At 62.5% G+C, this 57,671-nt stretch carries 41 protein-coding genes and 2 tRNA genes; 24 read left to right on the top strand and 19 right to left on the bottom strand.

Translation table 11 applies throughout. From position 1 onward, the window contains the following. The first annotated feature begins 195 nt into the window (after positions 1–195). From LBW87_RS10780 to LBW87_RS10765, 4 genes are read left to right on the top strand one after another with little or no spacing between them, the layout of a single operon-like run. Positions 196–1,704, top strand: a complete 1,509-nt coding sequence (locus tag LBW87_RS10780) for an MdtA/MuxA family multidrug efflux RND transporter periplasmic adaptor subunit (RefSeq protein ID WP_225201467.1) — start codon at positions 196–198, stop codon at positions 1,702–1,704. 9 nt (positions 1,705–1,713) lie between these two features. After that, a complete protein-coding gene (locus LBW87_RS10775) occupies positions 1,714–4,860 on the top strand; it encodes an MdtB/MuxB family multidrug efflux RND transporter permease subunit (RefSeq protein WP_225201466.1) in 3,147 nt (1,048 codons plus the stop codon). Between the two features lie 5 nt (positions 4,861–4,865). Continuing rightward, entirely contained in the window at positions 4,866–8,099 is a 3,234-nt protein-coding gene (locus LBW87_RS10770) for an efflux RND transporter permease subunit (protein WP_225201465.1), read from the top strand. Positions 8,100–8,114: 15 nt separating this feature from the next. Next, positions 8,115–9,578 carry an efflux transporter outer membrane subunit gene (locus LBW87_RS10765; protein ID WP_225201464.1) on the top strand — a complete coding sequence of 488 codons (1,464 nt, stop codon included), beginning with the start codon at positions 8,115–8,117 and terminating at the stop codon, positions 9,576–9,578. Here the strand turns inward: LBW87_RS10765 and LBW87_RS10760 are convergent. Continuing rightward, on the bottom strand, positions 9,562–11,409 hold the full coding sequence (locus LBW87_RS10760) for a chorismate-binding protein (RefSeq protein ID WP_225201463.1): 1,848 nt from the start codon (positions 11,407–11,409) through the stop codon (positions 9,562–9,564). The two genes, LBW87_RS10765 and LBW87_RS10760, sit on opposite strands and share 17 nt — an antisense overlap. 150 nt (positions 11,410–11,559) lie before the next feature. Here LBW87_RS10760 and LBW87_RS10755 point away from each other — a divergent pair, with 150 nt between their 5' ends. Genes LBW87_RS10755 through LBW87_RS10745 form a run of 3 tightly spaced genes read left to right on the top strand, consistent with a single transcriptional unit; the run spans position 11,560 to position 14,932 of the window. After that, positions 11,560–12,978: a DHA2 family efflux MFS transporter permease subunit gene (locus LBW87_RS10755; protein WP_225201461.1), complete on the top strand. Its 1,419-nt coding sequence runs from the start codon at positions 11,560–11,562 to the stop codon at positions 12,976–12,978. A 27-nt stretch (positions 12,979–13,005) separates the two neighbouring features. Then, positions 13,006–13,896, top strand: coding sequence for a DMT family transporter (locus LBW87_RS10750; RefSeq protein ID WP_225201460.1), 891 nt, complete (start codon positions 13,006–13,008; stop codon positions 13,894–13,896). A 49-nt stretch (positions 13,897–13,945) separates the two neighbouring features. Further along, a complete protein-coding gene (locus tag LBW87_RS10745) occupies positions 13,946–14,932 on the top strand; it encodes a CorA family divalent cation transporter (RefSeq protein ID WP_225201459.1) in 987 nt (328 codons plus the stop codon). A 130-nt stretch (positions 14,933–15,062) separates the two neighbouring features. On the opposite strand, the gene LBW87_RS10740 is transcribed toward LBW87_RS10745, so the two are convergent. Together LBW87_RS10740 and LBW87_RS10735 are read right to left on the bottom strand one after the other, a co-directional pair. Continuing rightward, positions 15,063–19,040 carry a translocation/assembly module TamB domain-containing protein gene (locus tag LBW87_RS10740; protein WP_225201458.1) on the bottom strand — a complete coding sequence of 1,326 codons (3,978 nt, stop codon included), beginning with the start codon at positions 19,038–19,040 and terminating at the stop codon, positions 15,063–15,065. 41 nt (positions 19,041–19,081) lie between these two features. Further along, positions 19,082–20,860 (bottom strand): autotransporter assembly complex protein TamA, encoded by a 1,779-nt coding sequence (locus tag LBW87_RS10735; protein ID WP_225201457.1) that lies wholly within the window; start codon positions 20,858–20,860, stop codon positions 19,082–19,084. A 351-nt stretch (positions 20,861–21,211) separates the two neighbouring features. Here LBW87_RS10735 and LBW87_RS10730 point away from each other — a divergent pair, with 351 nt between their 5' ends. Then, positions 21,212–21,997, top strand: coding sequence for a ferredoxin--NADP reductase (locus tag LBW87_RS10730; RefSeq protein ID WP_225201456.1), 786 nt, complete (start codon positions 21,212–21,214; stop codon positions 21,995–21,997). Between the two features lie 70 nt (positions 21,998–22,067). Here the strand turns inward: LBW87_RS10730 and LBW87_RS10725 are convergent, their stop codons facing one another. Next, positions 22,068–22,592 (bottom strand): hypothetical protein, encoded by a 525-nt coding sequence (locus LBW87_RS10725; protein WP_225201455.1) that lies wholly within the window; start codon positions 22,590–22,592, stop codon positions 22,068–22,070. Positions 22,593–22,996: 404 nt separating this feature from the next. On the opposite strand from LBW87_RS10725, the gene LBW87_RS10720 reads away from it, so the two are divergent. The 6 genes from LBW87_RS10720 (at position 22,997) to LBW87_RS10695 (ending at position 29,072) form a co-directional block, all read left to right on the top strand. Further along, positions 22,997–23,662, top strand: a complete 666-nt coding sequence (locus tag LBW87_RS10720; RefSeq protein WP_320442724.1) for a response regulator transcription factor — start codon at positions 22,997–22,999, stop codon at positions 23,660–23,662. A gap of 221 nt (positions 23,663–23,883) precedes the next feature. Further along, positions 23,884–24,405: a fimbrial protein gene (locus tag LBW87_RS10715; RefSeq protein WP_225201453.1), complete on the top strand. Its 522-nt coding sequence runs from the start codon at positions 23,884–23,886 to the stop codon at positions 24,403–24,405. A gap of 364 nt (positions 24,406–24,769) precedes the next feature. Next, the gene (locus LBW87_RS10710) at positions 24,770–25,291 is read left to right on the top strand and encodes a fimbrial protein (protein ID WP_225201452.1); all 522 of its coding nucleotides are present in this window, start codon (positions 24,770–24,772) and stop codon (positions 25,289–25,291) included. Positions 25,292–25,410: 119 nt separating this feature from the next. Then, a complete protein-coding gene (locus LBW87_RS10705) occupies positions 25,411–26,169 on the top strand; it encodes a molecular chaperone (RefSeq protein ID WP_225201451.1) in 759 nt (252 codons plus the stop codon). Positions 26,170–26,233: 64 nt separating this feature from the next. Further along, positions 26,234–28,846, top strand: a complete 2,613-nt coding sequence (locus LBW87_RS10700; RefSeq protein WP_225201450.1) for a fimbria/pilus outer membrane usher protein — start codon at positions 26,234–26,236, stop codon at positions 28,844–28,846. A 150-nt stretch (positions 28,847–28,996) separates the two neighbouring features. Then, positions 28,997–29,072: transfer RNA gene (locus LBW87_RS10695), tRNA-His, on the top strand. A gap of 99 nt (positions 29,073–29,171) precedes the next feature. Here LBW87_RS10695 and murI read toward each other — a convergent pair. From murI to LBW87_RS10680, 3 genes are read right to left on the bottom strand one after another with little or no spacing between them, the layout of a single operon-like run. Then, positions 29,172–30,014, bottom strand: coding sequence for a glutamate racemase (murI, locus tag LBW87_RS10690; RefSeq protein ID WP_225201449.1), 843 nt, complete (start codon positions 30,012–30,014; stop codon positions 29,172–29,174). A 10-nt stretch (positions 30,015–30,024) separates the two neighbouring features. After that, complete coding sequence (locus LBW87_RS10685; RefSeq protein ID WP_225201448.1) at positions 30,025–31,566, bottom strand: fumarate hydratase; 1,542 nt, start codon at positions 31,564–31,566, stop codon at positions 30,025–30,027. Between the two features lie 36 nt (positions 31,567–31,602). Next, positions 31,603–32,223: a YqhA family protein gene (locus LBW87_RS10680; RefSeq protein ID WP_225201447.1), complete on the bottom strand. Its 621-nt coding sequence runs from the start codon at positions 32,221–32,223 to the stop codon at positions 31,603–31,605. 377 nt (positions 32,224–32,600) lie between these two features. Here LBW87_RS10680 and acs point away from each other — a divergent pair, with 377 nt between their 5' ends. Continuing rightward, positions 32,601–34,583, top strand: coding sequence for an acetate--CoA ligase (acs, locus tag LBW87_RS10675; RefSeq protein ID WP_225201446.1), 1,983 nt, complete (start codon positions 32,601–32,603; stop codon positions 34,581–34,583). Positions 34,584–34,706: 123 nt separating this feature from the next. Beyond that, positions 34,707–34,797: transfer RNA gene (locus LBW87_RS10670), tRNA-Ser, on the top strand. A 429-nt stretch (positions 34,798–35,226) separates the two neighbouring features. On the opposite strand, the gene LBW87_RS10665 is transcribed toward LBW87_RS10670, so the two are convergent. Then, positions 35,227–35,943 carry a YitT family protein gene (locus LBW87_RS10665; protein WP_225201445.1) on the bottom strand — a complete coding sequence of 239 codons (717 nt, stop codon included), beginning with the start codon at positions 35,941–35,943 and terminating at the stop codon, positions 35,227–35,229. Positions 35,944–36,346: 403 nt separating this feature from the next. On the opposite strand from LBW87_RS10665, the gene LBW87_RS10660 reads away from it, so the two are divergent. Next, the gene (locus LBW87_RS10660) at positions 36,347–36,541 is read left to right on the top strand and encodes a hypothetical protein (protein WP_225201444.1); all 195 of its coding nucleotides are present in this window, start codon (positions 36,347–36,349) and stop codon (positions 36,539–36,541) included. 312 nt (positions 36,542–36,853) lie between these two features. On the opposite strand, the gene LBW87_RS10655 is transcribed toward LBW87_RS10660, so the two are convergent. From LBW87_RS10655 to LBW87_RS10610, 10 genes are all read right to left on the bottom strand, one after another. Then, a complete protein-coding gene (locus LBW87_RS10655; RefSeq protein WP_225201443.1) occupies positions 36,854–37,837 on the bottom strand; it encodes a porin in 984 nt (327 codons plus the stop codon). Between the two features lie 202 nt (positions 37,838–38,039). After that, complete coding sequence (locus tag LBW87_RS10650) at positions 38,040–38,378, bottom strand: hypothetical protein (RefSeq protein WP_225201442.1); 339 nt, start codon at positions 38,376–38,378, stop codon at positions 38,040–38,042. A gap of 104 nt (positions 38,379–38,482) precedes the next feature. Beyond that, positions 38,483–39,853, bottom strand: coding sequence for a PLP-dependent aminotransferase family protein (locus LBW87_RS10645; RefSeq protein WP_225201441.1), 1,371 nt, complete (start codon positions 39,851–39,853; stop codon positions 38,483–38,485). A gap of 253 nt (positions 39,854–40,106) precedes the next feature. Next, positions 40,107–40,505 (bottom strand): hypothetical protein, encoded by a 399-nt coding sequence (locus LBW87_RS10640; RefSeq protein WP_225201440.1) that lies wholly within the window; start codon positions 40,503–40,505, stop codon positions 40,107–40,109. Positions 40,506–40,562: 57 nt separating this feature from the next. Further along, the gene (locus tag LBW87_RS10635; protein ID WP_225201439.1) at positions 40,563–43,520 is read right to left on the bottom strand and encodes a filamentous hemagglutinin N-terminal domain-containing protein; all 2,958 of its coding nucleotides are present in this window, start codon (positions 43,518–43,520) and stop codon (positions 40,563–40,565) included. Positions 43,521–43,554: 34 nt separating this feature from the next. After that, positions 43,555–45,282 carry a ShlB/FhaC/HecB family hemolysin secretion/activation protein gene (locus tag LBW87_RS10630; protein WP_225201438.1) on the bottom strand — a complete coding sequence of 576 codons (1,728 nt, stop codon included), beginning with the start codon at positions 45,280–45,282 and terminating at the stop codon, positions 43,555–43,557. A gap of 893 nt (positions 45,283–46,175) precedes the next feature. Continuing rightward, positions 46,176–46,583, bottom strand: coding sequence for a hypothetical protein (locus LBW87_RS10625; RefSeq protein WP_225201437.1), 408 nt, complete (start codon positions 46,581–46,583; stop codon positions 46,176–46,178). Continuing rightward, positions 46,580–50,830 (bottom strand): hypothetical protein, encoded by a 4,251-nt coding sequence (locus tag LBW87_RS10620; protein WP_225201436.1) that lies wholly within the window; start codon positions 50,828–50,830, stop codon positions 46,580–46,582. Before LBW87_RS10620 ends, LBW87_RS10625 begins: the two co-directional genes overlap by 4 nt. A gap of 240 nt (positions 50,831–51,070) precedes the next feature. Next, on the bottom strand, positions 51,071–51,760 hold the full coding sequence (locus tag LBW87_RS10615; RefSeq protein ID WP_225201435.1) for a hypothetical protein: 690 nt from the start codon (positions 51,758–51,760) through the stop codon (positions 51,071–51,073). A 119-nt stretch (positions 51,761–51,879) separates the two neighbouring features. Further along, the gene (locus LBW87_RS10610) at positions 51,880–53,139 is read right to left on the bottom strand and encodes an aminotransferase class III-fold pyridoxal phosphate-dependent enzyme (RefSeq protein ID WP_225201434.1); all 1,260 of its coding nucleotides are present in this window, start codon (positions 53,137–53,139) and stop codon (positions 51,880–51,882) included. 317 nt (positions 53,140–53,456) lie between these two features. On the opposite strand from LBW87_RS10610, the gene LBW87_RS10605 reads away from it, so the two are divergent. Together LBW87_RS10605 and LBW87_RS10600 are read left to right on the top strand one after the other, a co-directional pair. Further along, positions 53,457–53,603 (top strand): hypothetical protein, encoded by a 147-nt coding sequence (locus LBW87_RS10605; RefSeq protein ID WP_225201433.1) that lies wholly within the window; start codon positions 53,457–53,459, stop codon positions 53,601–53,603. Positions 53,604–53,698: 95 nt separating this feature from the next. Beyond that, positions 53,699–54,109, top strand: coding sequence for a CesT family type III secretion system chaperone (locus tag LBW87_RS10600; RefSeq protein WP_225201432.1), 411 nt, complete (start codon positions 53,699–53,701; stop codon positions 54,107–54,109). A gap of 139 nt (positions 54,110–54,248) precedes the next feature. Here LBW87_RS10600 and LBW87_RS10595 read toward each other — a convergent pair whose 3' ends face one another. Further along, positions 54,249–54,671, bottom strand: a complete 423-nt coding sequence (locus tag LBW87_RS10595; protein ID WP_225201431.1) for a hypothetical protein — start codon at positions 54,669–54,671, stop codon at positions 54,249–54,251. Between the two features lie 339 nt (positions 54,672–55,010). On the opposite strand from LBW87_RS10595, the gene LBW87_RS10590 reads away from it, so the two are divergent. The 5 genes from LBW87_RS10590 to LBW87_RS10570 all read left to right on the top strand — a co-directional run. Further along, positions 55,011–55,169, top strand: a complete 159-nt coding sequence (locus tag LBW87_RS10590) for a hypothetical protein (protein ID WP_225201430.1) — start codon at positions 55,011–55,013, stop codon at positions 55,167–55,169. 83 nt (positions 55,170–55,252) lie between these two features. After that, positions 55,253–55,465, top strand: coding sequence for a hypothetical protein (locus LBW87_RS10585; RefSeq protein ID WP_225201429.1), 213 nt, complete (start codon positions 55,253–55,255; stop codon positions 55,463–55,465). Positions 55,466–55,502: 37 nt separating this feature from the next. After that, positions 55,503–55,676: a hypothetical protein gene (locus LBW87_RS10580; RefSeq protein WP_225201428.1), complete on the top strand. Its 174-nt coding sequence runs from the start codon at positions 55,503–55,505 to the stop codon at positions 55,674–55,676. A 211-nt stretch (positions 55,677–55,887) separates the two neighbouring features. Further along, positions 55,888–56,043 (top strand): hypothetical protein, encoded by a 156-nt coding sequence (locus LBW87_RS10575; protein ID WP_225201427.1) that lies wholly within the window; start codon positions 55,888–55,890, stop codon positions 56,041–56,043. Positions 56,044–56,314: 271 nt separating this feature from the next. Then, a partial coding sequence (locus LBW87_RS10570; RefSeq protein WP_225201426.1) for a hypothetical protein occupies positions 56,315–57,671 on the top strand: 1,357 nt, incomplete at its 3' end.

Here is a 57,671-nt window from a genome sequence, read left to right as displayed (position 1 = left end):
AAGCCTTGCGGCCTCGGTCGCAGGGCTTTTTCATGTGACCGCTGCGACCGGACCCGCATTTGACGGGTATTTGCCCCGCTGTTGCCCGTGCGCAGAGGGCATTTGCTCGGTACACTGCCAGCCTTCACTGCCTAGAATCTGTTCTTGATTGCAGTGCCAGAGATATTTCAGCGTAGGTACGTTGGTTTTTCAAAAATGACAAATACAGCAAATTCCGGGCAGCAACCTCCTTCCAAACCGACCTCCAAAGGCAGCATCCTGCGGCGCTGGTGGTTCTGGCTCATCGTGCTGGCGCTGGTGGCCGGCGGGGGCGTCAAATACTGGACCAAGAAGAAGGCCGAACAGCAGCAGATGGCGGCCATGGGCGGCGCCGGCGGGCCTCCTGGCGCAGGGGGGCCGCGCCGTCCCGGCGCCGGCCCCGGCGGCAATTTCGCGATGCAGGCGACCCCGGTCGGGGTGGCGCAGGCCCGCGTGCAGAATGTGGATGTCTACCTCAACGGGCTGGGATCGGTGACGCCGACGGCCACCGCCACCGTGCGCGCCCGCGTCGATGGCCAATTGCAGAAGCTGCATTACAAGGAAGGGCAGGTGGTCAAGGCCGGCGACCTGCTGGCCGAGATCGATCCGCGCACCTTCCAGGTGGCGGTGACCCAGGCCGAGGGCCAGCTGGCACGCGACCAGGCCTTGCTCAATTCGGCCCGGATCGACCTCAAGCGCTACCAGACGCTGCTGGCGCAGGATTCCATCGCCAGCCAGCAGGTCGATACCCAGGCCGCGCTGGTCAAGCAATACGAAGGCACCGTCAAGGCCGACCAGGGATCGCTCGCCAGCGCCAGGCTGCAGCTGTCGTTTGCGCGGGTGACCGCGCCGATCAGCGGGCGCCTGGGCCTGAAGCAGGCCGATGTCGGCAACAACATCACCACCGGCGACACCAACGGGCTGGTGATCATCACCCAGTTGCAGCCGATCACGGCCATCTTCAGTATTCCCGAAGACAATATTCCCAGCGTGCTGCGCCAGTTGCAGAGCGGGCGCAAGTTGCCGACCCAGGCGTGGGATCGCGAGCAAAAGAAAAAGCTGGCCGATGGGGTCCTGCTGACCATCGACAACGTGGTCGACGCCACCACCGGCACGGTCAAGCTCAAGGCGCAATTCCCTAACACCGACTTTGCGCTGTTCCCCAGCCAGTTCGTCAATATCCGGCTGCTGCTCAATACCGAGCAAGGCGCCGTCGTGATCCCGACCGCCGCCATCCAGCGCGGCTCCAAGGGCCTGTTCGTGTATGTGGTCAAGGACAACACGGTCACCGTGCGCAACATCAAGACCGGCGCGGTGCAGGATGACCTGACGGCGATCACCGAAGGCGTGGCCGCCGGCGAGACCGTGGTCATCGATGGCCTCGACCGCCTGCGCGAAGGCGCCAAGGTCGAGGCAGTCACGCGCGGCGGCGCCGATGACCCGGCCAACAAGCCGGTGACCGATAATCCGCGCCCGCATGGCAAGCGCCAGGGGCAGGGCGGGCAGGGCGAGATGACGGCCGAAGAGCGCCAGAAGCGCTGGGCCGAGCTCAACCGTCGCATCGACGCCGGCGAATTCGGCGAAGAGATCAAGAAACTGCCGGAAGACCAGCGTCGCCAGAAGATGATGGAAATGCGTCGCCAGCAAGGCGGCAATGGCGCAGCCCCAGCCCCTGCCGGCAAATAAGGTCACCGCATGAATCCCTCGCGCCAGTTCATCCTGCGGCCGGTCGCCACATCCCTGTTGATGCTGGCGATCCTGCTGGTGGGCATCGTTGCCTATCGCATGTTGCCCCTGTCGGCCCTGCCCGAGGTCGATTACCCGACCATCCAGGTGACTACGCTCTATCCGGGCGCCAGCCCCGACGTCATGACTTCGTCGGTGACCGCGCCGCTGGAGCGCCAGTTCGGGCAGATGCCGGGACTCAAGCAGATGTCGTCGACCAGTTCGGGCGGCGCCTCGGTGATCACGCTGCAATTCAATCTCGATCTCAACCTCGACATCGCCGAGCAAGAAGTGCAGGCCGCCATCAATGCCGGTGGCAACCTGCTGCCGTCTGACTTGCCGATGCCGCCGGTCTACAGCAAGGTCAATCCGGCCGATACGCCCATCCTGACGCTGGCGGTGACCTCCAGCACCATGCCGCTGCCGAAGGTGCAGGACCTGATCGACACCCGCCTGGCGCAGAAGATATCGCAGGTCTCCGGGGTGGGCCTGGTGAGCCTGTCGGGCGGCCAGCGGCCAGCGGTGCGGATGCAACTGAACCCGCGCGCCATCGCCGCCCTCGGCCTGAACCTGGACGATATCCGTACTGCCATCGGCAACGCCAACGTGAACCAGGCCAAGGGCAGTTTCGACGGCCCCACGCGCGCCTCCACCATCGACGCCAACGACCAGCTGCGCTCGGCCGACGAATACCGCAAGCTGATCATCGCCTACAAGAATGGCGCACCGATCCGGGTCTCCGACGTGGCCGACGTGGTCGACGGCGCCGAGAACGTGCGCCTGGGGGCCTGGGCCAACGAGCAACCGGCCGTGATCGTCAACATCCAGCGCCAGCCCGGCGCCAACGTGATCGCCGTGGTCGACAGCATCAAGACGCTTCTGCCCCAGTTGCAGGCCAGCCTGCCCGGGGCCATCGACGTGAAGATCCTGACCGACCGCACCACTACCATCCGCTCATCGGTGTCGGACGTGAAGTTCGAGCTGATGCTGTCGGTGATGCTGGTGGTGATGGTGATCTTCGTGTTCCTGCGCAATATCCCGGCCACCATCATCCCCAGCGTGGCGGTGCCGCTGTCGCTGGTGGGCACCTTTGCGGTGATGTACGTGGCCGGTTTCTCGATCAACAACCTGACGCTGATGGCGCTGACCATCGCCACCGGTTTCGTGGTCGACGACGCCATCGTCATGATCGAAAACATCTCGCGCTACATCGAAGAGGGCATGAAGCCGATGCAGGCCGCGCTCAAGGGCGCCGAGCAGATCGGCTTCACCATCATCTCGCTGACCTTCTCGCTCATCGCAGTGCTGATCCCGCTGCTGTTCATGGGTGACGTGGTGGGCCGCCTGTTCCACGAATTTGCGGTCACCCTGGCGGTGTCGATCCTGATCTCGGCGGTGGTTTCGCTGACGCTCACGCCGATGATGTGCGCGCGCCTGCTGCGCCATGTGCCTGACGAACAGCAGGGCTGGTTCTATCACAAGAGCCAGCTCTTCTTCGACCGCATCATCGCCCGTTACGGCGTCATGCTGGAGTGGGTGCTGGAGCGCCAGAAGCTGACCCTGCTGGTGGCCGTGGGCACGCTGGCGCTGACCGCGTTGCTGTATGTGTTCGTGCCCAAGGGTTTCTTCCCGCTGCAGGACACTGGTGTCATCCAGGGCATCTCCGAAGCTACCCAGTCGATCTCGTTCGGCGCCATGGGCGAGCGCCAGCAGGCGCTGGCCAAGGTGGTGCTGCAGGATCCCGCGGTCGACAGCCTGTCGTCCTTCATCGGCGTCGACGGCACCAATGCCACGCTCAACAGCGGCCGCATGCTGATCAACCTCAAGCCGCACGACACGCGTGACGTCTCGGCCTCGGAGGTGATCCGTCGCCTGCAACATCAACTGGCCCGGCAAGTGCCGGGAGTGACCCTGTACATGCAGCCGGTGCAGGACCTGACTATCGAAGACAGCGTCTCGCGCACCCAGTACCAGTTCTCGCTGGAAGATGCCGACCCCGACGTGCTCAGCGCCTGGGTGCCGAAGCTGATCGAGCGCCTGCAACGCGTGCCGGAGCTGGCCGATGTCGCCACCAACCTGCAGGACAAGGGTTTGCAGGCCTATATCCAGATCGATCGCGACGCTGCCTCGCGCCTGGGCATTACCACCGCCGCCATCGATAATGCGCTCTACAACGCCTTCGGCCAGCGCCTGATCTCGACCATCTACACCCAGTCGAACCAGTACCGGGTGGTGATGGAGGTCAAGCCCGAGTTCCAGCGCGGCCCGCAGGCGCTCGACAGCATCTACCTGGTGACCTCGGCCGGCAACCAGGTGCCGCTGTCGTCGATCGCCACCGTCACCGAGCGCACCGCGCCGCTGGTGGTGAACCATATCGGCCAGTTCCCGGCGGCCACCGTGTCGTTCAACCTGGCGCCGGGCGCGGCGCTGGGCGAAGCGGTCAAGGCCATCAAGGCAGCCGAACTCGAGATCGGCATGCCGTCCTCCACCGTGACCAACTTCCAGGGCGCGGCGCTGGCGTTCCAGGCGTCGCTGTCGAACACCCTGTGGCTGATCCTGGCGGCGGTGGTGACCATGTACATCGTGCTGGGCGTGCTCTACGAGAGCTACATCCATCCCATCACGATCCTGTCGACGCTGCCCTCGGCCGGAGTCGGGGCGCTGCTGTCGCTGATGATCTCGCGCACCGACCTGGGCATCATCGGCATCATCGGCATCATCCTGCTGATCGGCATCGTCAAGAAGAACGCGATCATGATGATCGACTTCGCGTTGGAGGCCGAACGGCACCAGGGCAAGACCCCGCGCGAGGCAATCTTCCAGGCTTGCCTGTTACGTTTCCGACCGATCCTGATGACCACCATGGCGGCCTTGCTGGGCGCCTTGCCGCTGATGCTCGGCACCGGCGTCGGTTCCGAGCTGCGCCAGCCGCTGGGCATCACCATGGTCGGCGGCCTGCTGGTGTCGCAGGTGCTGACGCTGTTCACCACGCCGGTGATCTACCTGGCCTTCGATGGCCTGGCACGCCGCCTGCGCCAGCGCTTCGGCAATGCCGATGCCGGACATGACGACGATGACGGCCATGGCCGTTCGCCGTCCCTGCCGCCGGCGGTGTAAGCGCGATGAACATCTCGCTTCCCTTCATCCAGCGGCCCATCGCCACCACGCTGCTGACCATCGGCATCGCACTGGCCGGCATCGTGGCGTTCAAGTTGCTGCCGGTGTCGCCACTGCCGCAGGTCGACTACCCGACCATCTCGATCTCGGCCTCGATGCCCGGCGCCAGCCCCGAGACCATGGCCGCGACCGTCGCCACGCCCCTGGAGCGGGCCATGGGTGCGATCGCCGGCGTCACCGAGATGACCTCGACCAGTTCGCAGAATTCGACCCGCATCACGCTGCAGTTCGCGCTCACCCGCGACATCGATGGCGCCGCGCGCGACGTCCAGGCGGCCCTCAATGCGGCGCGCAACCTGCTGCCGACCGGCATGCCGAGCAACCCGACCTATCGCAAGGTCAATCCGGCCGATGCGCCGGTGATGATCCTGGCGATGACCTCGGACACCATGACCCAGGGCCAGATGTACGACGCCGCCGACAGTATCGTGGCGCAGAAGCTGTCGCAGGTGCGCGGGGTGGGGCAGGTCAGCGTAGGGGGCAGTTCGCAGCCGGCGGTGCGCATCGAACTCAATCCGACCGCGCTCAATAAATACGGCATCGGCACGGCCGACGTGCGCACCGCCATCGCCGCCACCAACGCCAACCGGCCCAAGGGCCTGCTGGAGGATGGCGATCGCAGCTGGCAGATCTATGCCAACGACCAGGCCGGCACCGCCGCCGAATATGCGCCGCTGATCGTGTCGTACCGCAACGGCACGCCGGTGCGGGTGCGCGACGTGGCCGAGATCCGCGACTCGGTGGCCGATGTGCGCAACTACGGTTCGTCCAATGGCAAGCCGTCGGTGCTGGTGATCATCAACCGCCAGCCCGGCGCCAACATCATCGATACCGTCGACAGCGTCAATGCGCTGCTGCCGCAGTTGCAGGCCTCGATCCCGGCCGCCATCGACATGAAGGTGGTGATGGACCGCACCCCCACCATCCGCGCCTCGCTCAAGGAAACCGAGTTCACCCTGATCCTGTCGGTGGCGCTGGTGATCATGGTGGTGTTCCTGTTCCTGCGCAATCTGCGGGCTACCCTGATCCCGGCGGTGGCGGTGCCGGTGTCGCTGATCGGCACCTTCGGCGTGATGTACCTGGCCGGGTTCAGCCTCGACAACCTGTCGCTGATGGCGTTGACGATCGCCACCGGCTTCGTGGTCGATGACGCCATCGTGGTGCTGGAAAACATCTCGCGCCATATCGAAGCCGGCATGAAACCGGTGAAGGCGGCCCTGCTGGGGGCGCGTGAAGTGGGCTTCACGGTGCTGTCGATGAGCATCTCGCTCATTGCGGTGTTCATTCCCATCCTGCTGATGGAAGGCATCGTCGGTCGCCTGTTCCGTGAATTCGCCATCACCCTGTCGGTGGCGATCCTGGTGTCGCTGGTGATTTCGCTGACCACCACGCCGATGATGTGCGCGGTGCTGTTGCGGCACGACCCGCGCAGTGAAGAAGAGCGCGCCCGTGCGCGTCACCCGCTGCTGCAGAAACTGATGGCGCAGATCGAAGGCGTCTTCGACGACATGCTGCTGGCCTACCGCCGTTCGCTGGGTTGGGCCTTGCGCGCGGCGCCCTTGATGATGCTGATCCTGCTGGGCACCATCGTGCTCAATGTCTATCTGTACAAGGCGATCCCCAAGGGCTTCTTCCCGCAGCAGGATACCGGGCGCCTGATCGGCGGCATCCGTGGCGACCAGGCCATCTCGTTCCAGGCCATGAAGGTCAAGCTCACCGAGTTTATCGACATCGTCAAGCAGGACCCGGCGGTGGCCGATGTGGTGGCCTTCACCGGCGGTCAGCGGCGCAATGGCGGCAACATGTTCGTCACGCTCAAGCCCTTGTCCGAACGGCGCGATTCGGCCGACCAGGTGATCGCCCGGCTGCGGGTGAAGCTGGCCAAGGTGGCTGGGGCGCGGGTATTCCTGGTGCCGGTGCAGGACATCCGCATCGGCGCCCGCCAGAGCGATTCGCAGTACGAGTTTTCGCTCAAGTCGGATGACGTGGCGCTGCTGCGGGTGTGGGAGCCGAAGATCCGCCAGGCCCTGTCGGAGCTCAAGGAGCTCGAAGACGTCAGCACCGACCAGCAGGACAATGGCCTGCAGACCACCCTCACCATCGACCGCGAGACCGCCATCCGGGCCGGCGTGACGCCGCAGCTGATCGACGCCACCTTGTCCGACCTGTTCGGCCAGCGCCAGATATCGACCATCTACAGCGGCATGAACCAGTACCACGTGGTGATGGAAGCCGCGCCGCAATACTGGCAAAGCCCCGAGATATTGAAGGACACCTACGTCAGCCTGGCCGGGTCGAGCAACCTGTCGCCGACCACTTCGACCCTGTCGACGCCACCGGCGCTGTCGGCCGCCGGCAAGCTCAATTCCAATACCGGCCTGGCCCAGACCATTTCCACGGCCGCTTCACGCCAGGTGCCGCTGGCCGCCTTCGCCAGTTTCGCGCCGACCACGACCGCCTTGTCGGTGAGCCACGAGGGCCAGTTCGTGGCCTCGACGCTGTCGTTCAACCTGGCCGAAGGGGTCTCGCTGTCGCGCGCCACTGAAGCGATCGACCGGGCGATGTCGTCGCTGGGCGTACCGACCAGCGTGCACGGCACCTTTGCCGGCACCGCCAACGCCTTCCAGTCGTCGCTGTCGTCGCAGCCGCTATTGATCCTGACGGCGCTGCTGGCGGTGTATATCGTGCTGGGCATCCTGTATGAAAGCCTGATCCATCCCGTCACCATCCTCTCCACGCTGCCCTCGGCCGGTGTCGGCGCCTTGCTGGCCTTGCTGCTGACCGGGACCGACTTCAGCCTGATTGCGTTGATCGGGGTGATCCTGCTGATCGGCATCGTCAAGAAGAACGCCATCATGATGATCGACTTCGCGCTGGACGCCGAACGCAATCGCGGCCTGTCGCCGCGCGATGCGATCTTCGAGGCTTGCCTGCTGCGTTTTCGCCCGATCATGATGACCACCATGGCCGCGCTGCTGGGCGCGGTCCCGCTGGCGCTGGGCCGGGGCGATGGCGCCGAGCTGCGCCAGCCGCTGGGCATTGCCATCGTCGGCGGCCTGGTGGTGAGCCAGTTGCTGACGCTCTACACGACCCCGGTGGTGTACCTGTACATGGAACGTCTGCGGGCCTGGAGCCAACGTCGCTTCGGCCGCAAGACCACCGAAACCTCGGCCGCCTGAGGCCTGGAGAATCGAATGAAAACCAAGCTCAACCCGTTATTGCTGGCATTGGCTGCGTCGTTGGCGCTCAGCGCCTGCGCGGTCGGTCCCGATTATGTGCGTCCGCAGATGCAAGATACCCAAGATGCGCCGCTGGCCTTCAAGGAAGGCCAGAACTGGAAGCCGGCCGAGCCGCGCGAGCTAGCCGCCAATGGCCGCTGGTGGGAGATGTTCGGCGATGCGCAACTCAATGCGCTGGCGGACCAGGTCGATATCTCGAACCAGAACCTGGCCCTGGCCGAAGCCAACTTCCGCAGCGCCCAGGCGGCGGTGCAGAGTTCGCGCGCGGCGCTCTCGCCCACGCTTGACGCCACCGCCTCGGCCACCCGTTCGCGTTCCGGCAGCTCGTCGTCGTCCAGCAGCAGCGCGGGCGTGCGCAATGCCTATTCGTTCGGCCTCGATGCCTCCTGGGAAGCCGATATCTGGGGCCGCGTGCGGCGCAATGTCGAAGCCAGCCAGGCCAGCGCCCAGGCCAGCGCCGCCGACCTGGCGGCAGCCCGCCTGTCGGCCCAGGCTGCGCTGGCACAGAATTACCTGCAACTGCGCGTGCTCGATGCCCAGCAACAGTTGCTCGATGAAACCACGGCGGCCTACCAGCGCTCGCTGCAACTGACGCAGAACCAGTACGCCGCCGGCATGGTGGCCAAGTCCGACGTGATCCAGGCGCAGACGCAGTTCAAGTCGGCGCAGGCGCAGGCGCTGGACAACCAGGTCTCGCGGGCCCAGATGGAGCACGCCATCGCGCTGCTGGTGGGCAAGACGCCGGCCAGTTTCTCGTTGCCGCCGGCGCCCTTGACGGCGGTGGCGCCACCGATCCCGCAAGGATTGCCGTCGATGCTGCTGGAGCGTCGTCCCGATGTGGCGGCAGCCGAGCGTCGGGTGGCCGCCGCCAATGCCAATATCGGCGTGGCCAAGGCGGCCTACTTCCCGAGCCTGACGCTGTCGGCCTCGGGCGGTTACCAGAGCTCCAGTTTTGCCGACTGGTTCTCGTTGCCCGGCCGGGTGTGGTCGCTGGGACCGCAACTGGCACAGAGCATCTTCGATGGCGGCGCCCGTCGTGCCGCCACCGACCAGGCCATCGCGTCCTATGACGGCACCGTGGCCCAGTACAAGCAGGCGGTGCTGACCGCCTTCCAGGAAGTGGAAGACAACCTGGCCGCATTGCGCATCCTCGAGCAAGAGGCGGTGGTGCAGGACGAAGCCCTGCAATCGGCGCGCCAGGCGGTGACGTTGGTGACCAACCAGTACAAGGCCGGCACCGTCAGTTATGTCAATGTGATCACCGCGCAGGCCACGGCCCTGTCGGCCGAGCGTTCGGCGCTGGATATCCGGAATCGCCGCATGGCGGCCAGCGTGTTGCTGGCCAAGGCGCTGGGCGGCGGTTGGGATGCGGCCAGCCTGGAAGACCTGGCCGCGGTCGAGGTCAAATCGCCAAAGTAGCGCGCACCGCGCCGCGCAGGGCGTTGCAGACGATGATCTGCTCGGCCTGCAGCAACTGGGCGCGGGTCACGGTGGCTTCGATGGCGCGATAGTGCGGGTCGCCCAGCAGCACCGAGCGCATGACGCCGGGCAGGCAGCCGGCGGCCAATGGCGGCGTGGTCCACTGGCCGTCGAGCAGCACGAATACATTGCTGCGGCCGCCTTCGGTCAACTCGTCCTTCTCATTGAAGAACAGCAGGTCGAAGCCGCCGCGCGCCTCGGCTTCCTGCCAGGCGGCGTCGTAGACGGCGCGCGCGCTGCTCTTGTGGCGCAGCAGCAGGTCGCGGCTATCGGTGGCGGCAGCGGCGACAAATACCTTTACCTCGTCGGCCAGCGGCGCCAGCGGCGCATGCCGGATCTCCAGCGTGCCGTCGGCGCGCAGTTCCAGTCGCACCCGATGCGGGCCATCCGGCAATTGGCCGCAGGTGTGTTCCAGCGCCGCGCGGATCGCGTCTTCATCAAACACAAAATCGAAGCCGATGGCGGAAGCGCGCAGCCGCGCCAGATGCAAGTCGAGATGGCGCGCGCCGTGACGCGTTGCGAAGATCGTTTCGAACAAGGTGAAGTCGTGTCCCAGGCCGGTCAGGAAGCGCGCCTTCAACTGGCACTCGGCGTATTCTGAGTCGGCGTCGCTGTCGTGCACGATGCCAGCGCCCAGGCCCAGCACGCCGCGTCGCACGCCATGCTGCACACCGTCCTGTGGTGCTTGCAACACCAGGGTTCGGATCGGCACCGACAGGCAGAAGTCGCCGATGGACAGGCCGGGCGCCTGCGGCGCCTCGAACCAGCCGATGGCGCCGGTATAGAGTCCGCGCGGCGTGGTTTCGAGTTCGTTGATGATTTCCATGGTGCGCCGCTTGGGCGCGCCGGTGATCGACCCGCACGGATAGAGCGCGCCCAGCACCTCGGGCAGTGTGGCGTTCTCGCGAAGTTGCGCGCGAATGGTCGAGGTCATCTGCAGCACCTGGCCGTAGCGGCGCACGTCGAACAGGTGCGGCACCTTGACCGAACCGGGCACGGCCACGCGCCCCAGGTCGTTGCGCAGCAGGTCGACGATCATCAGGTTCTCGGCCCGGTTCTTGTCATCGGCGGCCAGCGCCAGCGCCCGCTGGGCATTGAGCGCTTCAGCGTCGGCGTCGGCCGCATCGGCGGCGCGCGCGGTGCCTTTCATCGGCTTGGCCTTGAGCATGCCCTGGCTGTGTTGCACGAACAGCTCGGGCGAGAACGACAGGACCGCACTGCCGTCTTCACGGCATACCAGCGCGCCGTACGGGACCGGCTGGCGCTGGCGCAGCTTGCGATACAGGGCCAGCGGTTCGCCGTAGGCATCGAAGTGCAGCCGATAGGTGTAGTTGACCTGATAGGTGTCGCCAGCGGCGATGTAGTCGCGGATACGGTCAATGGCCGTGGTGAACTGCTGCTGGCTGACGCTGGCCCGGATTCGGGCCACCCCGGCCGGCGCCGGCGCGGACGGCAACTGCGTGCTCAGCCAGGCATCGACTTCGCCGGGGGCGAGCCGGTCGCAACGGCCGAACAGCAAGACCTCGGCCAGCGGGCCATCCTCGTCGCCGTGGCGATGCGGCAAGCCGTGCATGACCGCCCCCAGTTCGTAGTGCCACAGCGCCAGCGCATGCAGGCCGGCCGCCAGCGCCTGTTGCATCTCGTCCTGCATGGCGGCAAAGCCGGCCGCGTCATGGCAGGCCAGGGTGCGCAGGTACTGCGTGTACAGCCGCGAGCGCGGCTCGGCGGGCGTGGCCAGGTGATCGTCTAGAAGGGCGAAGCAGAAGGTCATGGTGCGGCGTGGCAAGTCGGGCAGCAAGGGCGGGCTGGCGGGCGCGGCGCGCCCGGCAGCATCATAGCGTAAAAGGTATACTCGATCGCTTGCCGGGTGTCGCCATGCGTCGTGGCGCGCCCATCGTGTCAAACTGATAACCCCCCGTTGATGTCCATTCCACGCACCTTCGTCATACCGCTGATCGTCGCCTGTGCGCTGTTCATGGAGCAGATGGACTCCACCGTCATCTCGACCTCGCTGCCGGCGCTGGCGCTGGACATGGGGGTCGACCCGATCTCGCTGAAGCTGGCGCTGACCTCCTACCTGGTGAGCCTGGCCGTGTTCATCCCGATCTCGGGCTGGATGGCCGACCGCTTCGGCTCGCTCACCATCTTCCGCTGGGCCATCTGCGTGTTCATGCTGGGCTCGATCCTGTGCGGCGTGTCGTCGACCCTGCCGCAGTTCGTCGCGGCGCGTTTCTTCCAGGGCATCGGCGGCGCCATGATGGTGCCGGTGGGCCGGCTGGTGATCCTGCGCAGCGTCGACCGTTCGAACCTGGTGAAGGCCTTGTCGTACCTGACCATTCCCGCGTTGTTCGGGCCGATCCTGGGGCCGCCGCTGGGGGGCTTCATCACCACCTACCTGCATTGGCGCTGGATCTTCTTCATCAATATCCCCATCAGCATCCTCGGGCTGGTCCTGGCCACCCGTTTCATTCCCGATCTGCGTGAAGAACAGGTCAAGCCGCTGGACTGGCCCGGTTTCGTGCTCTCGGCGCTGGGTTGCTCCATGCTGATGATGGGCCTGGCCACCTCGGGCCGACATCTGATCTCGGGCGAGATATCGCTGGCCTGCGTGGTAGGCGGGGTGCTGTTCCTGGCCGCCTACGTCTGGCATGCCCGGCGCGCCGCCGCACCGCTGATCGACTTGCGCCTGCTGCGCATTCCCACCTTGCAGGCCGGGGTGCTGGGTGGTTCGCTCTATCGCGTGGGCATCGGCGCCATTCCCTTCCTGCTGCCGTTGATGCTGCAACTGGGCTTTGGCTATACGCCATTCCATTCGGGCTTGCTGACCTGCGCTTCGGCCGCCGGCGCCATGTTCATGAAGACCATCGCCGCGCGCGTGCTCAAACGCTACGGATTTCGCCAGGTGCTGATGATCAATGGCGCGCTGGGCATCCTGGGTTTGCTGGCCATCTCGCTGTTCTCGCCGGCCATGCCGTATCTGTTGATGACCTTCATCCTGCTGCTGGGCGGCTGTTTCCGCTCGTTGCAGTTCACTAGCCTCAATGCGATTTCGTATGCCGATGTCGACAAGGTGCACCTGAGCCAGGCCACCAGCATGGCCAGCGTGGCGCAACAACTGTCGATCGGCATGGGCGTGGTGCTGGCCGGGTTTGCCCTGCAGGCATCCAACGAAGTGCAGGGCCACGCCACGCTGGTGACGGCCGATTTCTGGCCGGCCTTCGTGGCGGTGTCGCTGGTGGCGTCGCTGTCGCTGCTGATGCTGCGCCGCCTGCCGCCTGACGCCGGCAGCGAACTGTCGGGCAATACGCCAGCCCCCACTGCAGCCGGCGCGAGCCGCTGAATAACAAGACGAGAACCAGACAACGACATGCAATACAGATTCCTGTGGTTTCCCCTGGGCGCGGTATCGATCTGGGCCGGCAATACGGTGGTCAGCAAGCTGGCCGCCAATGTGATCGCGCCGGAAGACATCTCCTTCTACCGCTGGGTGCTGGCGGCGTTGCTGATGTCGCCCTTCCTGGCGCGCCAGACCTGGCGCAATCGCGCCAATATCCGTCCGCACCTGGGCAAGATCGCGGTGCTGGCGCTGTTGGGTATGGTGCTGTTCCAGAGCCTGGCGTACTTTGCGGCGGCTACCTCATCGGCCACCAGCATGGGCATCATCACCTCGTTGATGCCGCTGCTGACTTTGCTGTTGAGCATCAAGCTGCTGTCGGAGCCGCCCACGGTCGGTACGCTGGTCGGCGGGCTGCTGTCGCTGTTAGGCATGTCGGTGCTGATCGGTCGCGGCCATCCGCTGGACTTGTTCGACAATGGCGTGGTGGTGGGCGACCTGCTGATGCTGCTGGCCACCGTGTCGTATGGGTTGTATGGCGTATTGCTGCGGCGCTGGGCGCTGCCGCTGGTGACCTGGCAGCTGCTCTACATGCAGGTGCTGATGGCGGTACTGTTGCTGTTTCCCGGATTCGTGATCGGGCACCATACGGCCTTGACGGCGCAAAACCTGCCGATCCTGCTGTACGCCGGCATCGCCGCCTCGATCGTGTCGCAGTTCCTGTGGATGCGTGGCGTGGCCCATCTTGGCGCCAGCCGTTGCTCGGCCTTCGTGAACCTGATGCCCATCTTTACTGTCATTATCGCAGTGCTGGCGCTGGGCGAAGACCTGCACGGCTATCATGCGGTAGGCGGAGCCATCACGCTGGTTGGCGTGATGATGGCGCAGTTTCTCAAGCAGCGCCTGTTCCGACCGGCCCAATAACAATCAAATCGGGCGCTGCGGCACTGGTACGCAGCGTGAGGAGAACACCATGATCGATGCCAACATGATCGTCAATTGCACGGTCTATAAAAAAGGCAAGAAGCTGCGCGAGATCGGTCTCGACGAAATCAGCGACGTACTGGAAGAGGACGGCACCTTCGTCTGGCTCGGCCTGCTCGAACCCAACGTCGAGCTGATGGCCAAGATCAAGGAAGAATTCAACCTGCATGAACTGGCGGTCGAAGACGCCTATGCCGCGCACCAGCGGCCCAAGATCGAAGAGTATGGCGACACCCTGTTCGTGGTGCTGCACACGGCGCAACTGACCGGCGGCGAGGTGCAGTTCGGCGAGACCCACATCCTGACCGGCCCGCGTTTTGTGGTCACGGTGCGCCACGGCGCCTCGCGCAGCTACGCCAAGGTGCGCGAGCACTGCGAGATGCTGCCTGAGCGGCTGGGACGTGGTCCCGGTTTCGTGCTGTACGCCATCATGGACTTCGTGGTCGACAACTATCGCCCGATCATGGACGACCTGGAGGCCAAGTTCAGCCAGTACGAGGCGCAGTTGTTCGACCCTGCCGCCAATACCGGCCAGGCCTATCTGCAGGAGCTGTATCAGCTCAAGCGTCAACTGATCCGCCTGCGTTCGGCGGCCTCGCCGCTGCTGGACGTGTGCACCCAGATCCTGCGGTTTCACGAAGGGCTCATCACCAAGGACGGCAAGGCCTATTTTCGCGACATCTACGATCACGTGGTGCGCTTCATCGACACCGGCGACCGCTTGCGCGAAATGGTGGAGTCGGCGGTGCAGATCAACCTGGCGCAAGTCACCATCCATCAGAACGAGATCGTGCAGACGCTGGCCGGCTGGGGTGCGATCCTGGCCATTCCGACCATGATCTTCAGCCTCTACGGCATGAACTTCGCGCACATGCCCGGGCTGGACTGGCGCTGGAGTTTTCCGCTGGTGCTGGGCGGGATCATCACCGGCTGCTCGTTGCTGTGGCGGCGCCTGCGACGGGCGGGGTGGTTGTAGGCCGTGGCCTGGAGCGCTGACGACGCTGGGTCCTGACGTTCGTCAGGACGACGGACCAGTATCCTGTCGTACCGGCGAACGCCGGTACCCAGCGTCGTTGGTTTTGATGTTCATCAGGACGACGATTTGATTAATCAAATCGTCGATTAAACAATACGTTCAGGCCGTTGATCGTTCCCGCACGCACCACCACCGACCAGCGCTGCGACAGCTGCCAGGTCGCCTTGGCCACGCTGGCCGCGCCGGCCAGGCTCTGTTCATAACCCAATGTGATCTTCTCGGTGATGGCCTTGCCCAGGTTCACCACCTGGTCGTCGGTCAGGCCCGATTCGCTGGCGCCGATCGAGAACTGGTCCAGCCCGATATCCTTGGCAATGCGCTTGCCGCCCAGGTTGCCGACCAGCGCCAACGCCTGGCTGCTGGCGCTGCGCTGGCCAATGCTGGCGCTGTCGGTGCCGTGGCCGAACATCATCCATGACAGTTTTTCATCGTCCGGCACATTCGGCTCGGACACCAGTTGCACCCGCGGCTGGCTGACGTTGCCCGTGACCGATACCCCGGCCGCGACATCCTGATTGCGACGCATCGCCAGGATGTTGAGATTGGGGTTGCTGATCGGTCCCTGGAAGTTGATGATGCCGCGCTCGATATTGAGCTTGGTGCCGAAGGCCTCGTAGGTGCCTTCGGCGACATTGATGGTGCCGCTGGCGCGCAAGGGCGACAGCGGCTCGCTGCGCACATTCATGTCGCCCCGCAACAGCAGGTCGGCGCCAGTGCCACGGAAGCGGAAATTGTTGCCCAGGTCCACCGCCAGGTTGATGACCGGAGCAAACTTGCCAGCCGGTTTCTCGGTGGCCGCTTCCAGCTTTTGCTGCGAAGTGGCGTTGGCGCCGCTCTTGGCACGTTCGCCGCGTCGCACCACCACCACGTCGTCGCCCAGCTTGGGGGCGCTGCTCTTGGGCAGGTCGAACAGGGCGCGGTCGACGGTGAACTTGCCGTCCACCCGCAACTGTTCGTTGACGTTGGCGATGCGCCCCTGGCCCGAGATCATCAGGCGGCGGTCGGGGCTGGCAAACAGCTCCAGCCGCTCGGCGGTGATGGTGGCGTTGAGGTCGGGGTTGGACGCGCCCAGCTGCACCTTGCCGTTGGCGCGCAAGGTGCCTTCGCCGCCGTGGAATTCGATCTGCCGCAGATCGATCACGTTGTTGTCCATCACGATGCGCACGATGCCATCCTTGAGCTGGATGCCCTGGTCGAACTCGGTCACCGCCAGGTTGTCGCCGTTGATGGCACCGGACAACCTGGGTTGTCCGAGACTGCCACCGGCGCTGAGATCCGCACCCAGCTTGCCCTTGAGACTCAGTTGCGGGCCGACCAGGTCGCCCACCCGGTTCAGTTCGGGCACGTCCAGGTGCGCCTTCAGGTTGAGTGGTGAAGCGTCTGCCAGCGTCAGCAGCTTGTCGACCCGCAGCAGGCCGATGGCGCCGCCGAGATCGACGCTGCCCACGCGTGCGGCATTGATGCGACCGTCCACCCGCATCTGCTGGTCCTGCAGGTCGGCCCGCAGGCGTAGTTCAGACAGGCCCAGCGCGGCTTCGCCATTGGTAGTGGTGACGCGCACATCGCCCGACTTGCGGGCCACCTGTATAAAGCCGCTGGCGCGTTCTGCCAGCGAGAAATCCCAGTCGCTGTCGAGCACCAGGTCGGTCTTGAGCGGCGGTGGCGTGCCCGTGAAGCTCTGCGCAATCTGCAGCAATCGGCCGATGTCGAGCCCATGCGCCTGTCCGGCCGAAGCAATCCGCCCCTGCTGGATCGACAGCCGTTTCAGTTCCAGCGCCATGCGATCGATCTCGATGCGGGTGGGGCCAGCGATGATGGCGTCGGCCGAGGCCTGCAAGTTCAGCGGGCTGGTCATGGCGAACCGCGGAAAGCCCTTGTTCTGCAGGCGGTCGATGACGCCATCCCAGCCATAAGCGCCCTTGCTCGGCTGGGTCAGCTTGCCGTGCGCGGCAACATCGAGATCCAGCGGCTGGTCCATTACCCGGCCATTGCTGCGCAGCGATAGCGTGTGGCGATTCCAGGTGCCGTCGAGGTCGACGTCGAGCTTGTCCAGCCGGGCTTGCGGGCCCTGGTAGCCCTGGCCTTGCACGCGCAGCGACAGCTTGTTGTCGGGCGAATCGATGCCGGCAGCCAGGTTGGCCTGCAGGTCGGCGCCGCCGCCCAGGCGCGCCAGGCGGTGCTGGGCAAACACCAGGTTTTCGGCCTGGTAGGTGGCATGCAGGGCGGGACGCTGCTGGCTGCCGGTCAGTTGGCCTTCCAGTCGCAGCAGGCCCGACAGGCCATAGCCCAGGCGTTCGAGGTGCGGCGCATCGAGCTTCAGGTCGAGCCGGTCGCGGGCGCTGCCGAAACTGCCGTTGAGGGCCAGCGTATTGCCGGCCACCAGCAGGTTGGCCTTGCTCGGCAACAGGCGGCGACCGGCCAGGCTGATCTCGCCCTGGCCGCTCATCGGCAGCTCGCCATAGCTGCTGTCGTGAATGCCGAAGGCCAGCTTCAACTGCAGTTCGGGCGAGATCGCGCCGCTGGCGTTGAAGTCCATGTTGATACGCGCCTGCACCGGCTTGGAGGGCGCTGCGGGCGCAGGTTTGCCGCCGCGGCCCTTGGGCGTGTCCGACGGCGTCAGCGCATGCAGCCAGGCGGTGGGGTCGAAGTCGACCAGCCGGCCCTTGATGGCATAGCCCATGGCGCCGCTGGTGTTGAGCTTGCCGCTCGCTTCCAGGCGCGAACGGCCTGCGGCCAGGCTGGCCTGGCGCAGCTCGACCTGTTCGGCGCCGATGCTGCTGTCGAGGCGCAATTTGATGTCACGGTCGTCCAGCGCCAGCTTGATCTGTTGGGACGCGGGCGCCAGCGTCACCTGCAACGGACCGGCCAGTTGGGTGGGCTTGAGCTGGCGGTGGATCTGGTTCAGGTCGAGCCCGGCGATGCGAAAGTCGAACTGGCCCTCGCCGCTGGCATGAAACTGGCCGCTGCCGTCGAGGCGGCCATTCTTGGGCAAGCGAATCTCGAGCTTGCTCAGTGTCTGCTCGTCCAGGCCCAATTCGACATGGGCGCGCGCCGACAGCAGCGGCAGCAATTGCCGGTCGAGGCTGCCGGGCCTGGCGTTGTCGATGCCGACCGTGCCGGCCACGCGCAAGGTTTCGCTGGCCGCCACTGGCGCCAGGTCGGCTGTTACCCGCAGGTCGGCCTGGGGCGCTGCGGCGTTGAAGGCTTGCGGGTTGAGGTGCTGCAGGTCGACCTTGGCGCTCTTGAGCGGCACGGCGGCAAATGGCGTGGCCTGGATGTCGGCGCTGCCATTGAGACGGTCGCCGGTGGCCTTGAGCGCCACGCCCAGTTCGTGCAGCGAACCCGATAGCTGCGCCGCCAGGCGGTATTTTTCTTGCAGGCTGGCGTTCTGGTATTGGCCCGATAATTCCAGCCCGCCACTGACGGCGAACGGCGTCTTGCCGTCCAGGTGCAGCAGCGCTGCGGCTTCGCCGAAGGGTGTGACCAGGCTGTCCAGCACCAGCGTATGCTGGCGCCCATCGGAGTCGCCATGCAGGCGCAGCTTGGACAATTCGGTGGTCGAGGTGCCTTCGGTAAAGCTCAGCCGGTCGAGTGCGATCTCATGCAATTCGAGCGCCAGCGGGATCTCGAGCGATTCGGGCGTGGTGCTCGGCTCGGGCGGCGCCGGCTGCTGATTCAGTTCGACCGTGCCCACCCGCAGGTAACGCACGGTCAGCTTGCGCGCCGCCAGCGCCAGGTGCCAGCTGGCGTCGATGCGGTCGATCGACAGGATGCGGCGCTCGTCCCGGTAATGCAACTCGCGCAGGCGCAACCCGTCGGCGATGGTGCCGCCCAGCAGTTGGCCCGTCAGCTTGCCGTCCAGCATACGCACCGCACTGTTCCAGGCCAGCCGGGTTCCGCTCTCGGTCTTGACGACATACACGCCCGCGCCCACTACGGCCAGCGCCGTCAGCGCCAGCGTACCGAAGCTCCAGCGCGCAATCGTGCCGGCGCGACGGCGGCGCGGTGCGGGTGGTTGCTCGGCAGGGGAGGGTTGCGGGTCGTTCATGCGTACCGTTCAAATCTGTTGAATAGGGTGGGGCAGGCGCTTCAAAAGGCGATGCCCAGTGATATATGCGGCCTGATCTGGCGTTTCTGCACGCCGTAGGCGAGGTCGAGATTGAGCGTGCCGACCGGGCTGCGCCAGCGCGCACCGGCGCCCACGCCTTGATAGAAAGTCTTGTTGCTCCAGCTGTCGGCCGCCGCGCCGATGTCGTAGAACACCGCTGCCCCCCAGTTTTCGGTAAACCAGCGCTGGTATTCGCTACTGCCTACCGCCAGGTATTTGGTAGGAAACACCGTGCCGTTGCGTTCGTTGCCGATGCTCTGGTAGCTGTAGCCGCGTACCGAATCGTTGCCGCCGGTGCGAAACAGCAGCGACGGCGGGACCGACGACGCGCGTCCGGCGGTGAATACGCCGCCCAGCTCGGCGCGCAACAGCACCAGGTCGCGTCGCGCCACCGGCACGAACTGCTTGAAGCGGCCATACAGGCGGCCGAAGGTCTGGTCGGTCACCAGGCCCTTGATGGCAAAGCCCGCTTCCAGCGTCAGCAGGTTGCCGTGGCGCGGAAAGATGGGGTTGTCGACGTTGCGCCTGGCCCAGGCGAATCCCGGCACCAGCGCTTGATGGGAGCCGGGGCTGACGACGGTGTTGGCGGGCAGGGTAGCGCCATTTTCCTGCGTCAGCTGATCACGATAGTAGGTCAGCGAATAGGTCGTGTCGTAGCGCTCGCCGATGCGCGCGCGTTTGATGCCGGTCTGCAGCGAGCGCAGGTCGATGCCTTCGAGGGTGGTGCGTTCATAGGAACTGTTGACGCTGTTGACGAACGATTTCTCATCAGGCGGCATGGCCAGGCTGAGCAGGCCATACTGGCGCTTTTGCTCCAGCCGCAACTGGCTGTCGAACACATAGGCGCGGTTAAACACGTTGTAGTGCGAATAGCGGCCTTCGACCTGGGCGCCGGTATCGGTGCCATAGCCCACCCCGGTGCGGATGCGCTGCTTCTGGAATTCGGTCACCTGCACCTTCACGGGCGTCAGCTCGGGATGCGCCGGGTCGTCGTCGATGCTGACCACCGCGTTCGAGAAATAGGGCGTGTTCTGGATCTGGCGCTGCAGGCTCAGCAGCCGGTCGACATCGAACGGCTCGCCCACGGTCAGTGGATTGACATTGCGAATGATCTGCTCGGGATAGCGTCGGGTGCCGGTGATCTGCAGCGGCCCCAGCGTGAAGGCCGGGCCGCTGTCATAGCGCACGGCCAGGTCGGCCTCGTGTGCATCGGGATCGATCTCGGCGCGCGAGTCGGCAATGCGGGCGGCGGCGTATCGGCGTTGCTGCAGCGCACCCAGGCCGGACTGTTTGGCGTGCTCCCAGTCTTCCTGGCGAAACGGTGCGCCTTTGGGCAAGGCCCAGTCGCGCCGGATCTGCTGCAGCCGTTGCGGTTCTTCCTGGGCGGCAGCGCCGTCGATCGCGATCTCGGCATCCGCCACCGTCGTGCGTGGACCGGGGTCGACGCTGATGAGCACACGTTTGGTGGCTTCCTTGTCGTCGCCAGTGGCGGGCTCGGTCTTGACTTCGATCTTGGTCACCGGCGAAAAATAGCCTTCGGTGGAGGTCAGGTCGCGCACCTGGTCGGCCGCGGTATCGGTCATGAAGCGCAGTTGCTCATCGCTGATATCGTCACGGCCCTGGTAGCGCGACAGGTCAAGGAAATCCTTGAGCAGCGCCTGCACCGAGCGTGGCGCATCGATTTCTACCCGATAGGCAGCATTGGCAGAATTGGCGGCACACCACAGAGCGGTGATGGCCAGGCGGCAAGTCCATTTCATGAATCGTCGTATTCGGGTTGAGGCGGTGATGCCGGGCGGCTGGCAGCGTGCGCGCGAAGTCGGTTACGATATGGCGTTATTGTGAACCGGACCTGGAAATTGCAAGGCTACGCGCCAACAAGCCTGACCGGACGGCGCGCCAGATAGTTCCTGCGTTCTTCTGGGTGGCATCGCTGCCGCAGTTCACTAACCGTCCCCATCCGTTCGAGCAAACCGTCATTGTAATGGCTGTCGCCGACGCTGTTGGCGGTCTCGTTTTTTTATCAGAATTTTCTTAAACGTTTTGCGCGATCGCCCTGGTCGGACCAGCATGGCGTCGCCAGAAACCCAGCTTGCTGAAGGAACCATGCCGTGAATCTCGACGCCTACGCCGAAAAGGCCAGTTGCGAACGCTTGTTGTCGGTCCATCGATGGACCGATAAATTGTTGACCTTTCGCACCACCCGGCCAGCCGGCTACCAGTTCGTGGCAGGCCAGTTCGCCCGGCTCGGGCTCGAGATCGATGGCGAGATCGTTTCGCGCGCCTACTCCATCACGTCGTCCCCCGCCGAGGACGTGCTGGAGTACTACGCCATCGTGGTCCCCGACGGCAAGTTCACCACGTTTCTGGATGGCCTGACGCCGGGCGCGCCGGTGTGGGTCGAAAAACTCAGCTACGGCTTCATGACCGCAGATCGTTTTGTCGATGGCAATGCGTTGTGGATGCTGGCCACCGGCACCGGGCTCGGGCCTTATCTGTCGATGCTGCAGCAACCCGAGGTCTGGCAACGGTTTGCGCATCTGGTGGTGGTGCATGGCGTGCGTCACCACGAAGAACTGGCCTACCGCGACCAGCTCGATGCCTTGCGCGACAAGGCTTCAGCCGAAGGCTGGGGCGGGCGCTTGCATACGCTGCGCGCGGTGACCCGCGATGATCGGCCGGCCGCCGACCTGCTGCGCGGGCGCATCACCACGCTGTTGCGTGATGGCTCGCTGGAAAGGGTGGTGGGCGCCGAGATCGAAGCGCAACACGCGCGCGTCATGGCGTGCGGCAATCCGGAGATGGTCACGGAGGTGCGTGAGATATTGCGCGATCGCGGCATGACGCCGTTGCGGCGCAACGGCGGCGGGCAATTTGTTACCGAGGATTATTGGTAAATTGATTTGGCCTGCCAGCCAGCTCCTGCCGGCTGGTGAACAGGCAGGAGTTGGCCGGTAGGCCAGGTTGTCACAGATAGTCGATTGCGATCAGCATTCGGCCGGGATCCTGCATCTGCGCAGGACCAGTTGTCACGTCAGGCAACTTCCCTTTTTGCGCCTCGGCGATATCTGCTTCGAGGCGCGTCTCCATCCTGATCTGGTACTCCGTACGCTGTGGCAGCGAGATCGACAGCGCTTTGCCCGGGGTGACCACGCGTCCTTCGTGACGCAATTGCATGCGCACCCCCTCGATTCCCGTCTCAAATTCTGCTCGTATTTTTTTTGCCGGCTGGGTCATCGTGAGCTGGATCGCCTGCCGGGCATTACAGCGCATGTTCAACTCCAGCGGCATGGCCGAACTGCTGCGGGTTCGGCTTAGTCGTTGCAATGCATCCATGCCGACGCCAAAGGCCGTGGTGGAGATGGAACAGACCGGTTCGACTACTGCTCCGCGAATGCGAATGGTGCCATCTGCAGCATGGCTTAAAGCCGAAAAGGCTGCGATCGGGAGGACCAGGAAAACACGTGTTGCGACAGCAAGGTGCAATGACATGATGATTCCTTCGGAAGATGTTGTCCCTCCCAGGACCCCGCGATGAATGCGCCTTTTGGCACTTGATCTTCGTCGTTTTGAGATGACGAAACTAATTCAAATATCAACTCGTAAACGTCCGAGCAGTCTATCAGGAAAAATGCGGTAATAATGTTGCTTTAATTCAACTCGCAAATAAACGGCTCATTTTTTTGCTTGGAAATTTTAATAATTTTTAAACAGCGGTTTCATAGGAGGATCGTGGCAAATGCGCACATCCGGCCATCGTCAACGTGAAAATCCTTGGGAACCAAGCCTGATCCCGTCGAGTCGAGGACAGACGCACGGTGTACGGACGTCATTGGGGTGACGCGACACCGGAATATCGAATTTTCAATGTCAATCCAACTATTGGGGTAGCAAAAATGAATATGAACAACAAGATCCTGCACGTTGCTATTGCCGACGACCACCCGGTCGTCCTGGGCGCAATTCGCCACGAACTCGCGCGTCTGCCCGAAGTGCGCATCGATCTTGAAGTAGAGACCGGCGATGCGTTGCTCAACGCATTGCGTCGTTCGCCCTGCGAGATCGTCATTACCGACTTCACGATGCCCAACGACGAGAAGGAAGACTCCGACGGTTTTTCGCTGATCAAGCGGATCAAGGCCGACCATCCATCCAGCAAGGTCATCGTCTATACCGCCATGGCCAACAGCGCCGTGGTCAAGCGCCTGTACCGGATGGGGGTTTTCTCGGTCATCAACAAGCGTGAGAAACCCGAAGAACTGATCAACGCCTGCCTGGCCACGCAAAGCTCCAAGCAGGTCTACTTTCCGGTGTCGCTGCGCGGCGAACTGGAAGTGAGCTGGGCCCAGGGCGAGGCATTTTCGCAGGCCAAGGAATTGACGCTCTCGGAGCTGGAAGTGGTGCGCCTGTTCGTCGAAGGCAATTCGCTCAGCGACATCTGTGATCGTCTCTCTCGCACGCCCAGCACCGTCAGCACGCACAAGAACAATGCGATGCGCAAGCTGGGTCTTTCCACCGATGCCGAATTGATCAAGTACGCCTACTCGACCGGCATGATCTGATTCGGCCCGTACCGTTACACGTCAAGACAGCGGCGCTCGCCGCTGTTTTTTTTCGTCCTGAAGATCCTCGTTGTTTTGCCCTGCGCTTGCGGCGGGCTGGTACGGTTCCAGACTTTTCTCGTATCGACTGCGACAGTCACTGGTTACGCTTTTGAACAGTAGCTAGGGTTTTTTTTGCCGCCCGCGTCACCAGGCAATTTGTACAACTTGGAGTCATTCACATGAAGAAATCATTCGTCGTATCCGCCTTTACCTTGGCCTTGCTGCCAGCACTATCGTTTGCTATCGACGGCAAGATCAACATCAATGGCGCCGTCAACGAGGGTACTTGCGTCTACAGCAATGGCCTCGCCGGCCAGACCGTGAACATGCCGACCGTCAGCGCTGCATCACTGGCGACGTCCGGGACCATGTCGACTACCACACCGTTCGAGATCGCCCTCACAAGTTGTTCCGTGGCGCAACGGGTGGCAGTGCAGCTCGACGGCGCCGCTAACGGCGACAGCATCACTGGCAATTTGAGGAACGTGGCTACCGCAGGGGCTGCGAGCAACGTGCAGGTCGGTGTGGTCGATCGCACCAACAACAGCGCCGCACTGCGCCTGCCAGGCTCTTCGGTAGCCGTGACTGCATCGGGTTCGGGCGCCGCCACCATCCCGCTGGGCCTGCGTTACGTGTCGACCGGCGTTGCCACCGGTGGTGTCGTTACAACAGCCATGGACTTTAGCATCATCTATCCGTAATCGTTCGCGGTCAGTGCCTGCAGGTTAGCAGGTTAGTAGGAGGGCAGCGCTGCGGCGCTGCTTGTACATCACAACAGTACGAAGTTGAAGTGTGTATCCACATGTTTTTCGGGAGTTTTCTCATATTCGGGCGGAGCACGGTTGGATAAGATTTGCTTCAAGTGATGACGCAGAAATGATTCGAGAAAAAAGCACTTAAACGTCTCTTCTTTTGATGTCATCACAAGAGATACCGCATTCCACCTGCCTGAATTTGCGATGCAAATCGACGCAGCAACGATAAGGGTCTCATCGCGACGGCTGCCGACGATTGCATATTGCTGAGGCTAGCCGACATTGTTTATCGATTTAATTGGAGTAAATTATGAAATCCATTTTGATGTCTTCCCTGGTTGCCGTTTCGTTGTTCCCAGCAATCGCTTTCGCCTCCGACGGCACTATCAACTTCACCGGTTCGGTGGTGGCGTCTACCTGTACCTATACCGGTACGACCGGCAACTCGCAGACGGTTGCCTTGCCCGCTGTGAGCGCCTCGGCCCTGACGGCTTCCGGCAACACCGCCGGCGATACGCCATTTGATATTCGCCTGGCCAATTGCGGAGCGACTTCCAAGAGCGTGGCGATCAATCTTGAAGGCGGCGCCTTCGATGCCGCCACCGGCAATCTGAAGAACACGGCATCGAGTAACGCGGCGACCAATGTCGGCGTGCAACTGAGCAACCGCACCAACAATACGGTAATCCAGGTGCCAGGTCCTTCGGCTACGGTTGCCTCGGCGGTTGACGGCAGCGCCCGGATTCCGCTGTTGGCGCGCTATGTGGCCAGTGGCCCGGCCACCGCCGGCGGCGTTGTCAGCTCGGTGAATTTCTCGATCATCTACCCGTAAGTCAGTGCATTCGATGCCGGCGGTAACGCCGGCATTTTAATGTCGACTTGTGCTGACTCTGCGCCATGGGGCTGGCGCCTGCTCAGCCAGGTGTTGTCTTGAACCAGGGGGAGGTTGAAATGAAAAATATATGCAAGGGCGGCGTCATCGTCGCCATGTTGGTCGTTGGCTGCGCGGCCAATGCTGCCGCCGTCATCAGCGGCACCCGCATCGTCTTCCCATCCAACGAGCGTGAAGTCAGTGTGCGCTTGAGCAATGAAGGAAAAGAGCCCAGTCTGATCCAGGTGTGGCTCGACGACGGAGATGAAAAAGCCGCACCGGACCAGATCCGTGTGCCTTTCGTATTGACGCCTCCGATGTTTCGCATGGATGGCGGGAAAGGCCAGACCGTGCGCATGCTCTACAACGGCACACCGCTGCCGCAGGATCGCGAGACCCTGTTCTGGTTCAACATGCTCGAAGTGGGCCCCAAGCCCACCGGTGAAGCTGACACCAACTACATGCAAATGGCCTTTCGCACGCGCATCAAGATGTTCTTCCGGCCCAAGGCACTCAATTCGGTAGGCCAGATCGAGGACGCCTTCGATACGTTGCGCTGGAGCTTGAAGCGCAACGACGACAGCACTTTTGCAGTCGTCCTCGACAACCCGTCTCCCTATCACATCAACTTGCTTGGCGTGTCGTTGATCGATGCCGGGGACAAGCCATTGTTCGAGAGCGAATCCGGCGCCATGGCCGAACCGGGCAAGAGCGCACAACTGCTCATCAAGGCGATGACGCAGGTGCCCAGCGGCAAGTTCAAGGTGCGCTACACCTTCCTCAACGATTTTGGCGGGGCGGTCAATCGCGATGTCGAACTGACTGCGCCTGCCAGGTAATGCCGTGAAGCATCCGTTCGCCGGGCCGATGCACCCATCCGAAACCTACCGACTCAATTCGAAAATGAACGCAAGACTCAAACATTACCAATTGAAGCGGGCCGGCGTGATCGTGCTGGGAGCAATGGCATTGCTGCAGGTAAGCACGGTGCGGGCCCAGAATCCGGTCAACCTGGCGCAGGTCGAGTTCGGTCCGGAGTTCTTTCGCGGGGGCGGCAGCACGCCGGTGGATGTTAGCCGCTTCAGCCGGGGAAACCCTTTTCCAGCGGGCGATTATCGACTCGACATCTACGTCAATGACGCCTGGATCGGTCGTAACGAGGTGACTTTTCGCAGCAGTAGCGACGACGAGGATTTTGCACGTCCCTGTTATTCGCGCAAGTTGCTCGATGCCATCGGCGTCGACCTTGAAAAGCTTTCCGAAGCCGTGCGTGCCACATTGATTTCGGAAGATCCGAAACAGTGCCTGCGTCTCGAGGACATGGTGCCTGACGCCACGATGGAGTTCGATAGCGGCGACTTGCGCCTGAACCTGTCGATTCCCCAGATATCGCTGCGTCGCAGCGCGCGTGGCTATGTCAGCCCGGATATGTGGGACCGCGGCGTCACTGCCGCGATGCTGGGTTACCACTTCAATACCTTCAGCACTTCCGGCAGTGGTCGAACCAATACCTCGTATTACGCCAACCTCAATAGCGGCGTGAACCTGGGCGACTGGCGTTTTCGCAATATCTCGTCGATCACCCGTTCCGGGTCCGGCCCGACCCGGGTGCAGGCCATCGCCAGCTATGCCCAGCGCAGCCTGCTTCCGCTCAATAGTCTCTTGACCGTGGGCGACGCCTCTACCTCCGGCCAGATGTTCGACACCATCGCATTTCGCGGCGCGCAGCTGGCGTCGGACCCGCGCATGCTGCCTGATTCGATGAGCGGCTATGCGCCCGTGGTGCGTGGCCTGGCCCGCACCAACGCCCGGGTCCAGGTGCGGCAGAACAACAATGTGATCTATGAGACCACCGTCGCGCCAGGCCGCTTCGAGATCAATGACCTGTATCCGACCGGCTTTGGCGGCAACCTGCGGGTGATCGTTACCGAAGCCGACGGCAGCACCTCCAGTTTCGAAGTCCCTTACGCGTCGGTGTCGCAGTTGCTGCGTCCCGACACCTATCGCTATAGCCTCACTGCAGGCCGTACCCGCAGCGCCTTCAATGTGGGCAGCAGCAATTTCATGCAAGGCACCTATGAGCACGGCCTCAACAATGCCGTCACGCTCTCGGGCGGCATGCTGGCCGCATCCGATTATGTGGCGCTGGTCGGCGGCGGTGCGCTCAGTACGCCGCTGGGCGCCTTCGGCCTGAGCATGACCCGATCGCATGCGCGCCTGGCTGAAGACAAGGTCAGGAACGGGCAAAGCCTGAAGCTGGACTACAACAAGAACCTGGTCGAGACCGGTACCAATATTGCCTTGGCGGCGTTTCGTTATTCGAGCAGCGGCTATCTGCGACTGCAGGATATGCAAGCGCTCAAGGCGGCGCAGCAACGCGGCAACAGCCGTTTCGCCGCAGACCGCCCGCGCAGCCAGTTGCAGCTTTCGCTGTCGCAATCGCTGGGCGAGCGACGCGGATCCTTCTATGCCGTCGGCACGTCCCAGAACTACTGGAACCGCGCCGGGTCCGGCAGCACCTTCAGTCTGGGCTACAGCAATAACTGGAAAAGCATCTCGTACAATTTCTCGGCGCAGCGCCAGCGTGAGCTGTTGACGCGCACCACCGGCACCCAGTACATGTTCAGCATGTCCATGCCCTTGGGGCGCGAGATCAGCTCACCCACCATCAGCACCAATGTCAGCCGCGACCAGCATCGCGGGACGGCTCTGCAGACTTCGCTCAATGGCACCGTGGGCGAACAACGCAATATGTCCTACGGCGTCACCGCCAATCGCAGTCCTGGCAATAGCGGCGGCTCGGTCAATGGCGAGTACCGTGCGCCCTACGCCCATCTGGGGGCCAGCTATGGATACTCCAATGGCGGCCACCGGCAGATGTCGGCCACTGCCTCGGGCGGGGTGGTCGCTTATAGCGGCGGGGTGGTCCTGGCGCAGAACCTGGGTGACACCATCGGCATCGTGGAAGCCAAGGGCGCTGCCGGTGCGGACGTCAACCAGAGCGGGGTGCGCCTGAACGAGGCCGGCCAGGCAGTGGTGCCCTATCTGACGCCGTTCCGCAATAACGAAGTGCTGCTCGACCCCAAGGGAACCTCCACCGATGTCGAGCTCAAGTCCACCAGCCAGCGCGTGGCCCCGGTCGCAGGTGCGGTAGTGGTGATGAAATACGAAACCTCCACCGGCCGCTCGGTGTTGATCAATGCCTATCGTGACAAGGGCGAAGTGGTCCCGTTCAGCGCCGACGTTCTCGACGAAGAGGGTAACGTGCTGGGCATGGTGGGGCAGGGGGGCATGATCTTCATCCGCACCGCCACCGACAGCGGCCTGCTTACCCTGCGCTGGGGCAGCGAGCGACATGCGCAGTGCCAGATCCGTTATGCGCTGGAGCCGCGTACCGCACAGCAGCCAACCAACTTTGACCAGATCACCGCCATGTGCGAGGACAAGTCCGAGTCGGGCCGCAACAGCCCTGCCATCGCACCCGTAGACGCGGCGCCAGCACCTGGCAAGTCGTGAAATGATGCCTGGCCCACACAAAACTCAGGGCCAGGCGGGACTTTTTTTAAAACAATCGTGCAATGTGGTTGCCATACCCTTCTGGACTTTGTATAATCGTGCGCTTCACTGATGACGGGGGTTAGTTCTTCCACGCATCAATGGCCAGTGGTGGCTGTAGCTCAGTTGGTAGAGTCCAGGATTGTGATTCCTGTTGTCGCGGGTTCGAGTCCCGTCAGCCACCCCAGTAGTTTTAAATAGATTTAGTCTCACAGCAGCAAATAAACGAAGAGCCGCAAGGGCTCTTTTTTTACGTCTGTCGATAAGTGTTCAGCAAGCGCGCTGTTCATCCGGCTGCCAGCGCATGCACCGGCGGATGCAACTCCAGCAGTCGCCCGAAGGCATTTTCCAGCGTGCTCTGGCTGGCCGTGGTAAAGCCCGACAGGCTCCCTGCGCCGTCCTGGTCCAGCAAACCGGCGTTGTTAAGCAGGCGTTGCAACTGCCGCGTCACGGCTTCGCCGGTGTCGACGATGGCCGGCACCTGGCCTGACAGGCGGCGGCACACGAGCTCGATGGCTTCGCGCACGAACGGATAATGCGTACATCCCAGCACCAGCGTATCGGCGCCCTGTTCGACCAGCGGGCGCAGATAGCCTTCGAGCAGGGTGACGGTCGCCACCGAATGCAATTCGCCTTTTTCGATCAGGTCGACCAGCCCGACGCAGGCCTGCGGCAGGTATCGCACATTGTATTGCGCCTCCATCTGCTGGCGCAGGGCTGCAAAGCGCTGGCTGGCCAGCGTGCTGCGGGTGGCCAGCACGCCGACGATGCCACTGTCGGTTTGTTGTGCGGCAGGCTTGAGGCCAGGTTCGATGCCCACCACGATCAACTGCGGCCAGTGCGCGCGGATGGCCTGGATGGCGGCGGCGGTGGCGGTATTGCAGGCCACCACCAGGGCTTTCACGCGCTGGCTGGCAAAGAACGCCGCGATGGCCAGCGAGCGCGCCACGATGGCCGCCTCCGATTTGTCGCCATACGGTGCATAGCCCGAATCGGCTACGTACAGCAAGCGCTCGCGCGGCAGCGCCGCGTGCACATGGCGCAGCACCGACAAGCCGCCCACGCCGGAATCAAAAATGCCGATGGCAGCGTCGGCTGTCATCGGCATCGATACCACGGGTTGATTCATTGAGCGACGATCAGGCCGTGGTGACCGGGATCTTCGACAGCGACACGCTTTGCGCGATCTTCTCTTTCCATTCGGCAGGACCGGTGTTGTGCACCGACACGCCGTTGGCGTCAACCGCCACCGTGACCGGCATGTCCTTGACGTCGAATTCGTAGATCGCTTCCATGCCGAGGTCGGCAAAGCCGAGCACCTTGGCCGACTTGATCGCCTTCGACACCAGATAGGCCGAACCGCCCACTGCCATCAGGTAAGCCGACTTGTGCTTCTTGATCGCCTCGATGGCCGCCGGGCCGCGCTCGGACTTGCCGATCATCGAGATCAGGCCGGTCTTTTCCAGCATCAGGTCGGTGAATTTGTCCATGCGGGTAGCGGTGGTGGGGCCGGCCGGGCCGACCACTTCATCGCGCACCGGATCAACCGGGCCGACGTAGTAGATCACGCGGTTGGTGAAGTCGACCGGCAACTGCTCGCCCTTGGCCAGCATATCCTGGATGCGCTTGTGGGCTGCATCGCGACCGGTCAGCATCTTGCCGTTCAAGAGCAGCGTCTGGCCCGGCTTCCACGAGGCCACTTCTTCGCGGGTCAGGGTATCGAGGTTGACGCGCTGCGACTTCTCGGTATCGGCCACCCAATGCACTTCGGGCCATTCCGACAGCGACGGCGGTTCCATGTAGGCCGGACCCGAGCCATCCAGCACGAAGTGCCCGTGGCGGGTGGCGGCGCAGTTGGGGATCATCGCCACCGGCTTGGACGCCGCATGGGTCGGATACATGTTGATCTTGACGTCGAGCACCGTGGTCAGGCCGCCCAGGCCCTGGGCGCCGATGCCCAGCGCGTTGACCTTCTGGTAGAGCTCGATGCGCAATTCTTCGGTCTTGTTGTTGGGGCCGCGCTGCAGCAGTTCGTACATGTCGATGTCATCCATCAACACTTCCTTGGCCATCAGCATCGCCTTCTCGGCGGTGCCGCCGATGCCGATGCCCAGCATGCCCGGCGGGCACCAGCCGGCGCCCATGGTCGGCACCGTCTTGAGGACCCAGTCCACCAGCGAATCGGACGGGTTCAGCATGACGAACTTGGTCTTGTTCTCGGAGCCGCCGCCCTTGGCCGCGATGCGCACGTCGATGGTATTGCCCGGTACCAGTTCCATATGGATCACGGCCGGGGTGTTGTCCTTGGTATTTTTGCGCTCGAACTGCGGGTCGGCCACGATGGAGGCGCGCAGCACGTTGTCCGGATGCATGTAGCCCTGGCGCACGCCTTCGTTGACGGCGTCAGCGATGGAACCCGAAAAACCCTCGAAGCGCACGCCCATGCCTACCTTCAGGAACACGTTGACGATGCCGGTGTCCTGGCAGATCGGGCGCCGGCCCTCGGCGCACATGCGCGAGTTGGTCAGGATCTGCGCGATGGCGTCCTTGGCCGCAGGATTCTGCTCGGTCTCGTAGGCGCGCGCCAGGTGCTGGATGAAATCTACCGGATGGTAATAGCTGATGTACTGCAGCGCGGCGGCTACGGATTCGATGAGATCGTCTTGCTTGATGATGGTCATGGCTGGTTCTCTCGGGTTTAAAGGAAGGCGCGGTATTTAATGGGCGCCGGGCGGTTCATGCGCCGGCGGCGCCGGGTGGGCCATGAGCCGGTCGCAATAGGCGATGGCCAGGGCAGAAATCAGGAACGTCACATGGATGCCGGTCTGCGCTACCAGTGTCTTGACGTCGTACACGTTGGCATTGATGAAGGTCTTCAGCAGGTGGATCGACGAGATGCCGATGATCGCCGTGGCCAGCTTCACCTTCAGCACCGAGGCATTCACATGCGACAGCCATTCGGGCTGGTCGGGATGGCCCTCCAGGTTCATGCGCGAGACGAACGTCTCGTAGCCGCCCACGATCACCATGATCAGCAGGTTCGAGATCATCACCACGTCGATCAGCGCCAGCACCACCAGCATGATGGTCTGTTCGTTAAGTTTTTCGGGACGCGGCGCGCCGGCGATGGCGACCGCATCGAGGATATGGTCCAGCGAAGAGGCGTTGCCCAGGGCCGCGCCGATGAGATCCGACAGTTCGACCCAGAAGTGATAGACGTAGACGCACTGCGCCAGGATCAGGCCCAGGTACAGCGGAAGCTGCAACCAGCGGCTCATGAAAATAAGGTTTGGCAGGATGCCGATCTTGCGTGGGGAGGGGTGTTTCGGAGCGTTCATGGAAGTTGACGGTCGCGTGAAGTCTGGCTGTTGTCTGGCGGAGTATGGCTGGGTTCGATATGGCTTCGAATTGGGGCCGTATTTTACACGCCCGCAGGGGGCTGCGCGGCAGAGAAATCGGGCGCCAATGCGAGTCGGTCGATGCCAGCGGGAAACATCGCCTTATGCCACAATGACCAGGATGTGAACAAGACGACATGATTTAGACTCCATGTCGAACAGGACAGATTTCCGGCTTTCCGCCAGACCCGTGGTTCCGCCCGCAAAGCCTTGCCAGACATGCATTCCCGCAGGGGAACATTGCTACATGTGTAAGGACTGAGTAAGTGAAGCGGCCTATGTTTTGCGGAAAGCAAAAACTAAACTTGGAGACCACCGTGGCAGATATCGAAACTTTCAAGCAAGAAAACCGCGTCTTTGCGCCGCCGGCGGCGCTGGCCAAGCATGCCGCCATTTCGGGCATGGACGCCTATAACGCCCTGAACGCGCGCTTTGCCAGCGACTACGAAGGCACCTGGGCCGAATTGGCCCGCGACAACCTGCAATGGCACAAGCCATTCACCCAGACGCTGGACGAATCCAATGCGCCATTCTATAAGTGGTTCGCGGATGGCCAGGTCAACGTTTCGTACAACTGCCTCGACGTTAACCTGACCAATGGAAACGCTGACAAGACCGCCATCATCTTCGAGTCGGACGATGCCCGTGTCACGCGCGTGAGCTATCGCGAGCTGCACCAGAAGGTATGCCAGTTCGCCAATGGTCTCAAATCGCTGGGCATCAAGAAGGGCGATCGGGTCGTCATCTACATGCCGATGTCGGTCGAGGGCGTCTGCGCCATGCAGGCCTGCGCGCGCATTGGCGCGACCCACTCGGTGGTCTTCGGCGGTTTCTCGGCCAAGTCGCTGCAGGAGCGCGTGATCGACGCCGGCGCAGTCGCCGTGATCACCGCCGACATCCAGGTCCGCGGCGGCAAGCAGTTGCCCCTCAAGGCCATTGTCGACGAAGCATTGGCCATGGGCGGCTGCGACACCATCAAGGACGTCATTGTCTACAAACGTGGGCCGGGCGAAATCAACTGGGTCGAAGGTCGCGACAAGTGGCTCTCGGACGTAGTCGCCGGCCAGGCCGGCAGCTGCGAGCCGGAATGGGTCGACGCCGAGCATCCGCTGTTCATCCTGTATACCTCCGGCTCCACCGGCAAGCCCAAAGGCGTGCAGCATTCCTCGGCGGGTTATCTGCTGTGGGCTGCATTGACGATGAAGTGGACTTTCGACATCAAGCCTGACGACATCTACTGGTGTACTGCCGATATCGGCTGGATCACCGGTCACACCTATATCGCCTATGGCCCGCTGGCCGTGGGTGCGACCCAGATCGTGTTCGAGGGCGTGCCGACTTATCCCAATGCCGGTCGTTTCTGGGACATGGTGCAACGGCACAAGGCCACCATCTTCTACACTGCGCCGACGGCGATTCGCTCGTTGATCAAGGCTGCCGATGCCGATGAAAAGATCCATCCGAAGCAATACGACCTGTCGTCGTTGCGCATTTTGGGTTCGGTCGGTGAGCCGATCAATCCGGAAGCCTGGATGTGGTACTACAAGAACATCGGCCGTGAGAACTGCCCGATCGTCGACACCTTCTGGCAGACCGAGACGGGCGGTCACATGATTTCACCGCTGCCGGGCGCTACCCCGCAGGTTCCGGGTTCATGCACCTTGCCGCTGCCGGGCATCACGACTGCGATTGTCGACGAGACCGGCAACGACCTGCCCAATGGCAATGGTGGCATCCTGGTGGTCAAGCGACCATGGCCATCGATGATCCGCACCATCTGGAACGACCCGGAGCGGTTCAAGAAAAGTTATTTTCCGGAAGAGCTGGGCGGCAAGATCTACCTGGCCGGCGACGGCGCCGTGCGCAACAAGGAGACTGGCTATTTCACCATCACCGGGCGCATCGATGACGTGTTGAACGTCTCTGGTCACCGCATGGGCACGATGGAGATCGAATCGGCGCTGGTCGCCAACAGCCTGGTGGCGGAAGCGGCTGTCGTGGGCAAGCCCGACGAGACCACGGGCGAATCGATTTGCGCTTTCGTGGTGCTCAAGCGGCCGCGCCCGACCGGTGACGAAGCCCGTCAGATTGCCAAGGAGCTGCGCGACTGGGTCGCCAAGGAGATCGGTCCGATCGCCAAGCCCAAGGAAATCCGTTTTGGTGACAACTTGCCCAAGACCCGTTCCGGCAAGATCATGCGGCGTTTGCTGCGGGTATTGGCCAAGGGAGAAGAGATCACCCAGGATATTTCCACGCTGGAGAATCCGGCCATTCTGGACCAGTTGAAGGAGGCGCAGTAAGGCGAGGCGCGGCGGGGCAGAGGCTGTCTCGTCGGTTTTTTGACATGTTCAAAGTCAAAAAGCTTTAATTCTCCAGAAACCTTGCTATAATCTGCGGCTTCGCTCAAAGCGGACCAGAATCCAGGAGAGGTGGATGAGTGGTTGAAGTCGCACGCCTGGAAAGCGTGTATAGGTTAATAGCCTATCGGGGGTTCGAATCCCCCTCTCTCCGCCAAAACATAAATGCCCGCGCAAGCGGGCATTTTGTTTTTGTGGAGAGAAGCAAGCCAAGAGTTTGGCTTGCGCGGGGGATTCGAAGGGAATCGCTTGCAAGCGATTCAGCGGCCTGCGCCTGTGTAGGCGAATCCCCCTCTCTCCGCCAAAACATAAATGCCCGCGCAAGCGGGCATTTTGTTTTTGTAGAGTCCGGTCGCACGAGACGGCGCTAGGTACCGGTCTTCGCCGGCACGACAGGTTATTTATAACTTCCCCCCCCGTCGCCCTGACGAAGGTCAGGGCCCAGCGTCTTTCGCCGCAACGCAAGAAAATTTTCCGGGGCATCGTCCCGATATATGGCGCTCCAGCAGCCCTCGTCAATCTGGTGTCGCCACGTCCGCAGGTTCCAGATGAAACATGGGCTGCATGGCCTGATCCGCCCCAGAAACTAACCCCGATAACGCCCAGGCTTATGCCACACGATCAGCATGCCGTTCATGGCGACCGTGCCGAGGACGGACCACAGTAATTTGGTCGCAGGCAGGGAGGTTGCCGCCAGCCCAAACAAGGCCAGGTCGAATGCCAGCTGGCTGATGCCGGCGTTGATGCCATACCGTCGCTGGATCCACAGGGCTACGGCGCCCGTGCCGCCCATCGAGGCATTATGTCGCGCCAGGCACAGGATACCCATGCCCAGGAAGGTCCCGCCGGCAATCGCGGCGAAGCCGTTGCCGATGCTCGATACGCCGAGCCAATGGTCAATGCCCGCGACCACGCCGCCGATGGCAACGCTGACGACGATGCTCTTGGACGCGAAAAAGCGCCCCATGACAAAGAAGCTGAAGATGATGAACGGGATATTGATCAAGGGCACCAGCGGCGCCGGCGCCAACCCGGTGAGCGATGACGTCAATAACGCCATGCCAGCGATGCCGCCGGTGATCAGCCCGGCCTTGGCCAGCAACGAAACGCCCATGGCGGCGAACAGGACGCCGAGGTACAGGCCATATAAATCGTCCCACGCATTATGCGGAACAAGCGGGGCCCGGCTTGATGTTTCAGAGGGATTTATTGCGGTGCGATGCGGCAGCCCCGAGTCGTTCAGGGCAGGGCGTGACAGATCCAGGTGATCGCTCGCAGAGCGGCGCAGAGTGCGGAAGTACATGGTTTCCCTTGAAGGTAATCTGGGGAATAAGTCGGCGACATGTCACGTCTGCTTGTGGCTTGGTAACAGTCGCTGCAATTCAATTTGCTGCGAGTATACATTTCTTTTCTTCAGTATCCCGGGCTTGCGCGCCTGGACGCCCCTAAAAAATAGCGACTGTAGCTAATTCGCCTAATACCAGGCGCCAGGATTGCGTCCGGCGGCCAGCTGAAGCAGCTCATCTGCGCCAATAATAATGTTTCATTGGGGAAATTAATTTCTAGCACCATCGTCGAGCCCCTTATCCGAAAAATAATATTCGGGCTCGATAGTCGCGCTGCGGGTGGTTTTCTCATGCCCGCAGGTTGCAACTGAAACATTGCGTCCAGCGTTTGAAACGCCCACGTAACCGACGACGCTCAAGATGCATCCATACCAGCTGCAACATACCTTCACCACCAAGGAGAACACCATGCGTATCCATGCCTTTTACCTCGTCGCCATCGTTACCCTGCTGGCTTCGTCCGGCGCCCAGGCCGCCACTGTGGGCTCGGTCTTCTCCACCATCGGTGAAGGCCTGTTCATGGTTTTCCGGGTCATCGCCGGCGTCGGCCACTAATGTCTGTCCAGCCGTCGAGCGCGGCGCTATTCCTGTCGATTCGGAGGTCAAGATGGTTCTCAATCAGCTGATTCACGCAGCGCCATTCCTGGAGTGTCTGCACTACCTCGAACGCCTGCTGCCGTTTGCACCTTGTTAGTACCGTCAATGCGGGGCGACGATGCCGCCATTGTTTCGGGCTCATAAAAAAGTCCGGCAGTGCCAAGGCACGCCGGACTAAAGCTGTGATCTGTTCGCATCAAATCACCGCTGGCACTGCGGATGACGGCGGGCTCAAGGCCGCCACCCCCTCAAGATGTCAAACGCGCTGCATCAGAACTTGTGACGGATACCCAGGTTGAACAGGTTGTCTGCGGCGCCGTTGCTGGTCACTCGGTAGTTGATGCCGGCGTTGTTCGACAGACGCGACCAGCTGGTGTAGATGTTGGTACGCTTGGACAGCATGTGGCTGTAGCCCAGCGCAACTTGCGTAGCGTCGCGGTGTTCGGCGAACTTGTCGTACTTGTGCATGATCGAGGTCATGATCACATCGGCTGGCGTCAGGTTGATGTTCAAGCCGATCAACGCATCGCGGGTGTTCAGTGTGCCGACGCCCTTGTTGATGGCATAGGCCACGAACGGTTGCAGCAGGCCGAAGTTGTAGTTACCGCCCAGCAGGGTGGTCTTGGCGGCATCGGTGCCAGTGGCATTCTTGGTGTTCTGGTGGGTCAGCACCACGGCCAGCGGACCTGCGGCATAACCAATGGCGCCGGCCACGGTACGGTTCGAGGAGGTGCTGCCGGCAACTTCACCGAAGCTGTAGGCAGCCTGGCCGTTGATGCCGTTCTGTGCCGCGAAGCTGTAGTTGACGGTGTTGTCGGTACGGCTGCCGCCGTAGTTGAAGATGCGCGCGGAGTCGCCAGCCAGCGTATCGCCGAACGGATCGAAGACGGAAGCGTTGGAGTACACCACGGTCTGGATGCGGCCCAGCTTGACTTCACCGAAGCCACCCGAGAGGCTGACATACGACTGGCGGTTGAACAGCACGCCAGCCGTCGACTGGGCGCCATTGTCGGCGTTGAAGCCGGCTTCCAGCACGAAGTTGGCTTTCAGGCCGCCGCCCAGATCTTCAGTACCCTTGAAACCGACACGGCTACCGCTCTGGTTGCCGCTGTCCATGCCCAGGTAAGTACCGGCGCCGGCGTTCTCAACCTTCAGGCCCATGTCGACCACGCCATAGATGGTGACGCTGCTTTGTGCAGACGCGGCGCCTGCGATGGTGGCGAGAGCGGCAAATGCCAGGATTGATTTTTTCATTGATGACCCCTTTAGATTGAACAGCATGTAAAAACACTTCGGTACAGATTCGCTCGCCCACCCATGGCGGAGAAGCGTTGATGATTTCGCCAGTCCAGTTTTCTTGACGATGTGCGGATGGTAGTGAGCGCGCCGAAATGCATCGATAGACAGAGCCGGGGAAATGCGCCGTTGCTGTACTGGTGGATATTCAGTACATGCGTCAGTCAGTTAGGTGCGGTGCAGGATCGGCAGCGCACCACGTAACGAGGGTGCGGCCAATGTGTGGCGCTGGCGTGCGATTGGCCGCCGTCGGCGTACTCAGGACGAGTGGATCGTGATTAGTAAATCGGGCGAGCATGCAGCAATACAGATGCCGCAGCCCGGTCGAAAGCGGTCTTTGTGAAGCGCTGTTTTTTTGCGGGAAGTGGTGGTGCAACAACAAAATTTTTAAACAATTTTCCGGCGTCGGAAAGTATTGGTGGATCGCGCCGGAATCCTTGTGGGTGAAGGATTTCAGACGATGCACCCGGGTGATGCGCGACGCACCTGCAGTGCGCATGCTTGCACCAGATCGACGCTCTTTTCGATGGTGAAAAAAGGTGATCTGAAGAGTGGAGGGGGAGAATGTCGGTTGGTCAGCGCAGCCGCAGTGCGTGGCCTGAATTACGCATGCGCCGGCAGGCCCAGACCCGAGAGAAACCGGACCAATGCCGGCTCCTGGCTATAGGCCACGTTAAGCCGGAACCACGGTGTGCCCTGGAGGTTGTTGCGAAACACCTTGCCAGGGGCGATCAGGATACCGGCCGTGGCAGCACGGCGCCAGATATCTTCGGAGTCGTCGATGGCCGGGTGGCGGGCCCAGATGAACTTGCCGCCGAGCGGGCGGCAGAACAGGTCGAAGCCTGCGCCTTCGAGCATGTCGCAGGCTGCCTGCTGGCTTTCTGCCAGGCGAAAACGCAATCGCTCGACGCTGCGCCGGTACTGGCCGGCCGTGAGCGCGTGATACACCAGCCGTTCGTCGATCTGGCTGCCGGTGATGCTGGCGACCATCTTCAGGCTGGACAGGTCGCGCATCACGTCGGTCGCGCCGGCAATGAAACCGACCCGCGTGGCCGAGGACAGGGTCTTCGAGAAACTGCTGACATATAGCACCCGGGAGAGTTGATCCAGCGTCGCGATACGGGGCAGTTGCACGCCCAGCATGTCGCAATAGACGTCGTTCTCGACAATCCTGAAATCGAACTGCTCGGCCAGCTTGAGCAGGCGGTGCGCATTGGCCGGCGAGATGCAGGAACCGGTCGGCGCATGCAGCATCGACTGGGTGAACATCATGACCGGCTTGTGTTCGCGCGCCAGCGCGTCGAGCCGGTCCAGGTCGGGGCCGTCGGGGAGTCGCGGCAGCGGTATCGGGCGTATTCCGTACTGGTGCAGGTTGCTGAACAGGTTGAAATAACCCGGGTCATCCACCAGCACCTTGTCGCCGCGCCGCAGGAAATGGCGGATGACCAGGTCGGCTGCCTGCGAGGCCCCGTTGGTCAGCAGGATCTGTTCGCTCTGGGTGTGGATTCCGTGCCCCATCAGCTTGGCCTGGAGCAGGTTGCGCAGCGGGCCATAGCCATACGGATCGCCATACTGGCCCAGGTTGGAGTCGACCTTGGCGGCCAGTGACTTGAGGCCGCTCTTGATCAGTTCGCCATCGATCCAGTCAGACGGCATGCGCCCGCTGCTGGCGCACAGCTTTTGCTGGGGCAGCGTGAAGTGCGAGCGCAGTTGCCACAGGTGGTCGGGCTCCCGATCGTCGTCGTTCTCGGCGGTGCGGGTGCCGTAGTCGTGCGGACTCGTGATGAAGAAGCCGCTGCGCGGGCGCGACTGGAAATACCCCTGCGCCACCAGTCGTTCATACGCTTCCGCCACCGTATGGGCGCTGATGTGGTGGTCGCGCGCGAAGCCGCGGATCGACATCGCGCGGCTGCCGTGACGCACTACGTCATCGTCGATCAGCTTCTTCATCTGTTCGACAATCTGTTCAACCAATGAGAGCGCTGAGCCTCCTGAAATCCTGACGAGGGCCATTAATTACCTTATACGTGTTGTCGAAACGCGGCCATTGGTGTTGTCGGCGCCAACATCTGGTGGGTCGGGCGCTACGGCGGTGTCGATAGCGAAAGGGGTGGGCCACGGCGTCAGCTCTCCGGTGACGCGCGGCCATGGTTGTCAGCTATTTGCAAGGTTCGTGCCAAGCCTTGTGCGGGCAGGCTTGGGTGGGCTCAGGCCCGATCGGCCGGTGTCAGCAGGCGCGCCGGAACGAGAACTGCGAATAATGCTGTGCCAGCAGCTGCAGCATCTCGGGTTCGGTCAATGGCGGGCCATCGGCCTTGATGCGCGCGGGGAAGAAGGTGCACCGTTGCGGCTCGATCCTGCCCGACAGGTTGGGGCTGGCGGCGATGGCGGCGGTCACCGCATAGGGAAATATCGCGTCGGTGTGCACCAGATCCGATTTCATGACCAGGCCGGCGCGGATCTGCGTGAGGGCCGAATTGTCGGCAATGCAGACCACATAGATGTTGCCGATGCTGCCGTAGACCTCGGGTTCGAACTGATACGTACAGTGCGTGGCGGACTGGTCGTCTTCGAATACGCAGTCCAGCAATGGCATTGCAAAAGATGCCGAAAATACCGATGCCATCTGATTCTCCTTATCAAGTCATCATGGCCGCACGTCGTTCAGACGGCGGTAGTCTTATCAGAATGTTTCCGTCGCGCCCAGGGGCAGGCGCACGCCGCCACCGACGATGCGCAGGAACAGCTCGCCGCTATGGGTCAGGTCCCTGCCCGGCGGCAGCAGGGCCACCGGCGCGTTGTAGGCTTCCGTGCGGACGCCCGGTTCACTGGCCGTCGTCACCGGGGCAGTGCGTAGCGTGAGAGTGCCATTGGCATATCGCAGCAGGTAGTTGTTCGACGCCAGCCCGGACACGCCGATGCCGTACTGTCCGGCCTCGGTGGCGCCTTGCGCAGCGCCGCCGTAGACCAGCGTGCCGGTCAGTGACGCGGCGCTGTCGCCGCCGACGAAGCCGCTGTAGCGCACGCCGTTGCCGCCCAACCACGGAGTGCCGGCAGTGGCGGTCGCATCATTGGCGCTGACGACCAGGGTGGCCGGGGCAATGCGCAGGCTGGCGTCGCTGGTGGCGATGTCGTAGCCATCCTGGCCCGAATACAGACCGCCCAGGCTGAGCGTGCCGTCGGCGGTGCTGTAGGCGCCGACATCGCGTGCAGCGCTGGTATAAGTCAGCGCACCGGACAGGATGGCGCCATTGCTGGTGGTGTACGTCATGGTGCCGCCGGTGGTGCCGTCGTAGTCGCGCACGGCAGCCATGGCGGTGACCGTGGTCGGGCGCAGGAAGCTGCGCAACAACGGCAGCGTGCTGCCGTCATAGATGCGCCACTGGCTGCTGCCGGTGCTGTTGCCGATGTCCCAGCCGGCGGCGGAGTAGGTCGCCGCCAGGCTGGCCTGGCCCGCAGTGAGTCCGCGCGAGAGGGCGTCGATGCTGCCGTCGTTGCCGCCATAGCCGGCGCCGTTGGCATCCAGCCAGAACGACGACCGGATGGTTGAGACCGCGCCGTTATAGCCCACCAGCGCGCCCTGGTAATTCACTGTCGCATGCACCGCGCCGCTGGCATAGCTGTTAGAAATAGTGGACCCCGACACGTTGTAGCCGGCCAGCCCGCCCACGTATTCGTCGCCGCTGACATTGCCCGATCCGTAGCTGTTGCTCACCGTGCCGCTGGTGGACCCCACCAGCGCGCCGACGAAGCGCAGGCCGCTGACCGCGCCGCTGCCCACCGAATCGACGATCCAGCCAGAGCTGGCGCCGGCGACGCCACCCACGTTGGTCACCCCGGCCACGGTGGCGGCGTTGATGATGTGCTCGCTGCGGGTGTAGTTCTGTCCGACCACGCCGCCGACGTTGTTGCCGCCGGCGACCTTGCCGCTGACGCGCACGTTATAGAGTTCGCCGAAGCTGGTGCCGACGGCGCCGCCGACGTTCTCGTTACCGCTGATGTCGACGTTGACCAGGTTCAGGTTGCGTACCATGCTGCCGCCGCTGGTGTAGCCGATGAAGCCCACGGAGTTGCTGCTCGGCCGATTGATCGTCAGGCCCGACACGGTATGTCCCAGGCCATCGAAGACGCCGCGAAATTCCGCCCCCGTGGTGCCCAGCGGTACGAAGCCCAGACCGCCGTTCCAGCCGGCGGTGGCCGTCGCATCGATATTGCTGCCCAGTGCAAAGTAACGGGTGGTGACATTGTCCAGGCTGGCGTTGACCGCCTGCAGCGTGGCCAGGTCGTTGATGACGGTATAGCGGTTGCCGGCGATGGTCAGGCTCGGATTGCTGCCCGACAGGGTGATGGCGGCGTCGCTGACCGTGAATCGACCGGACCCACTGGCGGCGCTGCCGCCGTTGGCGGTGTTTGGATTGACCACCAGGCCGGCATGGTTGCCGGTGGCGGTGATGTCGGCCTGCACCTTGACGTCGTTGGTGGCCGTCAGGGTCAGCGTGGTGTCGGCGCTCCAGCTGACGCGGTCCGTCACCAGCAGGTCGCCGCGACCGGTGCTGCCGCCGCTGCTGCTCTGCAGGACCACGTTGCTGGCAGCGAGGCTGGCGCTCAATGCGGCGCCGCTGATGTCGCCGCCGCTGGCGGCCACCGTGAAATCGACCGGGTCGATCAGCCAGGTGCCGGTGACGCCATCCGCGGCATGGGTATTGATCTGCACGTTGTCGGCCACGCGCACGCGCGCGGCGCTGGTCTCGATGAAGCCGCCATCGCCATTGCCACTGGCGGCCGAGGCATCGAGCGTTCCACCCACGTTGACCAGGCCGTTCTGCATGTCACCCATCAGGTGGATTTCGCCATGCCGCCGGTCGACGCTGCGCGCCTGGATCACGCCTTCGTTGTTGACCACCGCCTGCGCCAGCGCGTCGGCTGCCCGCGCGCTCAGCAGCACCGTACCGCCATCGGCCACGATCAGCTGGCGATTCTGCGCCAGCGCCTGCGCCGTGCCCTGGTCGATGCGCACCTGCAGCAGGCCGTCGCCGTTGAAATCGAGCGTCATGGCGCCACCGGCGGCCAGCGTCACATTGCCCAGCCGTGCCGTAAGCGTGCCGTCGTTGCTGACCTGGCCTCCCAGCAGCGCGATGAAGCCGCCGTCGGCGGCCGTGATCTGGCCCCGGTTGACCACGCTGCCGGCGTTGCCGCTGAAACGATAGCGCCCATTCATGAAGTCCTGGTCCGACAGGTCTTGTGTGGCGGCCACCAGGCCGCCTACGTTGACGCTGGCGCTGGCGCCGAACAGGATGCCGTTCGGGTTGACCAGGAACACCCGGCCATTGGCGTTGAGGTTGCCGAAGATTTCACTGGCGCCGCTGCCCAGCACCCGGTTCAGCGCCACCGCGTCGCGCGCGGGCTGGACGAAGTTGACGGTCTCTCCGGCAGCAATGTTGAAGCTGTTCCAGTTGATGGCCAGCTTGTCGCTGCCCTGGGTGACGGTGGTGACGGCGCCGTTGCTGACGATGGCGCCGCTGCCGGCGCTGACGGCGCCGCCCGTGGGTGCCGCCGTGGCGCTGGCCGCCGCCAGCAGCAATAAAGGAAGCAGGGCAGGGGCGCCGGCAGCACGGCGGGCGTGACAGAGCAATCGAGGCATGACGTGTTCCTGATAATGATGATCGGTGGGTAATTCAGAAGCTCTTCGCCAGTTGCAGCCAGAAGCGCGGCAACTTGTCGGGTTCGGAGGTCGCGGCCGGGCCGGTGCGCCAGGCCAGCGTGGCCTGCAAGCGATAAGCTTGCGGTTGGTTCCAGCGGGCTCCCAGTCCGATGCCGGAGAGGTTGCGCAGGTTGTCGCCATCGGCTGCCAGCGGGCTGTGGTTCAAGCGTCCCCGTGCGGCATCGGCGAAGGCAAACGCCTGCCATTGGGTGGTCACGGCGCGCCGCAGTTCGAGGTTGAGCATCACGGCGTCGTCGGCCGGCGCTTCGCCGGAAGGGTAGGCCCGGACCGCATAAGGACCGCCCATTGATAGTTTCTGTGCCGAATCCAGGTTGCCGGCGGCGTACTGGGCACTGAGCTGGACCAGTCCTTCCCAGTGCGATCCCAGCGCTTGCAGGCGGGTGGCCTGCAGATTGCCCTGGGCAAAGCGACCCTCGGTACGGTGCCCGATCCGGTCATCGGCGAGATCGGCTGCAGGCAGGTGCAGGCGGCCTAGCGTGAGGCCCAGCAATGCCCGACTTTGGCCACCGCCCAGCCAGCCGTCGGACGCTTCCACCGTCAGGGCCGTGGTGGCGGCATCGATGCGTTTGTCGCGACGCAAATCGATGAGGCCGATACGGTCCTGGAAGCGCTTGGTGTCCAGGCGCAACTGTAGTCCGACATTGAGGCGTCGGCTGCGCACCAAGGGAAAGCCCAGGGCGGCGCTGCCCAGGCGCGCGCTGCCGGCGGCATCGAGTTGCGAAAAATCCGCGCCCACCCGATAGGCCATCGCGGCATACGACAGGTTGAGCGTGGTGCCGCTCGCGCCCAGCGGCAACTGGTAAGCCAGGCGGCCGTAATTGAATCCGCTGCCGGCGCTGATCGCATTGAACTGCAACTGGTCGCCGATGCCCAGCGGGTTGTTGAGCGCCAGAACGGCGTTGGCATGCACGGCGCCCGTATAACGGTTGCCATGGTTGTCCAGGCTGACTTCGCCTTCCACCCGCCGGTCATCGGCCACTTGCACTTCGAGGTCGGTGCTGCCCACCGAACTGCCCGGGGTCAGGGCCGAGCGCAGCGCCACGCCGGGCAGGTCGTTGATCAACAGCAGTTCGCGTTCCAGCCGGGTGCCGGCCAGCGGCAGGCCGAGGCCGATCCGGTCCAGCCGCTGGCGCAGGGTAGCGCTGTCCATGCGCGATGCGTTATGCAGCCGGATCTCGCCCAGTCGTCCTTCTAGCACCAGCAGCCGTACTTGCCCCTGGTCCAGCCGCTGCGCAGGCAGATAGGCGCGCGCCAGCAGATATCCGTGGTCGCGGTAGAAGCGCGTGATGCGTGCCGTCGCCTGATCCAGCGTGGCCAGGCTGCGCTGCGGACCGACCAGGTCGTCCAGCAGGGCCGCCAGCACTTCGGGCGCAAAGGCCACTGCGCCTTCGATATGAAAACCGGCGACGGCAAAGCTGTCGCTGTTGGCCTCCAGCGGCATGCTGGTTGTGCCGGTCGGCGCTTCCGGCGGCAGGCTCTGGCCGTCCGGCGTCGCCAGTGGCAGCGCCGGACGCAGGTCGCGCAGCAGTTCGCCGGCGCCCGGCAGGCTTTGCGCATGGGCCGCCGAGACCGCCAGCGTGAGGAGCGGACCGATGGCCAGCAGCCGGCGTCGCGCCCGCTGCCCAACCCCCGCACGCTGGCTTGCGTGCCACTCCCTTGTTGTGTTTATTGAGGCAACCACGTCGTTTCCCTTTTGTTATCGCCGGGCGAGAATGCCCGGCTGTCGACACTGCTGGTTTGTTGCGCCTGTCTTTTTTGACCGACGCGTCGAGGCGCCGGCGTGAAAATACTTTAGGGCAATTCACCGCTGGAATGTCTCAACATTCCTCACGTCGAGGAACCGATGTAAAAGTGTTATCGGGTGCGGCTGGCGGGCGACCTGCGCTGCGTCGTCCGGTTCGCACATCGGGGGAAAGGGGATGGCGGCATGCTTGCAGCGGAATAAAAAAACGGCGCCCGTGGGCGCCGTCATCATGTGCTGTGCTGGTTGAAATAGTGTCAGGGAAAGACGCCGAACAGATCATCGACGTCGTATTTCCGGTGGGGGCAGGGCTGTGCCTGCGCTGCCGCCTGGGCGGGGCGATCCACCTTGCGCGAAGCGTCAGGCGAGACCGGCGATGTCGTCTGCGGTGTCACTGGGCTCCTTTGATCAGCGGGTTTTCTGTGTCTGGTCCGGCCGTTACGTTCCCCCAAGCCTTGCGGACAAGGGGCCGGTCTCTTGCGTGTTTCGGTCAGTGCCGGGGAACAGGCCGCGGCGATATTCTGCCGCGGCCGGATGCGCTATTAGGGTCAGTCGCCTGACCAGGTGGCACGGCCATCTTCTTCTTGCCGCCGAACGGAGCGCCAGGTGAACGTGGCTGTTCGGCGGGAAGCGCGGTCGTTGGTCCGGAATCGAAACGGGGGAATTTCTCTCCCGGGACGCCGTTCGACAACAGGTTGAAGAGTGTCGCGCCTGCCATGTTCATGAATGTCTGCAATCGGGAAATAGTTCCGCTTGGTCGTCGCCGTACCATCTTTGAATTTCCATAAAACACCCGTGCAGCCTTCACTTGCACGATGACCTAATACGATGATTCACTCGGGATGTCGCGCCAGTTCGAGTAATGCCACCAGCAATGACGGGTTTGCGACAGGTGGTTCTGTGTTCGCCGTGGACGCCAACGGATCCCATTGTGGGTCGTCCAGATGCTGCATGGATGCAAACACCATCTGAGCGGCCAGTTCTCGGCACTGCTCCACATGGCATTGACGCCGGCGTGTATCTGCACGCACCTGGAACACATCGGCGTCGGCGCTCTGTTGCGTTGGAGGGGCGAGCGCTACGAGTTGCTGGGCAAGCCGGTCTATGGTGGCGAGCACGGCGTCGACCGCCATGCCTTGCCATTGCATGAGTTGTCGGTTCCCGAATGGATCCTGCTGCATGTCGCGCAACAGTGATATCAGGGCATCGTTTCGCGCCGGGGATCGCACGGTGTCGATCATGATGGCGCCTTGATGTCGGTAGAGAGTTTTGCGATAGTGGACGCCCAGGTATTGGCGGCCAACTGGTTCTTGGTCGCACGCAACGCAGCGCCATGTTCGCTGCCGAGCAGCCAATCTTCATGTAATTGCTTGCCTTCCTTGCTTGAACCCAGCAGGCTATTACGCAAGTTGTCACGTTGTGCTTGGCGCTTTGCCTCATTGGCAACCTTGTCGGGCTCGGTTCTGGCGAGCGCCTGCAACTTGTCTTCGACGGTCTTTTCGAAGATCGCCTTGAACTCCGGTACCCGGCGAACACCACCTTCGTCGAGGCCATCTTTTTGCAGATTCAGGTTCAGATGTAACGATGCACGCTGCTCGTCGGAGTATGCCGTGAAGGCGGGGCTGTTCATGATTTGCTTGGCCGCCAATTCAACCAGGTAGGTATTGAGTTTGTTAAACACGCGACCCATCATGGGCCTGATGCAATCGGCATCGACGTCGAACGAAAATACGTTCTCGTATTTTTTTCGCATGTATATCGAGAATGCATCCTTGTCGTTGGAAAGGATGCTCTCTCTGTTGGCAGCGAGGGCGTCCTCACGCTTATCGGCGGGCATATTTCGATACTCCTCTGCGCGGCGCTCCTGCTCCATCATTTTTTCGCACAGCGCCTCTAAAGGCGCTACGAACCCCGGCGGTCGTCGGATATTGCCGCCCTGGCCGCTATTCCACCAGTAACTCAAATCTACGTGCAAGTCGTTGAGCATGGCCAGATCGAAACCCTTGGCGACGAGGCCGTCGATGATGGCCTTGCCTCGGGCCAGTGATGGCTGTGCGTCCTTGTAATCGGCCGTTGTCCTGAAGTCGTCGCGATCTTGCAGCTTAGCGATATGTTTGAAGAGTTCGTCGTTGGGTACCGGCACGTCCTGCTCGATATTGCGAGGGACAGGCCGGCCGTTTTTCCGCATTTTGGCGACGATTTCATCTCTCGCCTTGATACGCGCCTCGTTCTCAAGCGCGGCACCGAGCACCTCAACCGGTGCATGCTGGCCTGCCCCGATGGGGGTGACCTCGATGTCGCTGGCGCCTACAGACACAGTCTCCTGCGTGGCGGCAGCCGGGGTCGGCCGTGTAGCCGATGCGGCACCTGGCCGGTTGTTGTCGGATGTGCGTGTGCGCGATTTCTCGCCGCTTCGGGTGGACGGCTTGGGCCTGGTGTGGCGCGCGCGTTCTTCCCAGAATTCTTGCGCCGAGGGCGTTTTCTGTGTGCGCCCGGGGTGCTTTCCCTGCCGGGGTTCACGATGACCATCTTCGCGGGTACTGGGGTAGGGTTGGCCAGTCGGCCGGGCATAACGGGACTCATTGCCGAAGGCTTCGTCGTACCTTGGTTCCGGATCGACGTAGACCCGCGGGCGGCGCACCGGTTCGGGCGGCTTCTTAGGCGCACGTGTGGCGTTGTAGGCGCGGTTCGGGTTGAAATAACGCGGCGAGTTGGGATTATTGCTGCTGACACCAAACGGGCTTTCTTGTTTTATCTGCGCCGCCCCATTCACGCGATTGGGATCGATATAGCGCGGCGAATTCGGATTGCTGCTGCCGTACGTGAACAAGCCGTTCGTTGCTCGCCTGGCGGACGGCAACGGCGGTTTTGCATAAGCGTGCGGTATGCCTGGCGTATATTGTGGGCACGGAATTTCGATGACGTGAAAAAAGGGGCTGCCTGGTAGCACACTATAGACATAGGGCCGGGATAATCCTGCTACCGGAATTGAAAAATGCAGGGGAGTGGGAACGTAATCGCGTACCACATAGTACTGCTTTAACAGCCCATTTCCGCCCGGCCGCATATCGGCATGCCACACACTGGTCCAGGGCGTATTGCTTAGCGCTGCCTGGACAATGGCCGCGCGCATCTCCGCAGGCAGTGCCGTGATCGGACCAATGGCATTCCATGGCACGCTAGGGTCCGGCATGAAAGCGGGATAGGCCGCCGGGTAATAAGCAGGGTAATAAGCAGGGATTTCGGCCCGAAAATGCTGGCGTGTGGCGGTATGTGGCGCATGCGCGGGCGGTCGAGGCGGTTGCCTGCCAGCGCCGGAGGTGCCCGCTTGTGGTGCCGTGCTGCGCCGCCGCGGGCGGGCGGAGTCCGGCTCGCGACTGCGCATATCCGGCATGGTCGCCGTACGCCCCTTTTCATTGAGTTGCGGTCCGGTGGCATTTGCAGCATCCGGCGCTGAGTTCTTCTGCGCCGGCGGGGTCTGCTTGTCGCGCAATTCGTCGCTACCCATGGTGTAACTGGAAGACAACGGGGGCGGGGTTGGCTCCTCGTAAGCCTGGTCACTGATCATCAGCAAGAACTTGCGATCGTGCAGAGTATCGATATCGATGCCATCCTCGGGCAGATCCGTCGCAGGTGGCGGTACCCGAAATTCCACCTTCATATCTTTCCATTCCCAATCGAGCTCGTCAGAACCGAAGTGATATGTACTCGCGCGAGTGGACGGCTCGGGCAAGAGCGGCGCTGCAGCCTTGGGTGCCGCTTTGCCGCTGCTCGACGTCTTTTTATCCTTGGACTTTTCCTTAGGGCGCTCCCTCACTTCCATGTGTCGGGTTTTTCGACTTTTTTCCTTGGATGACCCCGATTTTTCAGAGGTGCGTCGCGTTGATGCGGGCGCATTGCTTTGGGTTGCCGGTGCGGTGGATTGCGGCGGCGCCATTAGCATCAGGCGCGCGGTTCCCACGGTAGGCGTATTTTGCAACAAGCGCACGCGCAGTCCCTCCACCGCCGGCAGATCGATCAGCGGCGCGACCAGCGCGCTCTCCAGGCTGTCGCGAAGAACCAGCTCGCCCGTCATATCGGTTCGATCTTCCTGGTCGCGCAGCACCAAGGCCATCGCGTCCGATGCCGTATCCAGCGCCGTGCCGGAACCCGGAATGGTCCCCGAGGCCGGCAGTGAGTGAATGGGCGGCTTTGCAGATATGAGCGCCGGTGAATTACTCGATGCCGCATCCTGGTCTTCGCTCGCACCATCGCTATCTTCATCATGATCGCTATCGATGTTGGCCGCCGGCAGCGCCATTGTGCCGTACTCCTGTATTGCGCGGTCCTCGCCTTCTTCCTCAGCCAAGTCTTCGGTGGTCTCTTCGACCGCTTCCCTCAACTGCAGCGCCAGACGTGAAAACCGGTATTCAGGTGCAAGCGCAGCCGGATCTTCCTGGCCATCGGCCGGCGGCGCCGGACGTTCACTCTGGGCGTAAGAATAAGTCAGCCTCTCGGCGGGATAATGAAGCCATGTAGGCATGAACCGGCCGGCCCGAATTTCCCCTCCGCTCCCTTTGGAGTGACTCTTGTCGATATATGCCAGAATCATTTTTTCAGCATGCGAGAGCTGGCTATTGACTTCTTCCAGCAAGGTTTTCAATTGCTGTTTGCTGTGTGGTCCGGCGGAAAAGTTGACGTGGCCATCTATGGCATCGTTTTCTATTTTCAGCTGCGGTGGCATGTTCGCCTGATCCAGCAACGAAGTGGTCCGGTCATGGCGGTCGGTCGCGTCGTCGAGCTGGCGCAGCAGGGCCGTAATGGATTCTTGTTCCTCTTCCGGAACGCCAACGACGGCCAGTTGCCCTATCAGGGTAGCCAATTCCATTTGCTGCGGCGCCAGCGCCGCAATTTCTGCATCGACATCATCTTCGCTGTCGCCGATCATCTTATCGAGAGTGGCGATATCGCTGGTCTTGTCGGCGATTTTGGCACGCAGTTTCTTTCTTTCCTTCAGTACATCGGAACTGGCGTGCGCATCGCGCGAGCGTTTTTTTTCGCCCGCGCCAGGTGACGCGAGCGCGGCCAGTTTTTCCTGGAGCGCTTGCAATTGCTGTTGGCACTCTTTTTTTTCTTCCAGGTCGCGTCGCAAGTTCGCTTTAGCCTTTTTGATACTGTCGCTATTGCGCGCCGCCGTCAGGGAAAATTCCATATCGACCCGCGCATACAGCAAGGGGCAGGCTTCGGGAATCGTCGTCAGGCAAGTGAAGTCAACTAATTGTTCCCCGATATGCTTGAGCTCTTTTCTTTCGCTGTGCCAGCGTGCCCCAACAGCCTCGCGCTCCTCGTCGGCGGACTTGACCAGTATTTTGAGACCGCTTTTAGCTTCGGTCAGGTTGCAATAGAGACGTACCCATTTTTCTTGGGTCTCACCGGATTTGCGAAAGTTGGTAAATTCTTTCGGCAGGATATACGACTCGCTGCCGACGGTATCTTCTACCTTGCGCATTGCCTGTGCGACATAACGCGAGCTCTCTTCCTGTAGTGCCTGCGGTTTGTTATAAATTGTAGAAACCATAATGATCAGAATATCGTTGTCGTTGGATTGCTGGTCCTCGCGTGTCTTTTAATCGCGCGGGGACAGGGGCCATCGCGGCGCGCAGCGCACGGACGGCAGTCTGGAATAGGTGGTATGCGACTTGGCTAGGTTCCGTCCGCTCTCAATAGCAAGACGTGGCGCCACGCAGGCTCAATGCAGCGCGCGTTCGCGCGGTCCTTGCAAGGTCGAAAAATGCCAGGCGCCCGTATCCGGTGAAAATACTGCGCACTCGTCGCCGCCGCCGGTTTCCCTCCACACGGCGTGATAGCTCCTGATACTTGCCATGGCCGCGCGCTCCAGCGCTTCGCGCGCGCGTTGCGCCAGTTGCAGGTCGCTCCAGCATGCGGCGATCCGCACTTGGTCGCTGTAGTGGTCGCCGCCCACGCGATCCCACCATTGCTCGACGAACTCCAGCACCTCGCGCTCGATGTGCAGTTGCGACATGCCATGCAGCGAATGGGCCAGGCGCACCGGCACCGGTAGCAAGGGCGTGATCAGCATCTGCTGGTCGTCGAGCAGCAGGTCGTTGGTGTCCGAGGCAAAGAATCCCAGCGCCAGCATCAACCTGCGTTGCGGCTCAGGTTGGCCGGACAGGATACGATCGAGGTCGATCTGCTCCAGCGGGGCCCGCTGCCAACCGGGCAACCCGAGTCCCAGCAACTGCTGGCGGTAGATCTCGGCATCCAATGCCGAAGCAAAGGCCAGCACCCCCGCCTCGCCGCCGTTGCGAATGTAGAACGTGTTGTGGCTTTGTTCGCCAGGCAGGCAGCCGTCGGCTGGCTTGACCAGTCCCCACAGGCGTGGCGTGATGGTTTGGTCGGCAAAAGTCGGATCGAACATGATGCGCTCCTGGCTCATTGTTGTGGTCAAACGCCGCACCGGGCAGCGTGCAAACATGAGTAGCGCAGTGTTGCCGGGCGGTTCCGCGGGCATCGTGGGGGCGTTGAAGGCTTGTCGGGCTACAGCAACGCCAGGGCACGCGCGGTGTCATCCACCGCGCGTCCCAGTTTGTCGATCAACTCGTCCAGGCGGGCATGGCTGGCGATGAGTGCCGGCGCCAGCGCGATCCGGTCACCGCTGGCGTTCACCAGCAGCCCGTGTTGCCGGGCGCGCAGGCTGCAATAGTGACCGGCCAACCCGACTTCGTCGAAGCTGGCCTTGTCCCATGGCGCTGGCGACAACTGCAGCGCGGCCAGCATGCCGCTGCCCTGGATCTGGCCGACGATGGGATGGCCGTCGAAACGCTCGCGCAGGCAATACTGGAAGTACAGGCCGGTATCGTGTTCGACCTCCTCCATCAAGCCTTCGTCATCCAGCACGCGCAGGTTCGCCAGCGCCACCGCCGCTGCCAGCGGATGTCCCTGGTCGCGCAAGCCGTGCGCCGGCGAGTCGGCCCCGACGGTAAGGGCGTCGGCCATGCGCTGCGACAAGACCAGCGCGCCCATCGGCACGTAACCGGAGGTCAGGCTGCGGTCCAGGATCATGGCGTCCGGGTGAATGCCGAAATGGTCGCTGCCGAACCATTGGCCGCAGCGACCAAAGCCGCTGACGACCTCATCCACGCAGAGCAGGATGTCGTACTGCGTGCAGATGCGCTGGACCTCGGGCCAATAGCTGTAGGGCGGGTAGATGACGCCTCCGTTGCCGTGGAACGGTTCGGCCAGAAAGGCTGCGACCCGTTGCGGGTCGAGCTCCAGCAGTGTGTGTTCCAGTTCGCGGGCCGCCGCCAGCCCGAATTCGTATTCGGTCAGAAAACCATCGTAGCCGAACCAGTCAGGCGGCACGATGTGGCACCGCTGCGGCGTCGCGCCATGGTCGCTGCTGCGGCAACCGATGATGATGTGCTTGTCCGGCTTGCCGGCCAGTGTCCAGAAGTGCCTCGCCGACCGCTGGAACAGGTCGTTGGCCTCGGCGCCGGAGTCGGTGTAGCGCACCCGCTGCATGCCTGATGGAAGTCGCTTGAGCAGTTTGTCGCTGAGCTCCGACATGGGCGCATCGGCGGCCCGGACGAACTGGCCACAATAGCTCGGCGTGTCAAGCTGGCTGGTCGCTGCGTGCACCAGTGCCGGATGGCCGTGGCCGAGCGTCGTGAAGTGCTGGCCGCAGACGCCGTCGAGCAACCGGTTGCCGTCCTGGTCCCACACGTGCATGCCCTCGGCCCGAGTAAGCACGCGGAGTTGCCCAGACCACAGCAGGAGCTGTTCGCCGAGCGGTTGCATGGGGTGCCCAGGATGAGTGGCGCGATGATCTTGATGGGCCAGGACAGGGCCGACGAAATGGTTCATGGCAGTAAGCGCAAGGCGCTGGTCGTTGCAGTGGAAGGGCGCGGCAGTTGCCGTCATCGCTTGATGGGTGGTGCGCCTCGATCCAGGGTTCCAACGAGATGCCGGCCAGGCTGGTGCCGGCACGGATAAATTGAAAGCGATTGTTACCGGACTCGCTGATCTGGCGGCATCGGATGCATTGGCATTGGGGCGTGGAACCACGCCCCCCCGAGGGCCGACTCAGTTATCCCCTCACTCGATGGAGAATCAAGATGGACATCAATCCGATCAACACACTCAATACCGTAGTAAGCAATCCGCTCGGTGCCATCACCGATCCGCTGGGCACGCTGACCGGCGGCGGTGCTGGTGGCAATGGCAACAGCGGTGGCGGCTCCAAGAACGGCGATATCGTCTGATCAGGGCGTTGCGGCGCAATGGACGCGCCGCAACGCCGCCCTGGACGCAAACCTGTTGCCGGTCGCACCAACCAAAAAAATAAAACTGGGGAAGTATGTCGATACACCGTTACCACGCCTTGATCGATCACCTGTGTGAGCAGCTGTCGATCGAGTTCAAGCCGGCCATGTACCAGGCCGCGCAGATCAATGTCGATGGCGTCGACTTCACGCTGTTCCATGCCGGATTGATGCTGCCAGAAAGCGTGCAGATGCATTGCGATTTCGGGGCCTTGCCGGGCGCCGCGCGCGAAGCCGTGCTACTGCGCCTGCTGGAGACGCAGACCCATCTGTTCGGCGTTTGCGCGCCAGTGTTCTCCTACGATCGCACGCGCGACAGCGTCGCCCTGATGTGCCGGTTTCCGTTGCACGACGAGGATGGCGCGGTGTCGACGCTGGAATTGCTGCGTTTCTTTTCCGGGCTGGCCAAGCGCTGGCGCCAGGATCGCTTCACATTCGTTCAGTAACGCCGAAGACCACCGCACCTGGCAGCAGGCGCGGTGGCCATCCCGTCATCGCCATGCCGCTACCGAATAGAAAAAGGGCTGGGCCCTGTGTGACACAGGACCCAGCCCTTGAAGCCTATCCGGCTCCACGAGGCCGGTTTCAACCGCCGGTGATGTCGCTGTCCTGGCCCAGGCTATCGGCGGCATTCTTGCTCTTCTCCTGTTGCAGTTCGCCTTCCGGTACGCCGCTGATGGCCGAGAGCTTCTTGATCTCTTCGTCGGAGATGGTGCCTTTCTTGAGTTTCTTGACCAGGTCATCCAGTTCATCCGAGCTGCCGCTACCACTGCCGCCGCCGGTACCGCTGGCGCCTCCGGATTGCTGGGCTTCCGGATGACGTTTGTTCATTTCATCCTTGATGGCCTGTTCCTGCCACTTGGGCAGGTTGCCCTGCAGCAGGCCTTGCAGCAGGTCCTGGTCTGATTTGCCCGCCAGGCCGTCCTGGAAGCCTTTGACTTCATTGGCCGAAGGGGTCTCGTTGCCGCCGCTGACGCCGCCGGTGCCGGTGTTGAAAGTGATATTCATGCTTAATTTTTCCTTACAAGAATAGGAGGGGCTCATGTACTGCCACCATGGGTGAATCCGTGCCGGCCTTTGGTTCCAGCGTTGAACATGAATCGCCGCGCAATGAAATTTCCGTGGTCGATACAGGTGCAATATCGTTGGTGGGATAGAGAGAAGTGGTCGACGGCCGCGAGGCCATGCCTGTACCGCAAGCGCTGGTCGAGCCAGTGGCCGGGATGTTGTCCTGCTGCAGATAAACATGCACGTCGCGATGGAACCCATCGCGCTTGCCGTTCCACTTAGTTGGGACCGCGGGGGCACAATGCGCTGCGGCAATCTTTAACTTTCATGGAGGTTACTATGGCTGGAGGTTTTATCAGCGGTGCATCGACCGCAAGCACTGCTACTCAGGTGGCTGAGCAAAACGTCGTCAATACGAATGCTGAAATTGCAGCTGCGGATGACCTGTCTCACACGATCGACAAGAAGAAGCGCGACAACGTCAAGAGCTACATCTGATCTGTTAGCAGATAAGTTCTTGTGCGTCGGGTGGGACTCTTGCGGGTCCCACCTGCATTTCAATCCCTAGTGAGGAAACCACCATGTCCACTTTCCAGAGCCAGATGGCCGGCGGCTATCAATCGCAAGGCAATCCCAGCATGCGCCAGGGCGCATCTGATCCGATGGTAGGCAATGCCCAGGCCGGCGCCGAGCAGGCCATGGAGTTCCAGTTGTGGGTGTCGCAGCAAGCCACATCGCTGGCCAAGATGAAGGTCTTCGCCACCATGGCCAAGAACGTCAACGACCAGCAATGAGCGCCGCGCATATCGCGCGCCACAACCGGGAGCCAGCATGCAAGATTCGATCAACACTGCCGGCAGTTCCGCCGCAGCTGCGCGCAGAAGCGGCGAACGCGCCATCCGCACCCAACAGTCCGTCAATGACGACGTGACCAACGTCGACAACGTCAACATCTTCCTCAAATACGCGAAGAAGGCGGAAGAGACCGCACAAGCGGCAGTCTGACGCCAGGCGCATCTTCTTCGGTGGCGCCGTGGGCATGGCCGGTTCCATGCCTGCGGCGCCACTGCTTCTTCTTGCGCGGGCACTTTGCCGAGCACTCTTTCTTCGCTCTTCGTCACACCGTCCCGCACGGGGATGGAACCTGCGCCGAGCCGATTGCGACCCAGTAGCGTCCGGTGCAAACCGCTAAACATTTCTCTTCCGGGAGTCCGCCATGGCAGTAGACCTTACGACCGAATCGAACAAGACCACAGCAAAGACCATTGCGCAGCAAAACAGCGTGAACGCCTCGGCCGAGGAAGTCGATGCCTTCGACGTCATGTTCAAGATGATGAAAAAGGGGCGCGACGCCGGCCAGCAACTGGTCTAGGCAGCATCGCACCGGCACCGTTCAGATCTGTCGGCGCGGACCTCCGCGCCGCGACCGCTGGCCGCCTCGACCGGGCGGCGTGCGCGTGTCTTCGGAAGAACCGGCATCCATGTTGGTGGACTGGAACTAACAACTTCGTCGGGTCACTCAACAACGAGTCCGCTATCCCTTGAGTTTTCGTGCGTCATCGTCCGGCAACGGCGAAGTCAGCAGGTATCACGCAGTGGTGCGGCCGTCGGAGTAGTTTGTTGCCCATTTTTCCGGAGAAAGTATGTCCAATACATTTACTGTCACATCCAACAACAACAACTATCAGAACGGTTCACCGGATGGTGAACTGACCCTGACCTTGCGCCTGCGCGGTGCCAGCGAGTCTGACTACAACGATATCCACAACGGCAATTCATCGAACAAGAATTCTGCCTACGTGGAGTTCGATCTGCCACCGGCGGCCAAGAAATTCCTCGATGCCATCCTGGGCACGGGCGGTAACGGCTCCAAGATGTCCGAGGCCGATGCCGCCACGACCATCAGCCAGTTCCAGCAGGACAACAAGACCGGACGCCTGAAACCGTCGCAGTTGCAGGAAATGGCCAGCGGCTATTTCACCAAGGATGGCAAGACCGACCGCGTGCCAGACAATGTGCAGCAAGCCGCGCAGATGATGATGGCCAACGGCGGCGAGCTGTTCAAGAAGACCGAATCGGCCACCGATGGCAATTTCGACGGCGAACTCGGAGAGGGCGACGCCGCCAATGCGATCAAGAAGGGCCGCATTTCCGACAAGCCCAGCGGTGGCAATCAGGACTTCAGCGGCCTGCTGCTCAATTTCCTGATGTCGGCGCTGATGAATGGTTCGCTGTCGAAGAACCAGCCGGATGACTACGACGCGGCCAAGACCATCAATCAGTTCCAGAAGGACAACGACATCGGCTTGCTGTCGATCAAGCAGATGCAGGAGCTGGCCAGCGGCTATCACACCGACAAGAATAACCATACCGACCGCGTCCCCGATCACGTCCAGCAAGCCGCGCAAGCGTTCCTGGACAACGATGCCGAATTGTTCAAGCGCCTGGAATCATCGACCGACGGCAACTTTGACGGCCAGTTGGGGCAGGGCGACTTTGGCCAGGCCCTCTCGAAGGGACGCCTGTCCTCCAGCCAGTCCAACGGCAATTCCGGTAACGGCTCGTTCACCATTGATATCGGTGGTAACAATGGCGTCAATTTCGGCAACGTCCAACAGGGGCCGAAGCCAATGAGCGACAAGGATGCCGCCTTTACCTTCCAGGACTTCCAGAAGGCCAAGGGCCTGGACCTGACCTCGCCAGAGGAGATGAACAAGATCGCCGAGACCGGCTACTACACCGACAAGAACGGCAAGGAGCAAAAGGCCGATCCTGAAGTGCAGAAGGCTGCGCAGACCTACATGGCCCACGGCGGTGAATTGTACAAGCGGGTCGAGTCCGCCACCGACGGTGAGAGCGACGGCAAGCTGGGCCGCGGTGATCCGGACAACGCACTGAAGAAGGGCCGCCTGGACGGCACCAGCAGCAGCGGTGGCTATAACTCCGGTAACGGTAACGGCTACAACCCTGGCAACGTCGGTGGTAACAATGGCGTCGATT

The sequence above is a fragment of the Herbaspirillum sp. alder98 genome (assembly GCF_020179755.1).
In the GTDB taxonomy this organism is placed as follows: domain Bacteria; phylum Pseudomonadota; class Gammaproteobacteria; order Burkholderiales; family Burkholderiaceae_D; genus Herbaspirillum.
The sequence above is the reverse complement of the archived record's forward strand: the minus strand, read 5'-3'. Positions and strand labels throughout refer to the sequence as shown.

Coding starts and splice junctions, on each gene's coding strand:
- LBW87_RS10620 (WP_225201436.1), bottom strand. CDS start 50,830: ATGCGCAAGGTAGAAGATACCGTCGGCAGCGAGTCGTATATCCTGCCG.
- LBW87_RS10705 (WP_225201451.1), top strand. CDS start 25,411: ATGAAAAATATATGCAAGGGCGGCGTCATCGTCGCCATGTTGGTCGTT.
- LBW87_RS10725 (WP_225201455.1), bottom strand. CDS start 22,592: ATGTCATTGCACCTTGCTGTCGCAACACGTGTTTTCCTGGTCCTCCCG.
- LBW87_RS10650 (WP_225201442.1), bottom strand. CDS start 38,378: ATGCGCACTGCAGGTGCGTCGCGCATCACCCGGGTGCATCGTCTGAAA.
- LBW87_RS10720 (WP_320442724.1), top strand. CDS start 22,997: ATGAATATGAACAACAAGATCCTGCACGTTGCTATTGCCGACGACCAC.
- murI (WP_225201449.1), bottom strand. CDS start 30,014: ATGAATCAACCCGTGGTATCGATGCCGATGACAGCCGACGCTGCCATC.
- LBW87_RS10685 (WP_225201448.1), bottom strand. CDS start 31,566: ATGACCATCATCAAGCAAGACGATCTCATCGAATCCGTAGCCGCCGCG.
- LBW87_RS10710 (WP_225201452.1), top strand. CDS start 24,770: ATGAAATCCATTTTGATGTCTTCCCTGGTTGCCGTTTCGTTGTTCCCA.
- LBW87_RS10745 (WP_225201459.1), top strand. CDS start 13,946: ATGATCGATGCCAACATGATCGTCAATTGCACGGTCTATAAAAAAGGC.
- LBW87_RS10740 (WP_225201458.1), bottom strand. CDS start 19,040: ATGAACGACCCGCAACCCTCCCCTGCCGAGCAACCACCCGCACCGCGC.
- LBW87_RS10735 (WP_225201457.1), bottom strand. CDS start 20,860: ATGAAATGGACTTGCCGCCTGGCCATCACCGCTCTGTGGTGTGCCGCC.
- LBW87_RS10575 (WP_225201427.1), top strand. CDS start 55,888: ATGGCAGTAGACCTTACGACCGAATCGAACAAGACCACAGCAAAGACC.
- LBW87_RS10715 (WP_225201453.1), top strand. CDS start 23,884: ATGAAGAAATCATTCGTCGTATCCGCCTTTACCTTGGCCTTGCTGCCA.
- LBW87_RS10605 (WP_225201433.1), top strand. CDS start 53,457: ATGGACATCAATCCGATCAACACACTCAATACCGTAGTAAGCAATCCG.
- LBW87_RS10615 (WP_225201435.1), bottom strand. CDS start 51,760: ATGTTCGATCCGACTTTTGCCGACCAAACCATCACGCCACGCCTGTGG.
- LBW87_RS10750 (WP_225201460.1), top strand. CDS start 13,006: ATGCAATACAGATTCCTGTGGTTTCCCCTGGGCGCGGTATCGATCTGG.
- LBW87_RS10635 (WP_225201439.1), bottom strand. CDS start 43,520: ATGCCTCGATTGCTCTGTCACGCCCGCCGTGCTGCCGGCGCCCCTGCC.
- LBW87_RS10755 (WP_225201461.1), top strand. CDS start 11,560: ATGTCCATTCCACGCACCTTCGTCATACCGCTGATCGTCGCCTGTGCG.
- LBW87_RS10610 (WP_225201434.1), bottom strand. CDS start 53,139: ATGCAACCGCTCGGCGAACAGCTCCTGCTGTGGTCTGGGCAACTCCGC.
- LBW87_RS10640 (WP_225201440.1), bottom strand. CDS start 40,505: ATGGCATCGGTATTTTCGGCATCTTTTGCAATGCCATTGCTGGACTGC.
- LBW87_RS10600 (WP_225201432.1), top strand. CDS start 53,699: ATGTCGATACACCGTTACCACGCCTTGATCGATCACCTGTGTGAGCAG.
- LBW87_RS10625 (WP_225201437.1), bottom strand. CDS start 46,583: ATGATCGACACCGTGCGATCCCCGGCGCGAAACGATGCCCTGATATCA.
- LBW87_RS10765 (WP_225201464.1), top strand. CDS start 8,115: ATGAAAACCAAGCTCAACCCGTTATTGCTGGCATTGGCTGCGTCGTTG.
- LBW87_RS10585 (WP_225201429.1), top strand. CDS start 55,253: ATGTCCACTTTCCAGAGCCAGATGGCCGGCGGCTATCAATCGCAAGGC.
- LBW87_RS10780 (WP_225201467.1), top strand. CDS start 196: ATGACAAATACAGCAAATTCCGGGCAGCAACCTCCTTCCAAACCGACC.
- LBW87_RS10655 (WP_225201443.1), bottom strand. CDS start 37,837: ATGAAAAAATCAATCCTGGCATTTGCCGCTCTCGCCACCATCGCAGGC.
- LBW87_RS10595 (WP_225201431.1), bottom strand. CDS start 54,671: ATGAATATCACTTTCAACACCGGCACCGGCGGCGTCAGCGGCGGCAAC.
- LBW87_RS10775 (WP_225201466.1), top strand. CDS start 1,714: ATGAATCCCTCGCGCCAGTTCATCCTGCGGCCGGTCGCCACATCCCTG.
- LBW87_RS10680 (WP_225201447.1), bottom strand. CDS start 32,223: ATGAACGCTCCGAAACACCCCTCCCCACGCAAGATCGGCATCCTGCCA.
- LBW87_RS10580 (WP_225201428.1), top strand. CDS start 55,503: ATGCAAGATTCGATCAACACTGCCGGCAGTTCCGCCGCAGCTGCGCGC.
- LBW87_RS10700 (WP_225201450.1), top strand. CDS start 26,234: ATGAACGCAAGACTCAAACATTACCAATTGAAGCGGGCCGGCGTGATC.
- LBW87_RS10770 (WP_225201465.1), top strand. CDS start 4,866: ATGAACATCTCGCTTCCCTTCATCCAGCGGCCCATCGCCACCACGCTG.
- LBW87_RS10660 (WP_225201444.1), top strand. CDS start 36,347: ATGCATCCATACCAGCTGCAACATACCTTCACCACCAAGGAGAACACC.
- LBW87_RS10760 (WP_225201463.1), bottom strand. CDS start 11,409: ATGACCTTCTGCTTCGCCCTTCTAGACGATCACCTGGCCACGCCCGCC.
- LBW87_RS10590 (WP_225201430.1), top strand. CDS start 55,011: ATGGCTGGAGGTTTTATCAGCGGTGCATCGACCGCAAGCACTGCTACT.
- LBW87_RS10665 (WP_225201445.1), bottom strand. CDS start 35,943: ATGTACTTCCGCACTCTGCGCCGCTCTGCGAGCGATCACCTGGATCTG.